Below are 57671 nucleotides of genomic sequence, written 5' to 3'. Positions count from 1 at the left end.
TCCGTGAAGCAAATCAAGACGAACCAACTGTGCATATATACGAATGAAAAAAGATGAAGCTTAACGGCTTCATCTTTTTTGTGAACCGCTTTAAAATTTGGATCTATTTTTTGTGATTTTCAAAATAGCCTTTAACCTGGAACAAAAATATATAATAGGAAGTAAACCCTTCCATCTTAGGGAGCAAATTCATTATAAAGGGAACATTTGTCGAATTTTAAAGGCCTTATTGTCATTTCCCCGGAAATTTCGGCAACTTCCCCATATTTCCCGGAAAATATCTCTTTTTCTTTATGAAATAATTGATTTTCGACATTCTATCTCTTGTTGCTTTACTGTGCAATAGTTTGATATGATTTAAACGATGATTATATGGAGAAAAGCGACGAAATTCAGTCGATTTGGATATTTTTTCGGAGGTGAAGAGAATGTCACGTATTTCTATGGAACAAGTTAAACACGTTGCCCATTTGGCACGTTTGGCCATTACGGAAGAAGAAGCACAACAGTTTCAGCATCAGCTTGACCAAATGATTTCATTCGCGGAGCAGTTGAATGAGCTTGATACGGATCAAGTAAACCCGACTTCTCACGTTTTGGATATGAAGAATGTTATGCGCGAAGATGTCGCAAAACCAGGGTTGCCAGTAGAAGAAGTAGTTAAAAATGCACCGGATAGCAAAGAAGGATATATCCGTGTACCATCTATAATTGAATAAGGAGGGACAATGATGTCGTTGTTCGAACAAAAGGTTTCTGAGCTTCATGAACGCTTACATAAGAAAGAGATAAGTGTCACTGATCTTGTTAACGAATCGTATAAGCGAATCGGACAGGTAGAGGACAAGGTGAAGGCATTTTTGACACTAGATGAAGAAAACGCCCGCAGTCAAGCAAAACGATTGGATGATCAATTGGTTAAAGGCGAGAACGAAGGCGCTTTATTTGGTATGCCAATCGGAGTGAAGGATAATATTGTCACTAAAAATTTGCGTACGACTTGTGCGAGCAAAATTTTGGAGAACTTTGATCCAATCTATGATGCAACCGTAGTTCAAAAACTACAAAAGGAAGAAACGGTTACGATCGGAAAATTGAATATGGATGAGTTTGCGATGGGTTCCTCTAATGAGAACTCCGCATTTCAAGCAACACGCAACCCATGGAACACGGAATATGTGCCAGGCGGTTCTTCGGGTGGTTCAGCTGCATCCGTCGCTTCCGGTGAAGTCCTATTCTCTTTAGGTTCCGATACGGGTGGTTCGATCCGCCAACCAGCGGCATATTGTGGAGTTGTCGGCTTAAAACCTACATATGGACGGGTTTCCCGGTTCGGACTTGTAGCTTTTGCGTCTTCATTGGACCAAATTGGGCCGGTCACAAGAACGGTTGAAGATAACGCTTATTTGCTTGAAGCGATTTCAGGTGTAGATCCAATGGATTCGACCTCTGCTAATGTTGACGTGCCGAGTTTTGTGAATTCGTTAACAGGCGATGTTAGAGGATTGAAAATAGCCGTGCCTAAAGAATATCTTGGTGAAGGCGTTGGCGAAGAAGCACGTAATTCCGTACTTGAAGCGTTAAAAGTATTAGAGGGGCTTGGAGCTGAGTGGGAAGAGGTATCCTTGCCGCATTCCAAATATGCCCTAGCTGCTTATTATCTGCTTTCTTCATCTGAAGCTTCGGCTAACCTTTCACGTTTTGACGGTGTGCGTTACGGGCATCGTACAGATAATGCAGAAACTCTAATAGAAATGTATAAGCAAACCCGTGCAGAAGGATTCGGTGACGAAGTGAAGCGCCGTATCATGCTTGGAACGTTCTCCTTAAGTTCCGGTTATTATGATGCTTATTATAAAAAGGCTCAAAAAGTACGTACGTTAATCAAAAAAGACTTTGAAGATGTGTTTGAAAAATACGATGTCATCGTTGGGCCGACTACACCTACGCCTGCATTTAAAATTGGTGAGAAAGTCGACGATCCATTAACGATGTATGCAAATGATATCTTGACGATTCCAGTCAATCTTGCTGGTGTACCGGGTATATCCGTGCCATGTGGATTTGCAGCGAATGGGCTTCCGCTTGGACTGCAAATGATTGGAAAGCATTTTGATGAAAGCACGATTTACCGCGCGGCTCACGCATTTGAGCAAGCAACAGATTTTCATAAACAATTTCCTAAGCTGTAAGGGGTGAAAAAAATGGACTTTGAAACGGTGATTGGTCTAGAAGTACACGTAGAATTAAAAACGGATTCTAAAATTTTCTCGGCGAGCCCAAATCATTTTGGTGCCGCTCCAAATAGTAACACGACTGTAATCGACCTAGGCTACCCAGGTGTATTGCCTGTCGTCAATAAAAAGGCTGTTGATTTTGCAATGAAGGCTGCAATTGCCCTGAATTGCGAAGTGGCGGAAATTACGAAATTCGACCGGAAAAATTATTTTTACCCGGACAATCCTAAAGCATACCAAATTTCACAGTTCGATCAGCCGATCGGTGAGCATGGTTGGATTGAGATCGAAGTGGGCGGCAAGAAAAAGAAAATTGGCATTACCCGCATTCATATGGAAGAGGATGCTGGAAAGCTGACACATAAAGGGAACTATTCACTTTGTGATTATAACCGCCAAGGTACGCCACTTGTTGAAATCGTATCTGAACCGGATATCACTTCCCCAGAAGAAGCTTATGCTTATCTGGAAAAGTTGAAATCGATCATTCAATACACAGGCGTTTCCGATTGTAAAATGGAAGAAGGCTCACTTCGCTGTGATGCTAACATTTCCTTGAAACCTGTTGGGCAAAAGGAATTCGGTACGAAAACCGAATTGAAAAACTTGAACTCATTCAACTTCGTTCGCAAAGGATTGGAGCATGAAGAAATCCGACAAGCGGAAGTCTTGAATGAAGGCGGCATAATCGAACAGGAAACTCGCCGGTTCGACGAAGCTACAGGCAGAACGGTACTAATGCGAATTAAGGAAGGCTCCGATGATTACCGTTACTTCCCGGAACCTGACTTATTGACAATCCATATCGATGAAGAATGGAAAGCACGTATCGCTGCCGAGATTCCGGAACTTCCGGATGCCCGGAAAAAACGTTATGTCGAAGAATTCGGCTTACCTGAATATGATGCAGCCGTTTTAACGGTAACGAAAGAAAGTGCTGATTTCTTTGAAGCGACAGTCGCTTCAGGCGCGGATGCGAAACTAGCATCTAACTGGATCATGGGTGAGGTTTCAGCTTTCTTGAATGCAGAAGGTAAAGAGCTGCATGAAGTCAAATTGACTGCTGAATCGTTGGCTGGAATGATCAAGCTGATTGAAGATGGCACGATTTCTTCTAAAATCGCTAAAAAAGTTTTCAAAGAATTGATTGAAAACGGCGGAAATGCGGAAACGATCGTCAAGGAGAAGGGACTAGTCCAAATTTCCGATGAAGGCGCATTGCGTACAGCCGTTGAAGACGCATTGAATAATAACCCGCAATCAATTGAAGATTTTAAGGCCGGTAAACAAAAAGCAATCGGCTTCCTTGTCGGGCAGATCATGAAAGCGACAAAAGGACAAGCCAATCCACAGCTTGTTAATAAAATTTTGGTGGAAGAAATCAATAAACGTTAATATTAACCGTATCACTTTTAAAGTGGTACGGTTTTCTCTTGATTAAGAAAAGGCTTCACTGTGAAAAGCTTGAAAATAATTTTTGATTTTTTTTGAGTTATCTGTAGGGGTAACTCCTTTTTGTGTCGTCTATTACATGAATGTTTAACAGGAAAGGAGGAAGAGAAGTGACGGATGAGTTAGTTGAGAAGGTTAGGGCTGGGAATGATCATGCATTCCGAATGTTGATTGAAACTTATAAACAGACGGTTTATAGAACCGTCTTTTCCGTCTTGCGGAATCAAAAGGATGCAGAAGATGTTACCCAGGAAGTCTTTATCAAAATCTACACTTCTCTTCCTCAATATAAAAACCAAGGTTTCAAAACTTGGATTACCCGAATTGCGGTCAATCATGCAATCGATTTAAAGAGAAAAAGGGAACGCCAAAAGGAAGAATTGCAGGACGAACATTCATCGGAAGCTAATTTGGGCTTAACTGATGATGTCGAGGCAGTATTTTTTCGGAATGAAAGGCGAAAGCAAGTATTACGGAAGCTGAATGACCTTCCAGAGGGATATCGGGATGTTGTATATGGCTATTACATAAAGGAAAAGACTTTCAAGCAAATTGCAGAGGAACAGCAGATTCAAGTGAAATCTGTGGAGGTAAAGCTATATCGGGCGAGAAATTGGATGAGAAAACATTGGAAAGAGGAGGATTTTTCATGAATCATGTTCCTGAAGCAGAATGGGTTGCATATTTGGCAGATAAAATACCAGAGGCTCTAAAAATTGAATATGAAAATCATCTATACTCCTGTGACAAGTGTTTGTCCGCCTATATGGAAGCGATGGAAAAGGAAGAAATCAGTCAGGACATTGAAGGATTTGATATTGATATTGCAGGTCCTGTCATGGACTCGATTGGCCGATTGAAAGGCGGCTCTGTTGAAGAGGAAAAGCAACCCCGAAATGAGAAATCACTTCGGACGATAACAAGACATTACCTGATTGCGGCCGGATTTACGATCTTATTGATGGCAGGCGGAGTATTTCAATCATTGACAGAATACGTGGATTCTGTGGAATCAAGCAGTGAAAAGGAAGCACAGTCCTTAACCGATGGACTTATTGATAAAACATTTAATTGGATGGAAACTATCGAAAAGAAAAATAAGGAGGGGTTTAGAAATGAATAAAAGTCCGGTATTAGCTTTTTTATTATCTTTTCTGCCAGGTTTCGGACATTTTTACCTAGGAAGGAAATATAAAGGGTTATTTTATTTTCTTGCCACGGCTGGATTGGGGCTTGGTGGTCTTTTTCTTTCGTTGATCAGTCAATCGGATGCGTTTCTGGCTTTTTCCATTATTGGAATGGTGTTTTATTTCATCAGTATATTTGATTTGGTGGTCACCTCATTGAGGAATCCTAAAAGTGAAGAGGATGTAGAGGGAATGACAGATCAGCCGGAAGCGGAAAGATTTTATGTAATCATCCTTTCATTCGTTCCTGGATTAGGGCATTTTCAGCTGGGCCTCATGAACCGTGGTCTTATTTTTCTCATCGGCTTTTTAGGCCTTGGCATCATGGTGATATTCATCAGTTTGATGACACAAATGGAAGGTCTGTTAATTTTCATGGCACTATTGCCTGTTATCTGGATTTACAGCTTTTTTGATTCAGTTCAACAGCTGAATAAAAAGCAAAGAGGTGAGGAGCTTATCGATCGAACCGTTTTGGAAGATTTCGAGGAGAGACGGGAATCCGGGAAGAAGAGTAAATCGGTCGCGACTTTATTCGCTATTTTCCCTGGTGCAGGTCACTTATATTTGGGGCTGCAAAAACGTGGGATACAGCTGATGGCCGGCTTTTTATTCGCCATTTATATTCTGGATTTACTCCGGTTAGGTTTCTTCTTTTTCCTTATTCCGATTATCTGGTTTTATAGTTTTTTTGATGGATTGCAAAAAGCTTCGAAAATGGAAGAGGGTCCAGTAGAGGATACGCCCATCATTTCGGGAATGGTCAATCATCAAAAATGGGTAGGGTTGGGGTTGGTGGGCCTTGGAATCTATTTCTTGGCCAGTAATATAATCGTCCCGGCGATTGCTCCTCATTTAGATGAATGGATTGGAAGCAACTTGGAATACTGGTTTAGAGATTATTTTCAAAAAGGTCTTGTATGCATCCTTCTTATAGGCGGGGGAATCAAACTGCTGTCGGGAAGTAAAAAAGGGAGAGCCAAGGAGGAGACAAAATGAGAACATGGAGAGTCGGAACGATTTCAATGGGGATCTCCCTGGTTGGTTTGGGTTTGGTTTTACTGGTTTCTCAAATTGCGGATATGAATTTGACGACGGTTCTGCTATCATGGTGGCCGTTGCTGTTCATAATCTTGGGTGCAGAAATTCTCTTCTATATTTATTTTTCGAGAAAAGAAAGTTCTTTTGTAAAGTATGATATTCTTAGCATTCTTTTCGTGGGATTGCTTGGAACGACGGGAATAGTTTTAATTCTGCTAACATCAAGCGGATTGATGGATCAAGTAAGGGCTGCCGTGAATAGTGAAGAGAAAACGGTCAATTTGCCTGGTTTCAATCAAAAGGCAGGGAAAGGCATACAGAGAGTTGTCCTGGACTCTGGTACATACCCATTGACTATTGAAAGTAGTAATGACGGAGAAGTTTCCGTTTTTGGTACATATGGTGAGAGGGTAATGAAAGATGCTGATTCGTTGTTGAAGAACGCTGAAGATTATTTACTCGTTGAGAGAAAAGGTGATACGCTTTATATTAGCTTCAAGGATTTGCCGATTCAAAATGGACTTTTGGACAGTGGTACAAAGAATCTTAAGGCAACTCTTATAATCCCTGCTGAGTTGGCAGTGGAGATAGACGGACAAAGTACCGATCTTGTCTTGAAGCCTAGAAAACTCTTGAATGACTGGAGTGTGAAGGATAGCGGAAATCTAAGTGTATTCCTTCAGGATAATAGTGATATCAAGATAGATGCTAGAGGAGTCGAGGAACTTGAAGGTCCTGAGAATAGCTGGAAGATGACTGAAGTGAAAGAAGAAACAAGTGAAGAAGGCATTGTAAAAAAGAATGGGATATTCAATATTGGTAAAGGGAAACATACTTTAACGGTTACCGATACATTTAACGTGAATGTTCAATATCCATGATTGAAATCATTTACTAGAATAAAATTGTAAAAAGCATTATAATTTCCCTGATACGATTTCTAGTAAAATGCATATAAAGGTATGGACCGAATTACGGTCCTCTTTTTTTCGAATATTGCTTTTCATGTAATGAAGGATTAAGATGTAAATTATGGAATCAATATGTATAAGGATGATGGGAAATGAAAAGAGCAAGGTTGATTTACAACCCGACTTCGGGCCGGGAAGCCATTAAGAAGAGCCTGCCAGGTGTGCTAGCAAAACTTGAAGAAGCTGGTTATGAAGCTTCTGCACATGCGACGACCGGTGCCGGGGATGCGACGAAAGCCGCTAAGATAGCGATTGAACGCGGCTATGATATAGTTATTGCAGCAGGGGGCGACGGTACGATTTATGAGGTTGTTAATGGACTGGCCACTGCAGAGAAACGTCCGAAACTAGGAATCATTCCGACGGGAACGACCAATGACTTCGCCCGGGCGCTGCATTTACCGAAGTCGATCGAAGGGGCAGCCGAAATTATTGCCGGTGGGCATACGATGCCGGTCGATATTGGGAAAATGAATGATAAGTATTTCATCAATATTGCTGGCGGGGGCAGATTGACCGAATTGACCTACGACGTGCCGATCAAGCTGAAAACCATGCTTGGTCAGCTAGCATATTATATTAAAGGAATTGAAATGCTTCCTTCAATAAAGCCGACGGAAGTTTCTATTGAATATGATGGAAAGCTTTTTGAAGGAGAGATTATGCTTTTCTTGGTGGCTAACACGAATTCTGTCGGAGGCTTCGAGAAACTGGCTCCTGACGCCTCTTTGAATGATGGGATGTTCACGTTGCTTATTTTGAAAAAGGCAAACCTCGCTGATATTGTCCGTGTCGCTACATTGGCAATGCGCGGTGAACATATCCATGATAAAAACGTCATTTATGAAAAAGCCAATCGAATTAAAGTACATGCCAAAAATGACATGATGCTTAACTTGGATGGGGAATTTGGCGGGATGGCCCCAGCTGAATTCGTAAATCAGTACCGCCATTTTGATGTATTCATCCCGCAAGGAATACTGCCGGACGATCCGGCAAATAAATAGGTTGAAAAGGCCACTGAATCTGGTGGCCTTTTCAGTTTAATGAACCAAGGAGAATTGCAAACATGTATATCAGGAAAGCGACACCGGAGGATGCAAAAAAGGCAGCCGTATTGACCCGGTTAGCGATTAAGGAAATTGCAGAGGTATTGACAGGCGAAACGGAAGAAGAAAGAATACTTTTCGTTCTTGCCGATTTGTTCAGGAAAAGTGGGAATCGAATCAGCTATGAAAATACGCTTGTCAGTGAACATGATGGACAAGTATCTGGATTGATCATTGCTTACCATGGTAAGGATGCCGAAAGTTTGGATGAACCGATAGTGAAACAATTAAGAATGAAAATGAAAGACCCAAGCGTTACGCTCGATAAGGAAGCGGAAATGAGAGACTTTTATTTGGATACTGTGTCCGTTGACCCGAATTTTCAAGGAAAGGGAATTGGTAGTGCCCTGATTCAATATGTAGAGGGTTACGCTAAACATAAGGGATATCCAAGAATTTCTTTAGTCGTTGAAAATGAAAATGAAGCGGCGAATCGTCTCTATAGCAGATTAGGATATATGGAAATGAAAACCATTTCGATTAGCGGCCATGAATTTCGCTATATGGTGAAGGAAATAGAAGAACCTCCTGTTTAACAGGAGGTCCTTTTTAGTCATTTGAAATTTGGCACTGTATGCGATTACATTTGCTGCCCGTTCATGGCTGCCCAATCAGAATAAACTCCGGTGCCATTACAGCCGGGACAGTCATGTATATCGGAAAAATGATATTCCGTAGGTACGAAGGAGCTGTATCCACGTCCGTAACAATCCGGACAGAGGCCTTTTTCCTCCATACTTGCTCGGTGTTTTTCTAACCTTGTAGCATTCCAGGCCGATATAGAGTTAAATAAACCCATTTCCTCACCTCATCTGTTTTTCCTTATTTTTCATTTTTTATTGAACTTTTATTCATGGAACTTGAAAAATCCGTAAATTCCTTCCACTATATTTTTATGAAAAACAGGGTAAATTGGTGAGTGGTTTTGTGGCGAGGCCTCTATTGTGGTAAAATACAGGCTAGCATAAAAAAGAAAAGAGAAGATGATATGAAAAAAACAGCACCAGTTGCTAAAAATGATATTATAGAGGTTTTATTTGAAGATTTAACACATGAAGGAGCTGGCGTAGCTAAAGTCGATGGCTACCCGATCTTTGTTCAGAGCGCCCTTCCAGGTGAAAAAGCAAAAATTAAAGTGATGAAGGCTAATAAGGGTTATGGCTTCGGACGATTGATGGAGATTATCGAAAACAGTCCATACCGGGTTGAGGTCACGACTGAAGATTACCATAAATACGGTGGTTGTCAGCTGCAGCATATGAGCTATGAAGGACAGTTGGAATACAAGGAAAAGCAAGTGCGTGAAGTGATGACACGCATCGGGAAACTTGAGGATGTGAAGGTTCATCCGATCATCGGGATGGAGAATCCGACCCATTATCGTAATAAAGCGCAAGTGCCTGTTGGTGAAAAGGATGGCAAGCTAATAGCAGGGTTCTTCAAACCGCGGACACATGAAATTGTTGAAACAAAAGAAAGTATTATCCAAAATGAAGTGATCAATGAATCCGTTCAAGTTGTTAAAGAGATTTTCAGTAAACTTGGTATCCCTGCTTACAATGAAGAGGCGCATAAAGGTGTATTGCGGCACATCATGGCCCGTTATGGCAAGCAAACAGGTGAATTAATGATCGTTCTCGTTACAAGAACGAAAAGTATCCCTTTCATCGAAACAATCGTGAAGGAAATCGTTGAACGTCTTCCACAAGTGAAATCCATCGTTCAAAACGTGAATTCCAAGAAAACGAATGTTATCTTAGGCGATAAAATGACTGTACTATGGGGCGACGAAGTGATCCATGATATGATCGGTGATGTGAAATTTGCGATATCAGCTAAATCCTTCTACCAAATCAATCCAGACCAAACGAAAGTCCTTTATGATAAAGCTCTTGACTATGCAGGGCTGACTGGTGAAGAAACGGTGATTGATGCCTATTGCGGCATTGGAACCATCTCTTTATTTTTAGCTAAAGAAGCGAAAAAAGTAATCGGTGTCGAAGTGGTCGAAGAAGCGATAGAAGACGCACGCCGCAACGCTGAATTGAATGATATCTCAAATGCAGAATTCATGGTTGGCGATGCAGGTAACGTTATTGCTGAATGGTATCAAAAGGGCAACACTGCGGATGTCATCGTTGTGGATCCTCCACGCAAAGGTTGTGAAGAGTCCCTTCTGAATACGATCATCGAGATGAAGCCAAACAAAGTCGTATACGTATCATGCAACCCAGGCACTCTGGCGCGTGATCTTCATATCTTGGAAGAAGGCGGATATAAAGCAGTTGATATCCAGCCTGTCGATATGTTCCCAATGACGACACATGTTGAAAATGTAGTGTTATTAGAATTGAAATGATGGAATGGGGCCCGGTCTAAATGACCGGGCCCTACAGTTTTTTATGGCATGTACAATTTGGACGTTGATTTCCGCTCCAGGCACTCGCTTTCCGCGGGCGGTCAGCCCTCGGCATGCGCCTGCGGGTCTCCCCAGACGCGCTTATCCCGCAGGAGTCTCGCACACCCGCTCCAATCAACTTTGTTATTTAAATTTAGATAGAAACCATAACCTACGTTTTCCGAACCCATTTTGTCCACAGTTTTTTTATGGCTTGTATAATTTGGACGTTGATTTCCGCTCCAGGCACTCGCTTTCCGCGGGCGGTCAGGGAGCCTCCTCGGCATGCGCCTGCGGGGTCTCCCCCAGACGCGCTTATCCCGCAGGAGTCTCGTGCCTTCCACTCCAATCAACTTTGTTATTTAAATTTAGATAGAAACCATAACCTACGTTTTCCGAACCCATTTTGTCTACAGTTTTTTTATGGCTTGTACAATTTGGACGTTGATTTCCGCTCCAGGCACTCGCTTTCCGCGGGCGGTCAGGGAGCCTCCTCGGCATGCGCCTGCGGGGGTCTCCCCCAGACGCGCTTTTCTAAGCTTAGAGATAGAAACCATACCTTAGAAGTTGAAGGTGTTGCTTTGGGGCAGGTGGTTCGGAGCATCATGTGATGAAAGATATGTGTTCCGAACCCCTTTTACCTACAAACTGTGGGTCACGGTCAATGACCAGACCCTTTTTCACGTAGTTAAATTGAAGTGAAAGGAGGGGAATTTTTTTTTGGATGGATATTCTTGACGCTCTGACTTGGACATATAGTAAGGATATATAAAATGTAAGGCAGGTGATTTTATTAATTTTCAAAAAGCGGTTGCTGTAATTGTTGGTAGCTTTTTGGTGGGTATTGGAATCAATGGCTTTTTAGTTCCGCACCATTTAATAGATGGCGGCGTTATTGGGATTGCACTCATCCTTCATTATTTCTTTGGTTTTCAAACAGGGCTATCCATGTTGATCCTCAGTATTCCCATATTTTTATATGCCTGGTACTATGAACGGTCTTTTTTCTATAGCAGTGTTCACGGATTGCTTCTGACATCCCTTTTTATGGATTGGCTTAATCCATTGAAAAAGGTCTTTTCCATGTCGATACTAACAAGTTCTTTGATTGGCGGTGCCATCATAGGGATGGGTATAGGTCTCATGCTTCGATATGAGACAAGCAGCGGGGGAACGGATATGTTAGCCAAAATTATCTCGAAGTCTACTTCCATGGATATTGCATTGGCGATTATCGTCATAGATACACTAATCATTTCAGCTGCAGCATTCACCTTAGGTATCGAAATTTTTCTTTTTTCATGTGTGACGATCGTCATCATTGGACTGATCACTTCGCTTATGAAAGTAAGGAAATGAATATATTATCAGTTCCTTAAGATATAGGCCACTTCATCTATTGCCCTTTGCAGCTTTTCGCTATTTTTGCTAAACATCTCTTTAGCTTCCTTTGATTCAGTTCCAAGTGCAAAAAACTCTAAGTCCGCTTGGCATTTTTTCAAGGTCGCGAGCATAAGAGGTTTTTCTTGAGGAGAAGGAACTTTAAGTTTATCATCAAAAAGGTCCACGGTTAATTCCCCGTTGGAATTGGCTTGACCAAGAAACACATTATCAAGGATTACACCCAACTTATCCAGTTCAGTATGAAGCCAATTTCGGTTCAGTCCAATCGTGGAAAGCGGTTCATCAAGTATGTTGCCGTCCATAATGATGGTTTGTGGCTCCTTCACTGCAGCCACTGACAGGTTAAGGTCCTTAGGTGTTATAGGTTGATTTTGCTTCTTTAACATTACGGAAAAATCCCCGTTGGCTTCCAATAAGGCAAACTCAACTTCAGAAATATCGAAGACATCCTTTTTCCGGAGCAATGCCAATAATTCATCGATGGTATATTTCTCTTTTTTTAAATTATCTTCCATGACTTTTCCATCTTTGATGAAAACCGATGCTTTTCCTTCCACAAGATCACGGAAAGTTTTACTTTTTAGGGATATTGATCCTGCAACGAAGGGTGCTATGGCAAAAACAAGAATGGACAGTACACCATGTATAACATTGCCCTCAACTTTCGTAGCTAATTCTGCCCCAACATTACCAATGGTTATGCCCGTTACATATTCAAAAAAGGAGAGCTGTGACAATTGCTTTTTTCCTAACACTTTTGTAATCACAAAAAGAACAATTAAAAAGAATAATGAACGCAAAACAATTTCTATCCAATCCGGCATTACCAAACACCTCCTGCTTGATCATGGTATTTAAAAACCTTTATATTGTGGTTCTTCCCGTTCTAACTCTCCCACGCGCTTCTGTACATCCTTCATAACTTCATTCACCACCAGCATCGTTTCATGCAAGATGCGTTTAGATTCATCATCTTGAGTCCGGAGTGCTAAGCTGGACAAACCTGCTTCAACTCCTTTAAGGCTAGAGACACATTGTTTTACATTAGAAGCTATTGTCATACAGCATCCTCCTTATCCTTTGGCTCTAAATATAATGGCTTGTAACACTTCGAGGCTGCTTTTACCGGCACAGGTTACTTCAATCGTGCCAGTGACAACAACCGATCAATCCATGCTTTTCCGCATCCGCTAACCCTCCTGAAAACAATATCCTTAGCCGCGAATGTTCATCCGGATGAGCAGGCACTTCAAACCTTATATGACCCGATTACACAAGTGAATCATGGTTGTCATTCATTCATATTCAATCGAAACGGCATGGGCAATGCATGGGATCGTCTCACTTTGTTGAAAGGATAGGGGAGATAATAAGGCGCCGGTAGCCACGACGAGCAATCGTTTTATTTCTCCCTTTTTCATGCGATTCAATAAATGACCATAAACGACGGTTGCGGAACATCCAGGGCCACTTGCCCCGGACAAGACCGGTTGACCATCCCTGTATATCATTAAACCGCAATCTTTATATTGCTCTTCTTTAATCGGCGTACCATGTTTTTCAAATAATGCCAGAGAAACTTCATGTCCAATCTTCCCTAAATCCCCGGTCACTATTAAATCATAATAGGATGGGTCTAGGTTCCGTTCTCTTAAATGGGCTTCAATCGTATCTACAGCAGCTGGGGCCATGGCACCGCCCATATTGAAAGGATCAGTCAATCCCATGTCGATGACACGGCCTATCGTAGCTGAAGTGACCCTAGGGCCTTCCCCGGCACTACTTAATAAAGCCACCCCTGCCCCTGTAACGGTCCATTGGGCTGTTGGAGGTTTTTGCCCTCCGTATTCAGTTGGGTAGCGAAATTGCTTTTCTACTGCGGCGTTATGACTTGATGCTCCTGTCAATAAGTACTCTGCCCCTTTGGTATTGACAAGGTATGCACCAAGAGCCAGTCCCTCCATGGAGGTGGAGCAAGCACCAAATAAGCCGAGATAAGGTGTTCCCAGTGTACGACAGGCAAAACTCGTAGGGGTTATTTGATTGATAAGGTCGCCTCCAAGGAAAAATTGAATCTGTTCCTTCTGAAGACCCGCCTTTTCGATTGCTTTTGTACTCGCTTCTTCCAATAAGACTTTATGTGCCTTTTCATAGGTATCTTGATTTATCCATAAATCGGAATGGAGAAGATCGAAATCATCCGCAAGCAAACCTTCTGCTTCAAATGGACCGCCAACGGTTCCTGTGGAGACGATGACAGGCTTTTGATCAAACACCCATGTGCGATGCCCCGTAAGCATTAATAACCACCCCATTGTAGAGTATTGTCAGTGCTAAGATAAAACCTTGGAATAAACATAGATCCTTGAGTCAATTCCTTTTGAAATCCTTTTATTAAGGTCTTACGAAAATTTGTAAGCGTATGAATTAATAGCTTCAGCGACTTCAGCCTGTTTCATTAGCTTTAGGCTTGATTGCCTGCAATTCGGTCAATTGGATTGCTTGTATGTAACCCTATGGTATATTCAAGCCCCGTCCTTTATTAAAGAAAAAAGAATGGAAGGCTTCATTCTCCTTATGGATTAAAGATATAAAAAAGGCTGGTTGCTTTAACCAACCTTTTTATATGAATGATTATTGTTTATATTGAGGTTCCTCGTTTTGAATCTCTTCAATGCGAGGCGTGATGCTGTCCACGATTGTTTGTGTTTGTTGGGCAGCTTGTTGGTATAGCTGTTTGGCTTGCTCATTATCTGTGGAAAGAGCGAAGGTTTCAAAGCTCGCTTGAGCGCTTTTTAGCCCTGCTATAGTTGTTTTGACATCGCTTATTACTGTCATGTATGAACCTCCTTAGTTTGTAACTGCCTTATTAGAGTGAGGAAAAAATGATTATCTATACCTTCCAAATTTCTCTAGGGATTGAATTAATCAAACGTTTGATTAATGGAAAGGGAACAGGCAGAAGTATATTTAATATCATTCTCCACCTATTAGTTACGAAAATTGTTTTTATTGTTTAATTATTGACTGAATTCAGAATCCTTAATATAATTACAGGAAACATAACGTGATTACGTGAGGTGATATGACATTTATATTCGGGACGATTTGTATAGTAGAGTTGTTTTTGAAATTTCAACTGAAGAAGTGTTAAAAGGCCTGCTATTTTATAAAAGCAAACAGGAGTCGGAAATTGAATCGATCAAAGGTAAAATACATAAATATGAGCAAAAACGAAGAGCTGAGGAAGCTTGGTATCAATCGCTATCACCATTTAAACGTTTTTTTACAGGGCGTGCCCCAAGTCATCACCAGGCTGTTGAGCATTTGGTGAATGTTAAAGATAGATATAAAAAAATTGAGATGATAAAACAGAAGGTTGCATTTTTAAATCAGGTGATCGGTTTACTCGAAGCTGAAACGGAAAAACGGGAAATGAATTTACCATCGGACATCATTAAAGAAATAATGGACTGGCAGAAAGCGGAGGGAACGCCAAGATGACTCTAGAAACGTTAAACGCTGGATTGGATACGGTTTGGGTGGTTCTGACAGCAGCCATGATTCTATTAATGGAGGGCGGGTTTGCTTTATTGGAGGCGGGGTTCGTCCGTACGAAGAATAATGTGAATATCATCATGAAGGTTTTTGCTGATATTACGATCGGAACGCTTTGCTATTTCGTCGTTGGTTTTGGCTTAATGTATGGAACCGATGTATTTGGAACCATTGGAGCAAGTGGCTTTCTGCTGAAAGGCGATTTGTCGCACATCGACCTTACGATTTCCATGGATGCATTTTGGTTATTTCAAGGGGCATTCGTCATCGCCGTTATTTCGATAGTTTCGGGAGCGGTTGCGGAAAGGATCAATTTTCGGGCTTATCTTATTTTTGTCGTAATGATGACGGCATTCATCTATCCGATTGCCGGTCACTGGGTATGGGGGGGTGGCTGGTTAAGCGGGTTGGGCATGCAGGACTTCGCAGGGTCTGCAGTCATTCATGCACTAGGCGGTTTTTCTGCACTTGCGGCTGCCATTGTAATCGGTCCGAGAGCAGGTAAATTCACTTCACGGGGGACTAGCTCCATTTCGCTGCCGAGTAATCTCCCACTGGCATCTGTCGGGGCATTCCTTTTATGGTTTGGCTGGTTTGGGTTCAATGCAGGAAGTACCTTGCAGGCTACAGATGTACGCATTGGCCATATTGCCATTGTCACGATGCTCTCAGCAGCATCAGGGGGAGCGGTGACCTTGCTTTATACACTATTTAGATATGGACGCTCGGATGCACCTTCCGTCATCAATGGCTCACTTGCAGGTCTTGTCGGGATTACAGCTGGATGTGCATTCGTTAGTGATCTGGCAGCATTACTGATTGGAGCGGTTTCTGGAATGTTGATGTTAGCTGCGACCAATTGGTTGGAAGCCCGAAAAATCGATGATCCGGTTGGTGCCTTTCCCGTTCATGCGGCATCAGGAATGTGGGGTACGATAGCGGTCGGGCTTTTTTCCACTGAAAACGGATTGTTTGCAGGTGGGGGATGGCATTTGCTCGGAGTTCAAACGTTAGGATTAGTGGTGTTATGCATTTGGGGCTTTTCAGTGACATGGCTCGTTTTTAAAGTCATAAATGTTTGGCTGCCTATAAGATCCACTGAAGAAGAAGAAGAACTTGGGTTGGATATTAGTTATCATGGCATTATGGCCACACATACCTCACCAGAGTTCATCAAGGTAGAGGACTACTATAAGCAAGAGGAAGAATTGACAAGGTAATGTCCATAATACGATGGTAGAATCAAGTAAGAGGTGAATTTTAAATGGGTGCATGCAATCTTAATCATTCGCAACAAGATGTCAGGCTGAAATTTGAGAGTCAAAAGGCATTTTTACCAACCGAATTGAGTCAAACATTAGATCGATATCTTGAAAAAGGGAATTCGCAAGAAACATTGAATGAACTTTTTCATCTATTGAAGAAGTATGACTTGTCTACCCAGGAGGAACAGGAATCTAGAAACGAAAAGTTGAAACGGATAATGCTGTAAAAGAGAAAGAACGAGAGTGCAAGAATACTCCCGTTCTTTTTTTGTTTTTTCATTATGGAATCTTCTGTTAAATGATTTAAAGGATTCCGCGGGAATGGCTGACTCCTATTTTCTTTTTAACCAACGCATCAATAATTATAACTACTTAATTGATTAATCATTTTAATTTAAAGATTTAATCAATCGTTTGATTAAACCTCATGTACTGGCTGACTAACAGAGCCTTCGATAAAAGCATGGAGAAAGTAAAAAAGCGGGAGCCCATAAGGAGCTCCTGCTTTTTCTTTAAAAACCATCATCTGTTGCGGTGAAGGGGATGTTAAGGTTTCGTTCAACGGCACGAAGTCTTTGATTTAGTCGATTCAGCCTATTCGTTTGACGTTGATCATTTTGACTCAGTCTGGTTATTTCCTGGTTTACACGGTTCACTTCTCGATTTATCCTTGTAATTTCTTGGTTCAGCCGAGTGAGTTCCCTTGATTGACGCTCGTTTTGACTCTCAAGTTCCCGGACTCTTCTTTCAAGTTGTTGAGGCTGCCTTTCAACATCGAATTGGTCGGGCACCTGGCTATATGGATTTTCTTGTACCTGCTGAAGGTTCCAATCTTGCTGTGGCATGTAATCAAATCGTTCAGGCTGTTGGAAATATGGGTTATAATTAGGCTCAAAGTACTGGTGATTTCCATTTTGTTGTGGAAAAGGGTAAAATCCGTATGAATTCATGGTCAACTCTCCTTTTTAAAATCAGGATGGATACGTTATAACTTATGTAAGTTCCGGTGAAGTGACTAGGCGTTAGCCCATAAGAGTGGGAAGAAGAGTTAATTTACAGAAAAAATTTCAATAAATTTGCAGAAACCATCCGGTTCCTATATCGTTTAGGATAGGAGAAATTCTTTTAATCCATCTTGAAACCAATCCATGGGATAATCCGTATATATAGAAAAGAGTGTAAGTCAGGAGTGTAATGATTATGAATCGATTTCTTGCTGATTTTGTTCCGATATTGATTGCATTTCCAATGGTTTTGCCGGTTTGGATGATTAGCTATTTTGCATTGAATCAACCGTTTGCCCTATCCGTTGTCATTTCTTTAGCAGGAGGGGCGCTTGCATACTGTCTAAGTTCCGTATATTTTTCATCAAGATACCTCAAAAAACATGAATTGACGAGAAAAGAATATCAATATATAAAGAAAAATTTAATTGAAGCAAAATCGAAGATATGGCGGGTTCAAAAAGCACTAATCTCGGTCAGGCATATCTCTTCTTTTAAGCAGAGGAAGGATATGATTAAAATGATCAGGAAAATATATAGTCTGACAAAAAAAGAACCGAAGCGGTTTTACCAAGCGGAACAATTTTATTACTCGCATCTGGATTCCGCCATGGAGCTTGCGGAGAAATATGTTTTTTTAGCACAGCAGCCAAAAAAGAATAGGGAACTCGAACTTTCCTTAACAGAGACTCGCAAAACTTTAAAGGAACTCACTAATGCGATAGAAAAGGATTTATATAAAGTGATTGCCGATGATATCGATCACCTTAACTTCGAATTGGATGTTGCTAAGCAATCCATTAAAACTAGAAAAGAGTCACAAGTAATTGATGAAAGCAGGAGGTTAAAATGAATAACAATGATCCAAACCTGTTGAATAAAACCAATAATGCCAGTTTGATCGATGATCTTTTAGCCAATCCATTTGATGGGGTGCAGGAGCTGGAGAAAGTATCTTCCCAGGAAGCAAAACCGGTTAAGCTGATTGATGTCATTCCTGAAGAGAACAGGGCAAAGGCATATCAGCTTGCCGAACAAATCGACCCAACGAATCATCAGGCGATGATATCCTATGGTACACCCGCCCAATCAAAGCTTCTGACCTTTTCTAATTCCATGCTTGAGCATGTCCAGAAAAAAGATGTGGGTGAAGTGGGTAGCATTATCAGTGATTTAATGAAAAAGTTAAACGAGCTGAGCCCGGATGAGCTAAAACCGGATAAGCCCTCTTTCTTTGCGCGTATGTTCGGGAAGCTCTCGGGATCTGTACAGGAAGTGCTATCCAAATATCAAAAAACTGGTGCCCAAATTGATCGAATCAGTGTGAAACTCGATCGGAGCAAGAATATCCTGCTATCGGATATCGTAATCCTTGAAAAGCTATATGAAACGAATAAGGATTACTTCCAGGCATTGAATGTCTATATTGCAGCCGGGGAAATTAAACTCGAAGAAATCCATGGGAAAACGATTCCGGAGCTAAGGAAGTCCGCTGAATCAAGCAATGATCAAATGAAGTTTCAAGAAGTCAATGATATGCTGCAATTTGCTGAACGGTTGGATAAAAGGCTTCATGATTTGAAATTGAGTCGGGAAATCACGATTCAAAGCGCACCGCAAATCAGGCTGATCCAAAACACGAATCAGGCGCTAGTCGAGAAAATACAATCTTCGATCATGACAGCCATTCCACTTTGGAAAAATCAGGTTGCGATTGCATTGACCCTAATCAGGCAGAGGCATGCTGTAGAAGCGCAAAAACAGGTTTCCAAGACTACAAATGAATTGTTATTGAAGAACTCTGAGATGCTGAAAACGAATACCATTGAAACGGCTAAAGAAAATGAACGCGGACTTGTCGATATCGAAACATTAAAGAGTACTCAAGCTAACTTGATTACCACGCTTGAGGAAACCATGAGGATTCAAGAAGAAGGAAGGCATAAACGCCGACAAGCCGAACAGGAATTGGCTTCAATGGAAAATGAACTGAAACAGAAACTATTAGAGATAAAAGGATAAGGGGAGATAACATGGAAACTATCGAGGCTATAAAAACGAGAAGAAGCATTGGAATCGTTAAGCAAGATCCGGTACCTAAGGAAATGATCGAGCAAATCATTGAAGCTGGAACGTATGCACCTAATCACCATCGAACGGAGCCTTGGCGCTTTTTTGTATTGACAGGAGAAGGAAGAAATAAACTTGGAGAGGTGTTCGAAGAAATCACAAGAATTGAAAATGCTGATGATACCCCTGAAAGTTTAATCAGCAAGCTCGAAAGGCAAAAAAAGAATCCATTAAGGGCTCCAGTCATCATCGCAGTGGGCATAGAGCCTAGTGATAAGAATAATGTCCTCGTGGCAGAAGAATATGCGGCGGTGAACAGTGCCATTCAAAACATGCTTCTTGCAGCACATTCCCTAGGTCTGGGAGCAGTATGGAGAACGGGAAAAATAACTTATCATGAAAAGGTCCGTGAATTTTTCAATTTATCCTCAAAAGGAGAAGTATTGGCTTTCATATACTTGGGTTATCCTGATATGGAGCCAAAACCTGCTAAGAAAACACCGATTGATGAATTGACCACTTGGATTGGATGAAGGGTTGAGGGGCAGCTGCATCAGTGTAAACACACTGATGCAGCTTTTTTTTGCCTTCAATAAGGCTTCCTTAAATCTGATTTTAATAAAAGGGATTTGGATTCGTCAGGCTTCGTTTCAAGTGACGATTGATGAATTAGGTTGTACAATACAGAGGAAGAATAAATTTTGATGAATTAGGATGTGTCTATAGATGAGAACGATTGATCCATTTGAGATACTTGATGGAAAAGCGATAAAATATTTGGATGTTTTTGGCGTGGAGGATGGAATTGCTTTAAAGAGTAAGTATGAAGATAAAACGTATTGGATATATGATTATTATTGCATGCACCAGACTTGTGATTGCCAGGAAGTATACCTTGAATTCGTTGAGGAGCTTAAAGGCAATAAACAGGCAGGACAGCATTTTGGAGTGAGGGTTTCTTTCGGGGATAATCAATTTGTCCTGGAGGATTATAATATTTCCAAGCAAAAGGCGATGGATATTGCGGAAGATACGTTAAAATACAGCAAAGATGTAATGGAGTTATTTAAACAGCGGTATCAGCAAATGAAGGAAAAAGGCACGCAAATCATCATGGAAAGTGCAAAGGCAGCTAAAATGCCGCATGTTCATACAGAACCGGTCATTGGCAGAAACGAACCATGCCCATGCGGAAGCGGGAAAAAATATAAAAAATGCTGCGGCGCAGCTTAACATCTCATGGAAGCTGACTCGATTCGGGGTCGCTTCTTTTTTTTGGGAAAAAAATTGAGTAATGAATAAAAAAATATGGCATTTAACGAACGTTTGTTCTATAATAGGAGTACCAGATAATAACACAAAAAGAAATAAAAAGTAGTTATTTAGACGGAATTTTCCGAAAACTTATTTTTTATTTTCATAAATCTGGTATATATAAGAGAGAAGAGTTTTTTGATCTCATCTCTTTCAACGGTAGACGGCAACCAGACGGGATGAATATCCCCACACTGATGGCAGTTTAACTTATTGAACGAAGGAAGGGGTAATCAAATGACAAGAGAAAAAAGATTAATACCTTACAAAGTTCTCGAAGTAATGGAAACGGTGAAAGAGAAGATTCCTGAAGGTGTCGAGCTTGTGAAAGCCCCGGCAATTTGGGAGAAAAGCAATTATGGTGAGGGCGTGGTAGTTGCCGTCATCGATACAGGCATTGACAAGGGACATCCAGACCTCAAAGAAAGAATCATTGGTGGGAAGGATTTTACCAATACCGGGGATTATCAAGATGATAATGGACATGGGACACATGTTAGCGGTACGATTGTGGCTGCCGTCAATAATGCTGGTGTAGTGGGAGTGGCTCCAAAAGCGAGCATATTAGCGTTAAAGGCCCTAAATGGTCAAGGGCAAGGTGATATAGATTGGATTAATGGAGCTCTTGAGTATGCAATCAATTGGCGGGGACCTAATGAAGAAAAGGTTTCGGTTATTTCACTTTCACTTGGCGGTCCTCCGGATGAGGCTGAACATAAACTCATTCAAAAAGCCCTTCAGAACGATATCCTTGTTGTTTGCGCAGCTGGAAATAGTGGTGATGGGCGTCATGAAACGGATGAATTGGATTATCCAGGAGCATATCCCGAGGTAGTGGAAGTCGGAGCTGTGGATTTAAGCAGAAATTTAGCGGATTTTTCGAATACAAATGATGAAATTGACTTGGTGGCGCCAGGTGTCGATATTCTTTCTACGTATCCAGGAAATAAATATGCCAGGTTGAGCGGAACGTCAATGGCTACGCCTCATGTAAGCGGTGCAGCAGCCCTCTTGAAAGTGATTGCTGAAAAGGAATTTGACCGCAATTTAACTGAAGCGGAATTATATGCACAACTGGTGAAAAGTACGGAAGATCTGGGAATAAGCAAAAAAGCACAGGGAAATGGATTGCTTAACTTAACGATAGCGGACCAAAGAGCTGAAAAATCGATTAAGATTACCATAGAATCAGAAAACCTTAAGTTACCGAGTAAATCGGTGGTCATGGAATATTAGAAGAGAAAAAAGGTGCCTCAAGAATTTTTGGGGCACCTTCCATAATGATTATTTTTTAGTTTTCCTTAGAGCTGCAAAAAGCGCTACAATGGACAGAATTAGTGAAATGACAGCCAGAGTGATGATCAGCGTTTGATTGCCATCACCTTCTGTTGTTGCTGAATCCTTTGAATTGTCAGTTGCCGTGGAATCATTAGTTTCAGCCTCATCTTTGTGACCATGGTCCGCTGGTTCTGCATCAGCCTTGGGCGCAACCGTAATCTCCGTTACAGAATGCGGTAGGTCTGAGCCTTCATCACCGCTCCATTCAACAATTTCACCATCTTCGTAATATTGAAATGCATCCCAGGCAACTTTCGTTTCTTCTTTAGGATTTTGTGCTACAAAAGAGAATTGCTGGAATTGTCCAGCAGCTATTCCTTCATCAGTTGCTGCCCAAGTTACCGTTTTTACATGCCCATCTTTGTCACCTTCTGTTGTTACTTTCCACCCCGGTACAGGCTGATAGCTTTCAAAAGTAACCCCTTCAGGTACTTTTAAAGTCACCTTTGTAGTGGCAGTTTCTTTCTCTACTGGTACTTTGAGTGTATAAGTTTCCCACGCCTCAGGTGCAGATGAACTAGGCTTGACTGTAACGTGAGCATATGCTGAACCGGAAAAAATGAATAATGCAGCAAATGTGAAAATAAGTAGTTTTGAAATATTTTTCATTAGTATAAACCTCCTGTTATGAATTCCCTATGAAAATGATAAAATCAGCATTAATTGAATCCAGGCTTTCAGTTAATCCGTGAACATGGATATTCCACTTTCCTGGCATGGTTAATAATGACTTTGATGTAAATGTACCTGTGTTTTTCTCCTTCATTTGCAGTTTTATTTCACCGCGTGGCGTATCTAACGGCTGCATAGTGATTGTAAGCTGCTCTATTTCAGCAATGGGCTTGCCTTCATTGGAGAGATTTACTTGAATCACGTTATCCCCGACTTCATTGGGAGTCACCATTAATGTAACCTCATTATTTTCTTCCGTCATTACCGTTTTCTCAATTGGCCCTGGGGAAGACATCGCAGTTTGGACATTTGACAATAGAGCTGCAACAAGGAGTACGACGATCCCTAAACCAAACTCCATTCCCACACTATAACCAAGTCTTTTCGTTTGCTTTTTCCCTCTGAGAAAATGAAAGCCTCCTAAAACGATCATGACTAACATGAGACCGATTTTCGCCAGTAACAATTGCCCATATGTTGTGTTGAACAATGAATAGATAGTCGGAACATGCTGTAAACTGCTATATATCCCGCTAACAATCAGTATGATTACAAACAGAAATGCCCATCTGGAAAACCTTTGAATGATTGACCAGTAAAATGTTTTCTTATCTTCTTGGACTGCCTGCCGATCAGCAAGCCCAGGTAAAATCACCAATAAGGCCATAAGGCCGCCGAGCCATAAAGCCATGGACAACAAATGAAGGAAATCCATCAAAACGGCCAGAACCTGATTAGGAACAGCTGCTGTATGTCCAGTTAAAGCCTTACAAATCATTAAGCTTGCTATTATGATGAAGGAAAAGATAGGCAATGATTTATTCAGGGAGTTCTCGAGCATGAAATAAATCACTAAAAATAGAAGCAGCAATATTAGAACTTCTATGATCCAGACCGTTCCAAAGTTTGTAGCATTCAATACTTCTTTTATATAACTCAATTTAAATGCATCTGCCCAACCCACGCCAGCGTCAATCGTAACTTTTAAAGGCAGATTAAAGAAGATGGAAAATGCTAAACCTGCATATGAAAGCCAAAGGTATAGACGTGTTCTTCTGCTTGCTTCAAAAAGTCGAGAATCCTTCATTAACGATAATCTGAAAAAAAGGATTCCAGTAAGTGCAGCGAAGCATATGTATTGAAGACTTTGAAGGATAACATTGATGGAATTCGGAAAACTTGCATTCACTTCGGGATTTTCTTGGTCTGAAAGGCCCTCTGAATCTCCGAATTGAAAGGGAATTGTTCCTTCAATGGGATGTCCATCACTTGAAACCACTCTCCATTTAATGTAATAAATCCCTTCGTCGATAGTGCCCTTCCACTTAGCTTCCAGTACTTTTTCACTTTGTTCCGAGATTGTGCTATCTTGAATTTGAATTTTGTCCCCACCTTGGCTGAATACCTCAAGCGAATGGAAAGATGGTTGAATATTCTCGCTGAATTGAATGCTGATCTTTTCAGGAAGAGTATCCATCGCTTCATTCGGGCTAGGATTAGAGCTTATTACCGTAGCATGACCAAAAGCCATTGCCGGGTATAAAAGCAAACTGAATAGGCTGACTACCAGCCATAAATATTTTTTCATCTTGGTGTGCCATCACCCTTTCATCAAATCATGTAAGCTCATTATAAAAGGAAAATGTGAAAAAACAGTGAAAATAAATTAGTTATCTAAAGGCAGTTTAAAAGGTTCGCTAGAAAAGTATACCAATAAGTTTAGATTTACCTTCCTTCCTCCATTATAGCCATAAATATTGGTTTGGAATTCCGCTTTGCAAAACATTAATAGGCATCCTGTTGCTATAAACTCCATTAAGAAATAATTAAGATTCCTTTGATAACCTGACCCTATCATGTTTGCAGGAATTATAGGAGGGATAGGCTTTGCTAAAGAAGGGATTAAAAGAAAAAAGTGTGAAGGTGATCTTGGTTGGTTCCCTTGTGGGGATGGGAACATCCACTTATATGCCCGTGGCAGGGGCTGCGGAAGGCACTTCCGTCATTCAAAAAGAGGAACAAACGGTAAATAGTCTTTCAAGGCTAGAAATAGAGGGTATAGCACTGGATCAAAAATTTTCAGAAGATGTACACGACTATAGTTCGGCAGTGGGGAATGATGTGGAAAAGATCAACTTACTTGCAGCAAGTCCTAACGAGAATGCAGCTATATACGTGAATGGTGTCAAAATGACAGAGGGGAAGGTGAAGGACTTACCGCTTCAAACTGGCATGAATACTTTTGAAATCACCGTCAGCGATGGGCAAAATGAAACGGTTGCCTATACTCTCAAGGTCGAAAAAATTGAAAGTGATAATAACCTTTTAACATCGATTGGATTATCAAAAGGCTCATTAACATTCGATTCTAAAGTGACAGCTTATAATGCTTCTGTTGAAAATGAAGTCCAGTCCATTACAGTAACTCCGACATTGAGTGACAGTACCGCAATTGTAAAGGTGAATGGAAAGGATGCAACCGGTGCAGGTGTAAAGGTTACCCTTCCAATCGGTAAGACAACGGTGAAGATTATCGTTACAGCAGAAAATGGAGATGAAAAAACATATACGCTTACGATTACACGAGCGGCAGCCAAGGAAAAAGAAGAATCGAATACTGCACCTAAAGAGGGTGAAGTTCAGCAGGAGCCCTCAACAGGAACGAGTAAAACTCAACCTTCCACCGATAAGGGAAATAAATCATCTGTAACACCAACGGAATCCACGGATAAGGGGAATAAATCATCTGTAACACCAACGGAATCCTCCGATAAGAGGAATAAATCATCTGTAACATCAACGGAATCCACCAATAATCTAAACCCAAGCAGTGGTGTCAGCCAAGTACCGAAAGCACAGCAACTTGAAAGCATTTCAACACAAAAGGCGAAAACCGATTCTATAGAGAAGGTAACGTCAGCAGGTTCCTTAGGAGTTGAGGGCAATAATGCACCAGTGTTGAACAATCTGACTGTATCATCAGGAGTATGGAACAAATCTTTTGAATCTAATGAGCATACCTATCATATCGAGGTCGATAATGATATTTCTTCAGTCGAAATGAATGCAACGACAAATGCCAGCGGAGCAACGATTGAATATGACGGTGAGAGCAGTAAAAAAGTGAAAATCAAGGATAAAGCGAAAACGGCCATTTCCGTTACCGTTTCAAAGGATGGGGAGCGCCGTACTTACGTCCTTGTTTTCGAAAAGGATATGGATGTGGAAATGGATGAGGAAGAAACCGTGGATGATGTCAAAACAAAAGAGGTGGAAGTTGAGGCAACGCAAATGAGTACAGCCGGCAAGTCGGGGAGCGATACATCCAATAATACTGGAGGCCAGGTTAATCGCAAACAACCTGTTGAGACCGGGTCATTTTTTGGGAATATAAAGGGTTTCTTCACCTCCCTGATTAAATAGGATGAGTCTGAATCCTGCAAAAAAAGGACAAGGTTTAGGCTTGTCCTCAGGTTTATATTTTTATGGGCAAAATGATTTGGACCTCGGTTCCTTGGTTTAGTTCGCTGTTAAAGCGGACCTTTCCCCGATGCGCCTCGATGATTCGGCAACTGACTGTCAGTCCTAATCCGGTTCCTTTTTCTTTAGAAGAATAGAAAGGCTCGCCAAGATGCTTTATCCGGTTTTTTTCAATTCCGCTTCCATTATCTTTGATGGTAATGGAAAGGTTATTGTCGATGCGTTCGAAATCAATCCAAATGTAATCGGCGGATGCCTCCATTGAATTCTTGAGCATGTTTATGAATACTTGTTTTAATTGGTTTCCCTCACATAATAGAAGCGGTATTTCGTTTTTAACAGATATTGATATTTGGGTGGGGTACGAGTCCGCCTCTGGTTTCAACAAGGTTTTAACATCATTCATCAGGTCGATGATTTGATGTTTGCTGAATGGAAGTTCCTGTGGTTTTGCCAGAACGAGTAACTCGCTTACAATAAGATTGATCCGGTCCAATTCACTTAACATGATCGTGTAGTATTGTTCATAGGGATGGTCGTTCTTTTTAAGCAGCTGGACGAAACCTTTTAAAGAAGTCAGAGGGTTTCGTACCTCGTGGGCCACACTTGCGGCAAGTTCGCCGACTATCGATAATTTTTCAGTTCTTCTTAAGCGTGCTTCGGTTTCCCGAATTTGAGTGACTTCTTTAGCATAAGTAATGATTCCGACTAAATCCTCCCCAACCATCATCGGGACAAACGAACAAGAAAGTAAGATGGACTTCCCGTACTTCGTCAGGAATTCTATATCTTTCCCTTTTTTTATCCCCTTTTGGTTTTCCATGACATATTGGCAAGATGTACGGATCAATTCCGCGTCTTCTGCTGAGAAGTTCAAATTAATGAATGAGGCTCCATGTATTTCTTCTTGTTGAAAGCCTGTTACCGTTTCAAACCTTGGATTTACGGTCGTGATCATTCCGTTTAAATCAAGCATCAGCATCGGATAAGGGTTGTGTTCAAACAATGATTTATAGCGTTGTTCACTATCGAATAATTGATTCTCCGCGACTACTCTTTCAGAAATATCCCTGCCGATGACGACTAAGCCTTTTCGTGAACCATCCTCATTGAACAGGGGAACTTTGATCGTATCAAAGGTCTTGTGATTGCCATCGGGAAGAGGGACGATTTCCTCACACCTTGTGATTTCCCCTTTTACCCACGTTTCTTCATCGGAAACTTCACAGTAAATCAACGACTCTTTATAAAATTCGGAGTATTCTGCGAGCTCACTGTCTCTTTTTCCCTTATAGTCTACATGCTCCAATTGAAATAATTGAAGGCCGAAGGTATTGGATTCAAGCCAACGGCCATCACCATCCTTGAAGTTAACGAAATCCACCATTGAATTGATGAGTGTACGCCGACGTTGTTCCGCTTCTTTTAATTGCTTGAATTCTTCCCTTTTAGCTAAATAAAGATATAAAACCAAGCCTATTGATAAAAGGAAAACAAATCCTTCCGCTCTTTGAAGTTGAATGAAGACCTCTTTGTTTTGGATATTTGTAGTTAAAAAATAGTCGAACACGACTAGTGTAAGAATCCCGGATAGGATATATATTGCTAAGATGGAGCGTTTGGACATGGAGATTCTCCCTGATTTTAAGACATTTCTAAGGTAAAATTACATACACATTTTAACAAACTATCGGAAAAAAATATATGCAGAATCCTAAATAAAAAACAGGGGCCAAAGTGGTCACCTGTTTTTTCTGAAGAAGGTTTGTTTCTTTTTCTTTTTTGCACGCTTATAGATAATGAAAAATAGTAAGAAGAAGAGTGCGAGTGCTCCTAGCGTATATTGGTTCATTTCAACAGATAGCAGTCCATATGGAATGAGCGAAAGGAAGAAAAAGTATATAAGGTTGCCAAGTGACGTCGCTAATAAAAAATCCTTGAAAGTGACGGTGCTGACTCCAGCTACCAAGTTAATTAAGCTTGTTGGGATCAGAGGGAAAATCCTGCCTGTAAAAACGTACATGAAGCCATGCTCCACAACAGATTCTTGCCACTTTTCGCCAATCTTCTTTAAGAGAAGCTCCTGAAACCAGTTTCTTGCTGCATAAAAAATGAAACCTGAGGCAACAACGCTTGTAAACCAACTCCATAGATATCCATATATGAATCCGAATATCGTGACATTGATAGTCAGGAGCAAAATTAAGGGAATGATTGTAAAAGAATTTTGTACAAACATTAATACGAATGTCACAATAAATGTAAGCAAAAGGTTTTCCTTCAAAATGCCAATAACAGAATCTAGATCACTTTTCCAAACCAAAGTGAATAACTCTGCATTAGAAAAAATAAATATTGCAATTACCAATAGACCGATTATGGTCAGGACTTTTTTCAAAGGGCCACCACCATTCTTACTAGTAGTTTATCATTTTCGAGTTCATTGGTGAAAAAAAAGAGCTGCCGCATCATGCAGACAGCTCTTTTCATTATAGTGGGTTCGCGACGCGAAGATTCCATTAAAGCCACTTTTCAAACTGAATTCTTTTGTTCATTCCATAAATGATTGGCGCTCCAATCAAGAGGACAACGAATTCACCGACAGCCGTGGTCATCCAGCTTAACCAGAATGGGAACCCCAGAGCAAGGTTCAGTTCAATTGCAATTAAAAACATTGTGAAAGTGAAAAAGATAATCGTGGCGATCATCCGTCCTTTAATGCCTTTTATGAACCGAGAAACAAAAATGACAAGCAATAAGGCGAGCAGAGATTGCCCCACCCCGAAAATCAAGTCATATGGCACCATCGGCGAAAAGAGCAGATTCGATATGAAGACTCCGCCGACGATACCGTAGATATACTTTTTATTGAATACAATCAGATGATTCAATATTTCCGGTACACGAAATTGGAACATCTGAAATGATATTGGTTGGAACACCAATGAGACCGCCACATACAAGGCAGCCAATAACCCGCTTATCACGAGTGTACGAACATTCATTTTACTCTCTCCCTAGTTTTTTATCGTGGGATGGTTACGAACCACGTTTAGGCGTTTGCCCGATGTTTAATAGTATCCCATGTAAGCTTGTTTCGTCAATTTGTAAAGAATGGTTTTAATTTATAAGTTTCCAAGCACGGGAAGTAGCTCAATTGGATTTTGATTTATTGCAATGAAGGATGATATTATTTCAATATGTACTTCAAAGGAGTGAATATAGTATGTCGATCGAGAGTGTCAAAAACTATTTTAAACAATGGGATCGGGAAGGCGATGTAATGGAGTTCGAAACATCGAGTGCTACGGTGATTGAAGCAGCGGAAACCATCGGTGTTATCCCAGCGCGGATTGCTAAGACTCTTTCCTTTAAGGGGGAAGGTGAAAAAGCCATTTTGGTTGTTGCCGCAGGGGACGCGAAAGTGGATAATAAGAAATTTCGTCAGACGTTCGGTTTCAAGGCACGAATGCTTTCACCTGAAGAAGTGCTTGCACAGACCGGCCATGCGATCGGAGGAGTTTGCCCGTTTGGTCTGGCAAATGATCTAGCTGTTTTTCTTGATGTATCGATGAAACGCTTTGAGTCATTGTTCCCGGCATGCGGCAGTGCGAACTCTGCAATAGAACTTGAACTCGCTGAGTTGTTTGAATATTCAGGCGCGGAGGATTGGGTGGATGTTTGCAAAGGTTGGGAAGAGAAAGGGAATGAGGAAACGGCGGTAGGCAATGCAGTTGATGGCCTTTGATGGTTTCAAAAAATCCACATGAATGGAATTGAGTCCACTATGGTGGACTTTATTTTAGTGGCGACCGCATACATTTTCTATGATTTAAGCGAAAAATCGGGCAGAAAGTGTTCCTGAGCGGAGGTTGAAAGATGTTAAATGAAAGCAAAAGAAAAAGCAATAACAGCTATCTTAGTCTTAAAACTCTATATGAAGAGAATATAACGGTTAAGAGCATTGCCCAGGAGCTTGAGTTTTGCCATAAAAACGATCTGGCGGTGGATATCCATAAAGCATTGGAAAAAAAGAATTTTGATATATTGGCAGTGCAAGATCAGGGGGAAATCATCGGGTATATCGAAAGGGAGGAACTCGGTGAAGGAAGCATCTCTGAATATTTGAGAAACTTTTCACCAAGGGAAATGGTTTCGGATTCAACCCCTTTGATCCAGCTTCTCCAGATTTTCAAGAATAAAACAAGGGTGTTCGTATTAGAGAATAATTCGATTAAAAAGTTGATTACCCATGCCGACCTTCAAAAGCCTCCGATCAGGATGCTGATATTCGGATACATTACTTTATTGGAAATGAGGATGAGCGATATCATCCAGGATAGATTCGGCGATGGCAGCTGGTATCCAATGATCAGCGAAGACCGTTTAGAAAAGGCAACCGAATTATATAGAAGGAGAATCGATAAAAACGAGGATATCAATATAATAGAGTGCCTGCAAATCAGTGATAAATTCGATATCATACATAAAGATAAAGATTTGAGGCGCTTCTTCCAAATCCCTTCGAAAAGTAAAGGGAAAAAGGATGCGAATGCCATCCGGAAGTTACGGGATAAGATTTCCCATGCTAATGAATTGGGTCTGGACATGTCATGGATGGAAATCATCGAGGTTGTCGAGTCCTGTGGCCGACTGCTCGAAATCTCTGAATCTTATCAGTATGAAAAATAAGATCCGGCTAATCATGCTGGTTCTTTTTTAACGCATCCAAACAGAAAAAACTGCCCATATCAGGCAGTCTCCCCCTCAAAACTCCGGCAGTTGGTCCAGGTTATTTTCTTTTATTCCATCGGGCTCACTCCGCAATATGTCACGTCCATATTTATGAAAGACGTCAACATTTGCCAGGATGCCTGCTTTGGCTTCTGAAAGGGCAGTGGGGTAGTCGAGTTCGCGGCCGGAGTTCGTCTTGATGGCGATAATATTGTCCTCCTCATTTTTCCTTACGGCGATGATTTCTTCTTTTCCTGCTGCATCAAGTTGGTTTGCTTGCGGTGTTCCCTGCTGTTTATATGATTCATAGGCTTTTTCAAATTGGTCCATGTTTTGGACACCTCCTATTTATAGGGTGAGCTATTTTTTCTGCAATATACAAACCGGATTTCGTCCAACTTGAGCCGTTAATTCGTCTAAATGGGCCGATTTTCCGGCACTTTTTTTAAGTGAACGCTGTCGTCTTGGCCTTTTTGCAGTGGCATGGCACTTGCATTTTGTTTAAGTAGTAGTAAGAAATAATATCCACTAGATTAAGGGAGGAAAATGAATCATGAATGTAAAACAAGGGGCAAGCACTGTAAATGCAAAACAACAGGTCAAGACAATGAAAGCAGCGGTCGTCAATGAATTTAACCAAAAACTTGAGATTAAAGAAGTACCCATCCCAGAATTGGAATATGGTGAGATATTAGTGAAAATTAAAGCCTGTGGCGTGTGTCATACCGATTTACATGCGGTACATGGTGATTGGCCGGTAAAACCCAAGCTTCCGCTTATCCCCGGACATGAGGGTGTAGGCATTATAGAAAAGGTGGCAGAAGGCGTAACTTCCTTGAAAGTAGGTGACCGTGTTGGGATCCCATGGCTTTATTCGGCCTGTGGCGATTGTGAATATTGTCTGACCGGAAGGGAAACGCTTTGCTTGGATCAATTGAATGCAGGATATTCCGTGGACGGCGGGTATGCGGAATATTGTAAAGCACCTGCCAAATATGTGGTAAAGGTTCCTGAAGGGCTTGACTTTGCGGAGGTTTCACCAATTTTCTGTGCAGGTGTAACGACCTATAAAGCTCTTAAAGTATCGGAAGCAAAACCTGGTGATTGGGTAGCTGTTTATGGAATTGGCGGATTGGGACATGTTGCTCTGCAATACGCAAAAGCGATGGGCTTTAATGTGATTGCTGTCGATATTCAAGATGATAAGCTTGATCTGGCAACGGAACTTGGGGCGGATTACACGGTTAATGGACTGAAGACCGATCCTGTACAGGCTATAAAGGATAAGGTTGGCGGTGTGCAGGCATCCATTTCTGTAGCGGTTACGAAAAAAGCTTTCGAACAGGCTTACAGTTCAGTCAAGAGGGGCGGGACACTTGTCGTAGTCGGATTGCCGAATGATGAACTTCCAATCCCGATTTTTGATACAGTACTAAATGGGGTAACTGTAAAAGGGTCAATCGTCGGCACGAGAAAAGATTTACAGGAAGCTGTTCAATTTGCGGCTGAGGGTAAAGTCAGAACGAATATAGAGACGAGGAAACTTGATGAAATAAATGATGTGTTTTCAATGATGGAAAAGGGGGAAATCAACGGACGCATCGTATTGACGCTAGAATAGGAACAGAGGGAGGAAGCCTTGGAACGGGGCATCCTCCTTTTTATTATGTCTGGTTCTTCTCATTTAATATATAACGTAATTTCCTTATGGATATCTGCAAGCGTTTGGCTGCTTCATTCCGGTTGCCGTAGGTTTTTTGCAGTGCCTGCATGACGAGCTCCTTTCCAATTGTCGATTGAAGCTGTTTGATTTCCGTAAGTACTTCTTCAAGCATCAGTTCATCCTTCTCATTAAAGTCAGCCACTAGCCTTTTTCGCCATTCTTCAAGAAGGTTTTCAGTTGACACAATCCCATTAGTGGACACGTTTTTGTCAGGGGTGACCTGGCTGTTAGACAGAGAGATATCATTGGCGGATATTACCGACTTATGGTCTGCGAGAGTTAGTGTGCGCATGACCACATTAGATAGTTCGCGTATGTTGCCTGGCCAGTTGTATTGCTGTAATTTTTCAATGGCTTCATTGGAAAAAGAAATATCTCCATGGCCATTCCTCTCAATCAAGTGACGGACAAGCAAGGGAATATCCTCTTTTCGGTTCCTTAAAGGCGGGATATCGAGAGTCACGACGTTCAGCCGGTAAAATAGGTCTTCCCGGAATTTATTTTTGTCCACTGCCTGCTGCAGGTTTTCATTGGAGGCCGCCACTAACCGGGCGTTCGTCCGTAATGTCCCGCTGCTGCCAACCCGCATGAATTCCCGCGTTTCCAAAACTCGAAGCAATTTGACTTGGATGGCGGGACTCGCATCCGCAATTTCATCAAGAAAAAGCGTCCCGTTCCCGGCAATTTCGAAAAAACCCTTTCGCAGCTGGGTCGCTCCGGTGAAAGCACCCTTTTCATGACCGAATAATTCGCTTTCAAGCAGGGATTCAGAGATCGCTCCACAATTGATGCCGATAAAAGGTTCATGGTTTCGGGGGCTGGCAATGTGAATGAAGCGTGAAAGCACTTCTTTACCGCTTCCGGTTTCTCCTTCGATTAATACATTGACGGATTTTTGGGCCACCTTGAAAGCCATTTCAATCAAATTCTTCATTAAAGGACTTTCGCCGACAATGAGTCCTGAATCCTCGGCAAGTTTATGGATGAAATGCTGATTCAAATCTTCATTTTCATTCAAAAGGTTGTCAATTTGCCTTTCCAGTACTTCAATATCTACAAAGGGTTTTTCCATATAATCACTCGCGCCAAGTTTCATTGCATCAACAGCGGTCTTTACGGTGCTGTATCCGGTCATGATCAGTACCTTGCAACGCGGCTGCAGCTGTTTTAGATGCTGCAGGAGGGAAAGTCCATCACAATCCGGAAGCTTCAGGTCTATCATTGCGACATCAAAACGCTGCTGATTCCAATCGATCTCATGAAAATCCTTCCCGCTATTCACAACTTGTACGAGATAACCTTTCATCGTAAAAAGGCGGGAAAGAAAAGTCCCAACCTCTTTCTCATCGTCTACCACAAGTAAATGAACCACATTATCATCCCCTTTCTTCTTCTGCTTGTAAGGGAAGCCTCAGGAAAAAAGTGCTTCCTTGTCCTGGTGTGCTCAAAACGTCGATCTTCCCACCATGATCTTTGGCGATGCCAAGGCTTACAGACAGCCCCAAGCCGGTACCTTTTTCACGGTCTTTAGTCGTATGGAAAGGATGGAAAATGAAGGGCAGGCGTTCTTTTTCAATCCCCGTTCCGTTATCAGTCACCCGAACCACCATGAACTTGTTTTCTGAGTAGGTAGTGATCGCAATAGATTTTTCCGTTTGGGCGGACTCATCCAATGCGTCCTTGGCATTCAATAGCAAGTTGATGATGATCTGTTCTATTTGCGGCTGGCTGCCCTTTATGAAAGGAAGGTCTTCCTGAAGGGTAAGATGGAGGGAGATTTGCTTCTTCCCAAGTTGGAACTTCAAAAGGTTCAAAACCTGGTGAATGGCTTCGTTAATAGAGTAATAGTGGAATCTATACTCATCCTGCCTTGAAAAGGTAAGCAGGCTTTTCACTATTTGCCTGCATCGATCTCCGCAAATCTTAATATCGTTTAACAGCATATGATCCAGATTATCCTGTGGGGTTTTACGTAATAAAATTTGCGAGTTACCAAGAATGGCCGTTAATGGGCTATTCAATTCATGGGCAATCCCAGCTGCCATTTCACCAATCGCCCCAAGTTTACCGGCATGTAATAGCTGGACTTCCATCTGTCTTCTTTCGGTGACATTTTTATAATAAGCAATGACCCCATATACTTGATGCTCCTTATTCTGAATCGGGTAGGCATGCATTTCCAGGATGGTATCATGCTGAAGGAGAATTTCCTGAAACCCTGGCTTATTAAATGAAAAGGTATCTTGAATCAGATTTTTGGATTTTTCAATTAAAGGAATCTGGTCGGAAAAGTCCCTGGCTGAATCATTGGATTGATAGACCGCTCCTTTGTGATCAAAGACGATGATCATGTCTTCAACTGCCTTGAATGTATCCTCCCACTCCTGTTTGGAATGAAGAACTTCCTTATAAAGCTGGGCATTCTCCAAAGTTAACGCAAGCTGATTGGATAGTTGTTCAAGAAATTCGAGTTCATCTTTATGCCATGTTTTCTTTTTCTTCCTGCCAAACGTCCAAATTCCGATTTTTTTACTTTTTCCGTATAAAGGGACCAATAGAAGTGATTCGATCTCAAGGGATAATAGACGTTCCTTTTCTCGGAAGTCCGGTAACTGTTTAACTTCCACCTGAATCGGCTGTTTTTCTTTCAAGGCGGACGAGAAATCCTGAAAAGGGTGTAACAAGTTTTTGGCATCCATTTCAAGTTCACAGTGACCATTAGGGCAGATATGAAGCAGGGCAGGTTCTTCCTCATACAATATGACAAAATGACTGTCATCGAAGGTAATGAGCTGCTTAAGTTTTGAAATAACATTTCGGAGAATCTCTTGGATGTCGATGTCCATATTCATATTTTTAGTGATGTCATTCATGATTTCAAGCTGCATATTCTTCTTCTTCAGTTGATCCACGGTTTTCTTAAGTTCCGTGTAATACGTTTTCTTTGAAGATTTCACACCTGTCATTAAATCTATCAATTCAAGTTTGTTCATGCTTTTCACCTCTTAAAGGGCTGTAAGAAGCAGCTGATTAATCTGTTCTAATGACATATCACGAGGATTTGTAATCATGCAGGCATCCTCAAGAGCGGTCATCCCTATGGGGTCTATCATTTCTTGCGTAATGCCGACATCACTTAAACTCTTGGGAGCTCCAATATCCTGGGATAATTCCCTTACGAAGTGTATGGCTGCCATTCCTGCTTGCTGCTCTGTCAATGCCCGTGTATCGATGCCCATGATGTCTGCAATCTCGCTGAATCGCCTTGGTGAGGCAATTCGATTGAAATCCATGACATGGGGAAGGAGTATCGCATTGATTTCACCATGCGGAAGGAGGTATTTGCCGCCTAAGGCATGTGAAATGGCATGGGCAGCTCCCAAAATGGCGTTGGAAAAAGCCAGTCCAGCCTGCAGGCTCGCCATTGCCATCGCTTTTTTTGCTTCCTCATTATGCCTGGATGCAACAGAGGGGCGTAAGTGGCGGGAAACGATGAAAAGCGCGTTTTTGGCTTGTACATCTGTCAAAGGCGTCGCAGCGATTGAAACATAGGATTCAATGGCGTGGGTTAAAACATCCATTCCCGTAGCTGCGGTCAAATCCGGTCCCAAGGTGGTTAAGGTACCAGGGTCGACTATTGCAATATCGGGGACAAGTGATTTTGAAATGATCGTCATTTTTTTCTCGCGGAATGAATCGACGATCACAGAAAACTGAGATACTTCCGAACCCGATCCTGCAGTGGTCATGATCATCACCATGGGTGGGAGGGGTGAGTGGACTTTATCAACACCTTCATAATCACTGATGATGCCGCCATTCGTTACTAAAAGGGCTATCCCTTTGGCGACATCCAAAGCACTGCCTCCTCCCAAACCGATGATGGCATCACATTCTTGTTCTTTAAATGCCAAACAGCCGGCTTCGATCTCCCTGTCCTTCGGATTGGTCGTCATTTCAATGAAGGTAGCAAAAGCAAGGCCTGCATCTTGGCAGGATCTAATGACTTTATCTAACCAGCCAGCATTAGCAACCCCGGAGTCGCTGACTATCAGCGCCTTTTTGGCACCCAACCGCAAGCAGGCCTCGCCAGCTTGTTCAATCGAACCTTTTCCAAAAATAACTTCCGGCATCACGAATTTAGTTATCGACATTTTTGCGCCTTCTCCCTGTAAAAATTCTATCTCTTCTGTATTATTTTCCCGAAAAAGAGCGAAAATCCTGTTTGGATTCCAGGTATTTTTATATAATATGACAAAATATAGAATGATAGATAACTTTTGGCACTGGTTAAATCTCCTATTAATTTCTTTAATTTGTAAATTCGTTACTTTAGATCTGTCTGAATAGGGATAAACCTACCTAGTTAGTATTCTCTATGTATTGTAAAATTATGGGGGAATCTATTGAACTGGGAGGCAATCTATGAAAAAACAATTTCTATCGGTAACCTTAATCGCGGCATTGACACTCGGGACAGCCGGACCAACCACCGCCTTAGCAACACCACATTCATCGCCGGTGCTATCTGCGCCATCCACGGATAAGCAAGTCATTAAAAGGATCGATGCCGATAAAATCTACAAGAATATTGAATACCTCTCACAAACACCTCGGGTGGCGGGGACGGATTCTGAGTATAAAGCCGTCCAATTCATCAAAAAGCAATTCAAATCTTATGGATATAAAGCCGATATCGAAGAGTTCAATTTTTTATCTTATACAGACCCAAATCTGGTCGAACTGTCCGTTGCCGGATTTGATGGGGAAATCCAAGCGAGCCATTTAACCTATTCAGTTAATGGGGACCTATCCGGTGAAGTTGTATATGCCGGTTTAGGAACGAAAGAAGAGCTAGAGGAAACCGACGTTTCAGGGAAGATTGCCCTTATACAAAGAGGGAGCCTCACTTTTGCAGAGAAAGTATTGAATGCAGCAGAAAAAGGGGCAGCGGGAGTCATCCTATTCAATAATGCAAATGGGGAATTAAACGGGACTCTCGGAGAGGATAATGACAAGTATATTCCATCTGTCACGATAACCAAAAAGGATGGAGAAGCCCTGCTGGAAAAATTGAATGCCGGAGTTAAATTGACAGCATCATTAAAAATCGAAGGAGCTTATTCCGAAGAAAAAACCTCTTATAATGTAGTGGCAACGAAAAAAGCAACAAAGAACAATAAAGCAAAAAAGAGCGATATTATTTATATTACTGGACATCATGATTCCGTAGCAGGAGCACCCGGAGCGAATGATGATGCATCAGGAACATCCGTCACCCTTGAACTTGCGCGTGTTCTGAAGAATCTTCCTACAGATACGGAAATTCGCTTCGTCACCTTTGGAGCCGAGGAAAATGGATTGCTAGGTTCACAGCATTATGTGAACAACCTTTCTGATGATGATATCAAGCGGACCATTGCCAACTTCAATCTCGATATGGTGGGAAGCAGGGATGCCGGAGATTTGGTCATTTTGACTAATGATGGAGAAATGAACCTTGTAACCGAGCTGGCCCAGGCATCAAGTACAAGACTGAATGGCGAGCCGACTCCATATGGACAAGGCGGGAGAAGTGACCATGTATCCTTTGCGGAGGCTGGGATTCCCGCTGCTTTATTCATCCACAGTCCATCAGAGCCTTGGTATCATACTCCTGATGATACCATTGATAAAATCTCAAAAGAAAAGCTTCAAGATGTTGCTGAAATTGTCGGCACCGCCGTCTATGATCAAGCTAAAATCGAAGCTAAAAAACTTGATCCAAATCATAAAAAAGGGAAAAAGGTGAAAGTTCCGCATTTATTTGACGAAAAGGAATTCAAATAAAGCAGTAAATATTTAGAGGGTGCAGCTTGCACCCTCTCTTTATGTTTAAAAATGGAAAACTAGGGGTAAAAGGTCTAATCTGGAAATCGTGCCTATGAGATGAATTCCCTAAATACCTAGCATAAATAGCTTATTTATCCCTATTTAACTCTAAGACTATAATCCTTATAATAAAAAATATGAAAAATATGACAGTCTACATAATGAGAATAGTATGTTTGAGGTGATTTTTTAAGTGTATGCAAATTCATTGAGTGAAATTCACTCAGCCCTCTCCAGTAAAATGTCCGATGTGAATGAAAAAATCAATCGTTTGGAGCAGGCAAAAAGACAAATCAAAGACGAACAGAATGCTTGTCTGGGGGAAATTGCTAAAATTAAAAATCCGGATTTGGCAAAAAGCTGGACGGGAAACCGTGCAGAAGACTTTCAAGATGCCCGCAGTGATGCATACAAGGCAATGTCAACGATCATTCATGATGATTATGACGACTATCAAGAGAAAATCGACGGTAAAATCATGATGCTTAATATAGAAAAAAAGGCTTTGAGTGCAGCAGGCACCATAGCACATGAAGCGGATGTTCTTTTAGGTAAAGGGGAAGCCGTCATAGATCAGTTGGAAAGTAAAATATCATATTTAAAAGGGTGGTTGTTTTAATGACGACAATCAAACTGAATCATCCTGCCGTAACGAAGCAAGTCGATCAGGTGAAGACGGCACTTGGTACAGTCACGCTTGGAAATTTGCCGGCAGGCGAGCTTGGCAACAATAAATTGGAATTCACCTCGAAATGGATCGACCGGGAAACGAACCTGGAGAAGGTCTTCGAGCAATATATCAAAATCGTCCAGAAAAATGTGGAAGATACCCGTGCCAACATTGACTTATTAAAAGAACAGGATGAAGCATTCGCCCATACGTCTTCACATGGGTATCCTACGCGATGAAAATATATGAAGCCAAGACATTAACGGCCGCAACCAAGTCGCGCGCCAAGCAATATGAAGAACTAAAGAAGGAAGTCGCAGCCCTGAAAAAGGAATTTCAGGGCATCGTCGGCTTGGACAACGAGTTTCAAGGAGCCGGTGCCGCCGCCATCAAAAGCTTCTATGAAGCGCAAATCGAGGTTGCTGACGCCTGGATGGAACTATTCACGACCCAGATCAGTTTTTTGGAAGGCATTCCGGCCAGTCTGGAAGAGGCGGACCTCTCCGGAAATACGGTGGTCGAGGTTCCCTTTTTAGATGGGGAAGTCTCGAACGGCATCAACCAAGCGAAGTCGCTTGTCGATGAACAAGCGAACGATCTCCAAAGGATCCTCGACAGCATTGACGATATCCTGCCTCTTGATATGTTCGACCAAAAGGAATTTAATGAAAAAATCACGCTGGCCGGACAAAGGCTGGATGACACCGTGACAAAGGTAGAGAATGTCGACCGGCAATTGGTCGAGGAATATGATGTGTCCGTCGGGCAGGAAAACGTGGCCGTTGGCCTCTTCCGCGCCTTGCTTGATGCCACCAAACAGGACGGCAACGTTTCGCCGATGACCTTCAACCAATCGGCCTTCAAGAATAGTGACGTCTATCAAGTGAAGGATGAAGTTGCCGGTCAGATGAAAGACTATCAGACCTTCAAAAAGCAACAAGCTGAAGCCCGGAAAATCGAACGCGAAATGGAAGAACTCGAAAACCGCCCATGGTACGAAAAAGCCTGGGATACGACAAAAACCTTTACAGGGGAATTCACGGGATATTATGATTCAATCAGGGCCTCAACCGGAGTCGATCCAGTAACGGGCCGCAAGCTGTCTGATGCTGAAAGAATCGCCGCCGGCGCCATGGCAGCCGCTGGATTCATCCCCGTCGTCGGCTGGGCCGGCCGGGCCATCAAGGGTGGCAGCGCCATCTACAAAACCGCCAAAGGACTCAACGCAGCGAACTACGCGCTCGATGCCTATAAAACGACAAAAGGCTTTAGCCTCCTCCAGAAAACCGAATACGGAATATACGGACTCCTCGCAGCCAACGGCCTTGGCGAAGCGGCCACCGGCAAAGACATGTTCGGCAACCAGCTAACCGAGGAACAGCGCCAGAACGGCCTGTTGATGGCACTTGGAATCGGCGGTGTGGCTGGTGCGGCGAAGATCGCTGATAAAGTAGCAAGTGGTACAAAGTTCGTCCCTTACAGCAAGGAATTTGCGCAAAATCAGGTTCAGTATGCAAAAGCTACAATGACAGACATAGCGAGATCTGGAAAAGCCACGTTAAAAAATATAGGTGAAGAACTAGGTAAAAAAGAAATCCCTAAACGGATAAGTATGGAACAAGTATCCCTTGCAGGAGGACCAACCCTTCGCCAAGTTATGATGGAAAAGCAGACAATTAAGGAAGCCTATCAGAAATTTACGGTTAAGGATAGCAAAGTAGAGGGTGTTTCAGGGGAGAGTATTCCTAAGGGTACAGATAAAGGTCTTGAAACTAGAGGTTACAGACCAGAACCTGGTGAAAGAACAATGTCAAGAGAAGAGTGGAAGGCGCTGGATAGAGAGAGACGTATAGAGGTTAATTATCCAAAACCAATTATTAATGGTGGAAATTATGAGCTTGTCAAATCTAAACCCGAATATTATACTCCCGAGGGTGAAATTATTTGGCCCCCTAACCGTGGCGTATTAGGTGAACCCGAACCCATGATATTAAAGCCTGGCACAATTATTGATAGATTTGGTTATGAGGGTGGAACTTTTGTTTCACCGTATGGTGTTCCCTATGAAATGCGTGCATTAGCTCCTGAAACATATTTAAAACCTTATAAACTCTATGTTGTGAAGAAACCTATAGAAGTGCAGGCCGGGAAAATTGCTCCATGGTTTGATGAACCAGGTATGGGTGTTCAGTATGAACTCAACCAATCAGTAAAAAATTTTATAGAGCAAGGAATAATTGGAAGGGTAGGAAAGTAGTATGAAAAAAGAAGAATTACAACAAATGTTAATTAATGCTAATGTTCCAAAAGATTTATATAACTTAAATGGGGGATTACCTAATGAGGCATTTTGCTTAAATAAAGAAGATAATATTTGGGAAGTTTATTATAGTGAACGTGGTGTGAAATCACAATTAAAGAAATTTGACTCAGAAGATGAGGCATGTGATTATTTTTATAAAACAATTTTGGAACTTCTGAATTAATAGGATTTAGCATTAAATTAGAAAATTAAATGAAAAAGAAAAATTAGATAAGGTGGGCATACAGTATTGTAGGCCCACCTTTCGTCTGTTCAAAAATACTAAGGATTTGTAGTAAATACAATTATGGCAATTCAGAGTCGTGACTTTAAAACCTGGCTAATCATAGATAGATTCGGGTTGGAACATTTATTCACCTATCCGCTCTATATTAATATTGTGAGCTTGAACCCCGTACCCTTTTTAAACTGCAAAAGAAAAAAGAAGCTTTCTCATCTAAAGGTAAAACTATAATTCTGAAATCTCCTTTGAAGAATATAGTAAAATAATGAATTCTATTAAATGAAAATGAGGTTTTTAATTTGAATGGATTAACAGGTGATATTTTAGTGAAAGGAAAAATACTTAATGGAAATACAAATAAACAGGCTTTTTGTATAAATTTTCAAAATGAACTACTATCAAGCGATATACTGAATAATATGTTTGTTTTTAAAGACGCAATTATGTTAGATGGAATTTATTTTTGGGTTGTAGTTAATTTTCAAAATGATAAAGTTTCTCGTATTGAACTCGACAATGCTGATGAAAGTTTGGAAAATACTTACAATAATTGGGCTAATTATAAAGCTAAAAAAAAGAAAGAGATACATGATAAATGGGTAGAAGAGATATTAGGAAAACCAGATATTAAAAAAGGAGACTCATTAATTTATAATAGAGCTTGGGGAGAAGTCACTTCATTTGAAGATAAGAAAAGTGGACAAGTAGAGATCTGGATCAGTTATAAAAAATGACACAGGAAACCGAATGTTGCTAGAATAAAATAAAACCTTGAGTGGCTTAAAGCCATTCAAGGTTTTTTTATGAAATGGAAAAACATTATAGTGATTTTGTAGTATAGGTGTTAGTTTTTATAAAACAAAAGTGTTACTTTAATCAATCAGTAGTACATTGAATTGAGCAAGGAGTACTGAAGGTAAGAAAATGGTACTTAAACAAAAAGTAGGTGTAATGAATGACAGGCAGAAGAATGGTAGACAGATGGGAAGACGATAGTAAAAGTTTTTTGAGATTTAATCTAAAAAAAAGAATGTTACCAAGTCTGTATGGCGGTATTGTTGGAGACTTGCTTGGTGTTCCAGTTGAATTTAAAAAAAGAGGGACTTTTGCTATTAATGATATAACGGGATATGGAACCTATAATCAGCCGCCAGGCACTTGGTCGGATGATACTTCACTAACTTTATGTTTAATTGAAAACTTAATTGAAAAAAGCGATTCCGCGGAGCTAATGCAAAAATTCGTTCAGTATATGGAATCTGGCTATTGGACACCACATCATGAAATGTTTGATATTGGCAGAACGACCAGTGAAGCCATAACCAAGTTTAAAAGTGGAACGCCAGCAAAAGAATGTGGCGGAGATGCAATGTTTGATAATGGGAATGGGGCGTTGATGAGGATCGCTCCAGTGGCATTTATCCTTTTTAATAGCTTTAATTTCATTGAAAAAACCCAAACCATTAAAAAATATACGGAAGTTACCCATGCACATCCGCGTTCTGTAGTAGGTTCCATTATTTATGTCGAGTTTTTACTTAGACTTTATTATAATAATTCTCCTGAAGTTTCAAAAAGGGAAATAAAAGAACTTTTTGATGAGAATTTTGATAAAGATCATATATACCAAAAAGAGCTGCAATCCTATTCAAGAATTTTTGAGGAAGATTTCTTTTCATTACCACAAGAAGAAATTCAGTCAGATGGTTATGTGGTTCATACGTTAGAAGCAGCCATTTGGTGCTTAGGAAATTCAGATTCATTTAGCGAAGCCGTTTTAAAAGCAGTGAATCTAGGGGATGATACGGATACAGTAGGTGCCATTACAGGAACAATGGCAGGTATGTACTATAAAATGGACGACATTCCTAAAGAATGGCTTGAGAAAATCACAAGAAAAGAAGATATCGATGAATTAATCAAGCAATTCCATAGTTTTTGTGCAGATAAAGCAATTAAAGAAGAGTATGGGGATTGATGTAAATCCCTCATATGAACATAAAAAAACCCTTATAAAAGTCCTTTATAGAGTTTTTTTATGTCCAGAGTCCATTTTATGCTATGTTAAACGGGAAGCGAAGCAGTTTGAATTTAGGTGATGGAGAATTAAATAATGGAGTGAGTGGAAAAATGATTAGAAAAGGTGAGTATACTATCTATAATGGGAAAGAGTATAGATTCATAGAATCGGATACAGTGGGAGCTATTGAATTAATAACCAATGATAAAAAAGATATGGGCAATGGCTTTACTTATTATAAAAATAATATTTACACGAAAATAGTACGCGTAAATGAAGTTAAAGAATTATATTCTATTAATCCCTATGCTGTATATAAGGGAGAGCTGTTTCCAGCCAGCATCAGAAGAAAGAACAACTGGTAAAGTATTGTTGGTTACAACAAACACTGAACTTGCTAAACAGATGGGTTTTGAACGTACAGATAAATATATGTACTCCAAATCTGTGGAATGGGATGAAGTGGAGATAATCGAGAAGAGGAAGCCCTATTCAATAGATTAAATTTTCTCGTTTCAAATGCGATTTATAATTATTGCACTATATATAGGAGAATAAAATGGATATTAAGATGCAGTTAATCAATCAAATAAAAGTTGTAATAAATAATCTTGAAAATGATTATTATAATGAAATTACTAGCGGCGTTTTACAACTTATATATATAAGATATAAGAATGCATTGAAAGCATTGGAGAATAATAAAGATATAAGAGAATTAAATATATTTGGTGGCAAAAGGGCTTATATGGATAGTTATAGTGACTATCAAAATCCATTATTAGAAGAATTACATAAAGCTGAAAAATTACATAAAGAATTATTGAATACTTGATAAAGTTTGAAAATGGAGGAACCTATGATAAGAAAAGGAAAGTATGCAATGCATAATGGTAGCGAGTATAATTTTAATCTACTGGAAGATAAGTCTATAAGATTAATAAGTCATAAACAGGCTGATCTATCTCAAGGTTTCAAACATTTAGATGAAAATATCTATATCAAAAATGTTTCTGTAGAAGAGGTAGAAAATTTATTTAAGATAAATACAAAGGCAAAATATAAGGGAGAGTTGTTTCCAACATCAGAAGAAAGAAATACCGGAAAAGTATTGTTGGATACAACAAATACTGAACTTGCCAAAAAGATGGGGTTTGAACGAACAGATAAATATATGTACTCCAAATCTGTGGAATGGGATGAAGTGGAGATAATCGAGGAGAGGAAGCCCTATTTCATTAGATTAATTTCCCCATTAAAAAGCCCTTGAAGTTAAGGGCATTTTTTATGAGGGTTATTTATCAAACTAAAGGCAACGATTCAGCCCCAGTTGAGCTAGTAATGACAGTATTATTCCGTTGCAATATCGGTCGAAGGTGCCTTGGTTATAACAGCTTAAGTAGAGCCTGCGCACCTGTTAGGATAAGCCCTATTATAAAACCACAGACCGCTCCGTTCACACGAATCCATTGTAAGTCTTTTCCTACACCATTTTCCATCATATCAATCAGTGTTTCATTGTCTAGCTTATCTAAATTTTCCTGTACAAGATTGCCGATCTGCGTATGATTTTTTTCAATGAGAACAGTAATTTGTTTCTGTATCCAATTATCGATGTGCGTGCTATTCTCTTTTATGTTGTCCAGTACGTGCTGAATCATTGGAGTCAGGTAAGTATCCATGAAATGCTCATCTTCTACGAAATCTAACGCATCTTGTTGAATTTGTTGTAGACTTCCCTTAATTGTTGCTTCTGGTTCCCATTTTGTCAGAAGTTGATTTTTCCATTTTTCAACTCCTTCTAACAGTTCCCGGTTATGGTTAATGCCTTGTATCTCTTTACGGATATATAAGATTAAAGCCTCTCTATTCGGTTCTTTCTCGTTTTGTAAATTATTTACGACACTTAATAAAAGGTTTTGTATGATATTCCCAAGTTTCTCTTCGTTAAGTAGACTTTGAATGGATTTAACGGCAAACTGAAGCATACCTTCCAGTTCAATCTTGCTGAGTATATCCATGGAAACAGTGCCAAGTCGCTGGCTGGTTTGTTTTTTTCTTAACCAATCTTCCGCTTTTTTCAAAACATGATCCAGAGCCTTCTTATCGAATTGTTCGTTAAGTAACTGTGAACTTACTAAATGAAGAATCTTGCCCATGTCTATGTTAGTAAGTGATGCTTCAATTTTTTTTGCAACGAAAGGTGTAATCTTTTCTATATCTATATAACAAATCAATTGCTTGATAAGTTTAATCAGGACTTTTCTAAAAGTATCACTTTGTACCTCTTTTACTAAAATGGGGATCAATTTTTCTGTAAAAGGAATATGTTTTACTTTGTCTTGAATACTTTCCTTAGAAAGCCAGTCATTTTTTAGCATCGAAACAAGTGCATTTGTCATTCTTTTACGATTGTTGGGCAAAAGCGCTGTATGGGGGATCGGTAATCCGAGCGGGTGCCGGAATAATGCAGTGACTGCAAACCAATCGGCTAGACCACCAACTAATCCTGCCTCAAACCCTCCATGTAATAAATCCAGCGGCAACGTACCTTGAAATGGAGTGGTTGCAATATAACCCGCCCCCATGATCATTAGTGAATATTTAGCAATTTTTCTTGACGATTTTATTTTTGGTGACATTATATTCCTCATCCTTAAAATGATATTCAATTACTATAACCCGAATCATTAGCAAATTTTATAACTTACTTTTATCTAGTAGTATAGCAGGTAGTTCAAAAAAATACTCCCAACAAGGGCAGTCAGTTCATCTATCGGGGAATGGGGAAATCTCCTATTAAGTATGGAAGCTTAAAATATGCAATATGAATCGAACCCACAATCATTGATATTTTCCTTTGAATTTCAAAGATGAGGATGGTTGATTCACAATAAAAAAAGCCGATTATTCAATCGGCTTTTTTTATTCATCCAACGATATTATGATACGTCTGTTTTTATCGAATTATTTGTCCCTGCATTTTTATCTTTCATGCGACTGAAAATAAAGGCTAGAACGGAACCTGATATATTATGCCAAACACTGAAAATGGCACTAGGTACAGCGGCCAAAGGCGAGAAGTGGGCTGTTGCTATAGCTACACCTAGACCAGAGTTCTGCATACCAACCTCCATTGCGACAGCTTTCTGTTTCGCTAAATCCATCCCGCATAAACGAGCAAAGAAAAAGCCGAGAAGAAAACCAAGAACATTATGAAGAACGACGACTGCAAAAATGAGCAAACCTGTTTTAGCCAGCTGTGCTTGGCTGCCTGCCACTACGGCAGATACGATCAGAACGATAGAAATGACAGATACTAGAGGCAGAGCCTTTGCCCCAGCTTCTGCCTGTTTACCGAAAAACTTTTTAACAATGAATCCAAGCATCAGTGGGATGATCACCACTTGAATGATGGAAATGAATAATGATCCAATACTGATATCAACCCATTTACTTGCAAAGAGCAAAATAAGCAGGGGAGTTACGATAGGCGCTAGAATAGTGGAAACAGAAGCAATGGCAACTGCAAGCGCAACGTTTCCTCTCGCAAGAAACACCATGACATTGGAAGCTGTTCCACTAGGGCAGCATCCTACCAAAATAACCCCAACAGCCACTTCTTTGGGCAAATCGAACCCTAATGCTAATACAAATGCCAATAATGGCATAATGATAAAATGTCCTGCTACTCCTAGTGCCACTTCTTTCGGACGTCGGAAAACTTCTTTAAAATCCGCTGTTGATAATGTAAGTCCCATGCCAAACATGACAATTCCTAATAATGGGACAATATAGGCTCCAATCCATATAAATTTATTAGGCAAGATATACGCAATAACTGCAAATATAATGACCCATAAGGTAAACGTTTTACCAGCAAATCCGCTGATTTTCTCTACTACTCCCATAGTGACCCTCCTAGATGTTTTAAAATAAAACAATTATAGTTTATATTCAGAATATTTTAAACCTTTTTTTAAAAAATCATTACATTTTTAAACAGCCTTTTGGGTATTTTCATTATGGACAGTCATATTGAAAACGATGATTTTTGGAACTATAATTCTCTTCCGCTGAACTAGTGTGAATATGGATTTACTCTAGGAAAAAAGCGGACAGGGTTTTTAGAGATTCTATTCGCTTTTTTACTTTATCTTTTAATAAAAAATAAGAGGGTGCTGTATATTAGTGGCAAACTAGTTTATAAGGAACTGGTGATTTAATTAGTATTTGTTGTTTTACAGGATAAATTATTGCTATTGTAAGTTTAGCTAGGGCTATAAAAGAAGTGGAGATGTGGTTTCTTTGATACATATATTAATTGCGGATGATGATCGGCATATTCGGGAGTTGCTTAAATTTCACTTGGAAAAGGAAGGGTATATGGTATTCGAAGCGAAGGACGGGAATGAAGCTTCCTTGCTACTGGAGAAGGAACGGATCCATCTGGCGGTTGTCGATATTATGATGCCTTTTAAAAACGGACTGGATCTTTGTAAGGAAATCCGGGATCAATATGATCTGCCGGTCATTTTATTGACAGCTAAAGATCAACTTATCGATAAGGAAAAGGGGTACTTTGCGGGTACGGATGATTACCTCGTGAAGCCGTTTGAGCCAAGGGAACTTCTATTTCGGATAAAAGCGCTATTGCGAAGGTACCGTATGGTGAATTCTGAGTCCATCTCATTGAATCAAACTGTGATTGACCGTAAAAGTTACGAAGTGCGAATAAAGGGGAATACGCTGCTCCTGCCGCTTAAGGAATTTGAGCTGCTGGCTCAGCTGGGGAGTTTTCCTGATCAGGTCTTTACGCGTGAGCAGCTTATTGAATTGGTGTGGGGTGCTGATTTTGAAGGGGATGATCGGACGGTTGATGTCCATATTAAACGGTTAAGGGAACGTTTTGCCGGTCGGACCGATGATTTTGTCATAACGACAGTCCGTGGCTTAGGTTATAAACTGGAGGTCAATAAGAAGTGAAAACACTTTATTTCAGGATTGTTATTCAAACCATTTTGATCATGGTGCTTGCTAGTGTCATCGCTTTTTTAATTTCCAATGTCTATTATCATAAGGTTCAGAAACCACACAATGGCGAGAAGATAAGCAAAGTTGCTGGTGAAATCGTCTCTTTATATGAAGAAAATCCAGGTCAGGATATTGATGCGTATTTAAATCATATAGCAGGATTGCACTATCAAATGTATTTATTTAATGAGCAGGGTGAAGGGACTCTATATGGGGAGCCGTTTCGGGAAACGAGTTTGGATTCAGACACGATTTCAGGAGTTTTGAACGGGAAAACCTATCAAGGGATAGCCAATTATAATAATGGGTTATTTATTACCGGATTTTTTGAAGATGTATTAGTTAATAGCATTGGGGTCCCAATTAATGTGGATGGCGAGAAATATGCATTGTTTGTAAGGCCGAATATAGAACTGCAGTTTGGAGAGTTCCGCTTTTACCTTTCTGTTTTGCTCGTACTTACGCTCCTGCTCAGTTTTTTATTTGTTATTATTAACACGCGTTTCATTGTAAAGCCAATTACGAAATTAACAGAAGCCACAAAAAGAATCGCTGATGGGGATTATAGTAGTGAATTGAATGTTACCCGCAGTGATGAAATTGGGGATTTGGCTCAACATTTCTCGAAAATGACTCAAAGCATACAGCGGTTAGATGATATGAGACAGGAATTCGTTTCAAATGTTTCTCATGAAATTCAATCTCCGCTAGCATCTATACAAGGTTTTTCTCAAACCCTTCAATCGGAGGAATTAACAAAGGAACAAAGAAATCAGTACTTGTCTATTATTGAAGAAGAGAGCCGGCGTATGTCCTTGTTGAGTAAGCAGCTCCTAATGCTTGCTTCCTTGGATAAAGAGGATGACCCGCTGCAACGATCTAGTTTTGATTTAGCACAACAAATAAGGCAAGTGATGTTCATGCTGGAATGGAATTGGCGTGAAAAAGATATGGTGATTGAAATGGATTTACCATCAACCATCATTTCTGCTGATGAGAAACTATTAAAACAAGTATGGACTAACTTGATAACCAATAGTATTAAATACTCTGATACCGGTAGTTCGATTGTTATTCAAATCAAGAAAATAGATGGCATTGTAGAAGTGAAGATTGCGGACACGGGTATGGGAATTCCAGAAGAAGACCTCCCTTATATCCTTGATCGCTTTTATAAAGTCGACAAAGTGAGGAACAGGAGTGAAACAGGCAGCGGATTAGGACTTTCGATAACGAAGAAGCTGGTTGAACTACATGGCGGAACGATTGAAGTTCAAAGCGAACTTGGCAAGGGGACCACTTTTTATATCCGGTTGCCCCTTATGTAATCATTTGTTCATCTTCCATTCATAATGATTGTTTACAATCGGGTCATACCGATTCAAGTAGGTCTTGATCGGTAAACAAAAGGAATGGGAGATGAAATGATGTTTTTAGCAATACGTGAACTAAAGCATTCAAAGTTACGTTATCTGCTGATTGGACTGATCATGGTATTGGTCGCTTTGCTTGTCTTTATCATTTCAGGATTAGCTAATGGACTTTCTTCAGATAATGCTTCATCCATACAAAATATGAAGGCCGACTATTTCGTTATGGAGCATGACTCTAAAAATAAATTGAACCGATCAATCATATCCATGGAAAAGCTAGATGAAATCCGGGCTTCATCTGATGTTAAAGCAGCCGAAGGACTTGGGCAAATGATGATCACATTGAATAAAGTAGGCTCATCGGAGAAAACGGATGTCACCATTTTTGCGACCAATGCCAGTGGTATTTTAGCACCGAAGGTAATAGAAGGAACGAACTATGACAATAAGAAACAAAGTGAAGTAGTTGCAGAACGTTCTTTAAAAGAAGTGGGTTATAAATTGGGTGATTCACTTAAAGATGATCTATCAGGTAAGGTTTTCACCATTGTTGGTTTTACTGAAAAGCAGTCTTACAGCCACTCACCGGTAGTTTACATGAATGTTAAGGGGTGGCAGGAGATTAATCCTGCATTGAAAAATCAAGAGAAAGATTCAATCAGCACCATAGCCTTGCAAATGGATTCGAAGGCAGAAGAAAATGTACGTGAATCATTGCCTGAAGGACTAACGCTCATTTCGAAAGAAGAATCACTTCAGAGTATACCAGGCTACAAAGAGGAACAGGGTACGTTGACGATGATGATTGCCTTCTTGTTTGTCATCGCAGCTTTCGTTTTGGCTGTATTCTTTTATGTGATTACCTTGCAGAAGACGAATCAATTTGGAGTCCTTAAAGCACTCGGGGCCAATACGGGCTACCTGGCAAAAAGTATCGTTGGTCAAGTAATGCTGCTTGCCGTGACATGCATAGCCATCAGTGTTGCCCTGACATATGGCGTCACGTTAATCATGCCAGAAGGAATGCCATTTGAATTGAGTGCCGATTTGGTCATTAAATATTCTGTGTTACTTTTGGTTGTATCCGTATTGGGTTCGCTGCTATCACTATACCGAGTAGCGAAGATAGATGCGATCGAAGCAATTGGGAGGGTATCATGATGGGGGATAAACTATTATTTGAAAACGTCAGTAAGATTTATGGGGAAGGCGATAATAAGGTGACAGCCCTTGATAATATTTCCCTGAGTGTGAGAGCGGGGGAGTTCGTCGCCATCGTGGGTCCTTCAGGTTCAGGAAAAAGTACTTTTCTTTCGATAGCAGGTGCGTTACTATCTCCGAGCAAAGGTCGCTTACTGCTGAATGATGAGGATATTACAACACTATCCCCAAAAGAATTGACTCGAGTGCGCCTTGAAAAGATTGGGTTTGTATTCCAATCGTCGAATCTTGTGCCATATCTCACCGTACGAGATCAGCTTCTGCTACTTTCTGAACTGGTTGGCAAGCGAGATAAAAAAACTGTGAAAAAAGCGGACGAATTGCTTAGCCACCTTGGACTTGGACATCGGGCAGGTCACTTGCCGGAAGCACTGTCGGGCGGTGAACGGCAGCGTGTAGCCATCGCCCGTTCGCTGATGAATGATCCAGAAATCATTTTAGCGGATGAACCAACCGCAAGTCTTGATTCCAAAAGAGGCAGGGATGTTGTTGAAATGCTTGCTCATGAGGTGAAGTCAAGAAATAAAGCGGCCATCATGGTAACGCACGATGAAAGAATGTTAGATTTATGTGATAGAGTGGTCAATATTACGGATGGCAAGGTTTTTGGATGAAGTTATAAAACACACTCTCATGAGTTGATCAGTAAATGGTCGCCGCCTTTCCAAAGGAATTAGGAGAGGCGGCGGCAGAAATAGCTAGAATTGGAACCTGGTCAATCAGGCCTGCAATTATGTATAGTATTTTGCTTGTATCCCAGAGTTATCTTCGGATTGATCATATTTTTTTATCTTAAAGAACAAACAGTGATAGGTTGCTTTCACACCTAATTCATTTCGATATTCTTTGTCATATATGTTGATTAACTCTCGAAAAAAGGAAGGGCGCTGGCAGTAGTTTTCTTTGTTGCTGTTAGCCGCACCAATCTTTTTAATTGAAGTGAAGAATTCACGTACTGTCTGAAAGTACTCCAGTTCAAGCTTTTCCATTTTTGTTATCTCGATTGGAACTGCTGATGAAAAAGAGATTGCTTTTTCACAAACTTTGGATAATTCTTCTAGAGAATAAAACATTTGACCTGGTGAACTATCAATGGCTAGCTGAAGCTTGTCCTTCGCCTGTTCATATGACAAATGAAGCTCTTGAAAGGTATCTATTCCGAACGTTGAAAATATGAGGCTTCCTTCAGCCGTTAATCGTGTAAACAGTTTTTCAAGGGTTGCAGGAAGATCATTCAGCCATTGAAACGTTGCATTGGAAATAATCAAGTCGTAATTTTCATTAAGCGCCATTTCTTCGATATCAGTACATAAAAATGTAACACGTTCTTCATCTGTCATTCCTTTTGCCAATTCGACCATTCCTGGTGCCAAATCAACAGCCGTAATAGCGGCGTTAGGGAATGTTTTGACGAGTAACCTGGTTAAGTAACCAGTGCCGCAGCCAATTTCAAGAATATTGATTACATGGTTGGTGTTTATTTTAGGAAGCAAATCCACTAATTGTTTTGCCATGTTTTTTTGAACATTGGCATACGCATCATATGTTTTCGCATGTTCACTGAACCGCTTACTTAACAATCGTTTATCAATCATGAAAGTACTCCTTTTGAATAAATGTTTTTATATGCTGCATACATTCCTGTGGTCTTGTGAAAAACGGAGTATGGCCAGCGCCTTCGATAATATGAAACTCGGCTTTCCCACCCAGGTTTTCTTTTATGAAAGATGAGGCTTCGAGTGGACAAATGTTGTCTTCCCTCCCATGAAGCAATATAAATGGGGCTTCAATCCGGTCGAGTCTTGCTCTAGCATCTTTATGAAGTAAATAATCCAAGCCAATAAGAAGCGAAAACACATCATCTCCATGAAACTCGCTTTGAATTGTCTTGATGAATTGATGATATAAACCTTCTTCTTTTTCGGCCTCGGAAAACATCGCTTCATAGAAAGAAGCCAAAGTCTTCTCTTTATTGCGCTGTAGTTGTTTCTTCATGCGCTCGACCATTCGTGGATCCCAGCCAAATGAATAGTTCTTTCCTGTTATAAACCGACTTGTTGCACCAAAAAGGATAAAACCTTTTATTTTTTCTCGATACGAACTTGCAAGTTCAAGTGATACTAGTGATCCTAATGACCAGCTCAGTATATAAACTGGACCATCGATGGAAGCGATTTTGTCTATGACTCTTTCTTCAAATTCATTTAGTGTTTTCATATCTCTCCATTCTATAAATGAAAGGTGAAATACATCTGACAGCGGTTTGATTAACGGTTCAAACGCACCTTTTTCCATTCCCCAGCCAGGAAGCATGACTAAATTCGGCTGTTTCATTCAATAACACCCATTTCTTTTCCAATGATTGAAATCTTTTCAACTGCCCAATCAAGATCTTTTTTATCGTGGAGAGCTGTTACGGTAAACCGGATTCTTGCCTCATTTTCAGGAACGGTCGGCGGCCTGACAGCAATAGCTGCAATTCCTTCTTTCTGCATACGTGCGGCAAATTCCATCGCTTTTTCGTTTTCCCCGATGACGATAGGAACAATTTGTGATCGACTTCCGCAAATATTAAACCCGTTATATGTGAGTTCTTCTCTAAAGTGTTCTGAATGTGTTTGGAGCAGTGAGCGGCGTTCTGGTTCTTGCTGTACAAGTTCAATCGCTGTTGTTATGGCACCGAGAATGGCCGGGGGAAGTGCAGTTGAATAAATGAATCCGCGCATGCGATTTTTTAAATAGTCGATTAGCCATTTTTTTCCGACGACATAGGCACCGAATGAACCGAGCGCTTTACTGAATGTTCCCATTTGGATATCTATTTTATTTTGAAGTTGGAGATGACCGGCATAACCTTCACCGTTTTTACCGTAAATGCCGCTTCCATGTGCTTCATCTGTCATTAACATTGCGTTATAACGTTCCTTTAACCGTACGAGGTCTTCGAGATAAGCAAAGTCACCGTCCATGCTGAAAACTGTATCCGTCACGATTAATTTACGTGCTTCAATTGGTGCTTTTTTTAAAAATGCCTCTAAATGATCTAAATCATTATGACGATAGCGTATATGCTTTGCACGGCTTAAAAGAGCTCCATCGACAATGCTTGCATGATTCAATTTATCGCTATAAATAATATCGTTTCGGGACAGCAGGGTGGATATAATACCAAGGTTCGCATTATATCCACTGTTGATAATAAGTCCTGCCTCGGCTTTCTTCCAATCGACAAGAGCTTGTTCCGCTTGCTCGTATAGGGGATGATTGCCAATAATTAAACGTGAAGCTGTTGCTCCTGCACCATATGTATGTATTGCATCCACCATCACCTTTTTCAGCCGCTCATCCCCTGCATAACCTAAATAGTTATTAGAAGCTAGATTTAGCATCCTGCACCCATTGATCATAAGCCATGGCTGGTCGGCGAATGCCGTCGATACAAGTTCACGTTTTTGCGATATCTCTTCTAAATAAGCCAGTTCTTTCTTTATTTTTTCTTCCCAACAAGGTAATTGTTTTTCACTGTGCATGCCCATTCTCCTTTTTTATATGTTAACTAAAATAAATATAGGTTAACATATAAAATATTCTAATCATGACTCAATGAAACTGTCAAGCTTTGAAAAGGGACTGATAATAAATTAATAATCCAATCTGGGAGTAATCAAAGGTCAAAAAAATTCACTTATCAAAAGCGTGCTGATTGGTTTTTTGAACCAAGTCGAGGAACATGAAACTAACATAAAAATAAGTTTAAGGAGAAGGAGGCTAATGATGTTTGATTGGGCAGCGGCTTTGTTAAGCTAATGTATAAAAGAGCTTAGTGAAAATTAGTGCCTTTGTATGTATTAAGCCCGTTCATTGAAGATAATCTAACTTCCAAGGTAGTCTTTTTGTTAAACCTTCAAATCTTTGAAGGATTAAATGGAATTCCATGTTACTATAGAGCAGTGAAATTACCGAATTCACATTAACCATTACATAAAGGAAGGGTAATAAATATGAAAAAGATTTCTTTAGATGTTTTCTTTATATTAATAGGAGCTTTTATTTTCGCTTTGGCAATAAATCTTTTCGTCATTCCCAATGAACTTGGTGAGGGGGGAGTCACGGGGATAACCATCATTTTATTTTATCTTTTTGAATGGTCACCAGGGCTGTTAAGTTTGATCATTAACGCTTTCCTGCTCATCGTCGGTTATAAATATTTGTCGAAAATGACAACGGTATATACAATCATAGCCGTTGCATTTAATTCACTTTTCCTTCATTTAACCGAAAGTTGGACGATATCTTCAGATGAATTGGTCATCAATGCGATATTTGGCGGGGTTTTTGCCGGTGCAGGAATTGGCATGATCATTCGTGTTGGAGGCACTACTGCCGGTACGACGATACTGGCCCGGATTACGAATAAGTATTTGGGATGGAGCTTAAGCTATGGACTTCTGTTTTTCGATTTAATCGTTGCGTTCTCATCTTATTTCATTATTGGTGCAGAAGGCCTGATGCTCACTATCCTTATGCTTTATATTGGAACAAAAACGATGGAATTCATCATTGAGGGATTGAACCCGAAAAAAGCGATTACCATCATTTCAAATGAAGCGGACCAGATTGCAAAACAAGTAACCGAATTGATGGACCGGGGGGTCACTGTTTTTAGCGGTCATGGATACTATACAAAAGCATCCAAGGATATTTTATATATCGTTATAAGTAAGCAAGAGGTACTAAAGTTAAAGAGAATAGTGAAGGCGACGGATAGCAATGCTTTTATAGCCATACATGATGTTAGGGACGTATTTGGTGAAGGATTCCTGGATATCTCGAAGTCCTGAAGCGAATTATCGCGAGGCATATATGGTATATGCGAATGAAAAGGCCTATTAGGCTTTTTTATTTTGCATTGAAAAAAATCTGTAAATTCCTAATATTTTGTTATATTATGTAAGTAAGAAAACACACAACCTGAGGAGTGCAGCCATTAAATGTGGAGGTGTCCAAGATGATCCTTTTAAAAGTGGATGACAGAAAGTTCGGGAAAAGCAATATCAAGTACAGTGTCGTTGATAAGGAAACGAATGAATTGATCATTAGCGGTGTGTTTAAAGAATTTGGACAAGCAAGCGATAAATATTATGAATTGAAGGATGAATACGGTTCATCCAATGTGAAGATGATATTGAAGTGATAAGAGGGGGACCGACGGGTTTCCCTTTTTTCGTAGGTAATGCCACGAATGAAAATGGCCCGTACAATAAATAATCGGATAAAGGAATAATCATAGGTTTCTGAATCATATAATTAGGTTAAGAGAGTTCTTAACATCCTTTTTTTACAATATACTACAATTTTATTGTAAAGTATGGAATTTGGTGGTAATATAAAGCGCATAAATGTAAACGTTTGCAAAGGGTTTTGTGAGGAGGTGATGTAAAAGAAGTACGATAGACTATGATTTTTGTAGAATGAAAGGCTTTTATTTTACTATTTTATGCAAACGTTTTCTTAAAATTGCATGAATCTTATGAAAAAGGGAGAGTCGGTAGGCATGAAACGTAAAAAATGGTACGGGGGAATTCTTACTGTTTTATTAATTTTTAGTGTGATTTTGGCTGGATGCTCTTCTTCAACTGGTGGAAACAGCGACTCAAAGGATGTCGTGACGCTGGATGTATTTCAATTCAAGGTAGAATTCAAGTCGCAATTCGAGGCATTGGCAAAACAATATGAAAAAGAGAATCCAGATGTAAAGATCAAGGTATCGACAGTTGGCGGCGGAAATGATTATAAATCAGCCATTACGGCAAAGTTCGCTTCAGGTGAGGAGCCGGCGGTCTTTAACATTGGCGGACCGGTAGATGTCGAACAATATAAAGATAGATTAACAGATTTAAAGGATACGAAGGCTGCTGCAGCAGCACTAGATGGCACTTTGGATGGCGTGAAAGAGGACGGGCAAGTCCTTGGACTTCC

General features: G+C 40.5%; 61 protein-coding genes, 1 pseudogene and 1 riboswitch (2 of these 63 running past the window's edge). Of the genes and pseudogenes, 41 read left to right on the top strand and 21 right to left on the bottom strand.

The genetic code is table 11. The features are described from left to right. From FNK51_RS06060 to FNK51_RS06015, 10 genes are all read left to right on the top strand, one after another. Window positions 1–47, top strand: partial view of a CamS family sex pheromone protein gene (locus FNK51_RS06060; protein ID WP_141992750.1) — the 3' end only. 1123 nt of this gene lie to the left of the window's left edge; only the last 47 of its 1170 coding nucleotides appear in the window; the start codon falls outside the window, past its left edge; it ends in the stop codon at window positions 45–47. Window positions 48–428: 381 nt separating this feature from the next. Next, complete coding sequence (gene gatC, locus FNK51_RS06055) at window positions 429–719, top strand: Asp-tRNA(Asn)/Glu-tRNA(Gln) amidotransferase subunit GatC (RefSeq protein ID WP_076372748.1); 291 nt, start codon at window positions 429–431, stop codon at window positions 717–719. Window positions 720–731: 12 nt separating this feature from the next. Beyond that, window positions 732–2192, top strand: a complete 1461-nt coding sequence (gene gatA / locus FNK51_RS06050) for an Asp-tRNA(Asn)/Glu-tRNA(Gln) amidotransferase subunit GatA (protein ID WP_098370371.1) — start codon at window positions 732–734, stop codon at window positions 2190–2192. Window positions 2193–2204: 12 nt separating this feature from the next. Further along, window positions 2205–3632: an Asp-tRNA(Asn)/Glu-tRNA(Gln) amidotransferase subunit GatB gene (gene gatB / locus FNK51_RS06045; protein WP_098370372.1), complete on the top strand. Its 1428-nt coding sequence runs from the start codon at window positions 2205–2207 to the stop codon at window positions 3630–3632. Between the two features lie 167 nt (window positions 3633–3799). Then, the gene (locus FNK51_RS06040) at window positions 3800–4342 is read left to right on the top strand and encodes a sigma-70 family RNA polymerase sigma factor (RefSeq protein ID WP_260397999.1); all 543 of its coding nucleotides are present in this window, start codon (window positions 3800–3802) and stop codon (window positions 4340–4342) included. Then, a complete protein-coding gene (locus FNK51_RS06035; RefSeq protein WP_141992749.1) occupies window positions 4339–4812 on the top strand; it encodes a hypothetical protein in 474 nt (157 codons plus the stop codon). Before FNK51_RS06040 ends, FNK51_RS06035 begins: the two co-directional genes overlap by 4 nt. Then, on the top strand, window positions 4805–5875 hold the full coding sequence (locus FNK51_RS06030) for a hypothetical protein (protein ID WP_141992748.1): 1071 nt from the start codon (window positions 4805–4807) through the stop codon (window positions 5873–5875). Before FNK51_RS06035 ends, FNK51_RS06030 begins: the two co-directional genes overlap by 8 nt. Beyond that, on the top strand, window positions 5872–6798 hold the full coding sequence (locus FNK51_RS06025; protein ID WP_141992747.1) for a LiaF transmembrane domain-containing protein: 927 nt from the start codon (window positions 5872–5874) through the stop codon (window positions 6796–6798). The genes FNK51_RS06030 and FNK51_RS06025 overlap by 4 nt, the downstream gene beginning before the upstream one ends. 182 nt (window positions 6799–6980) lie before the next feature. After that, complete coding sequence (locus FNK51_RS06020; RefSeq protein WP_098370377.1) at window positions 6981–7895, top strand: diacylglycerol kinase; 915 nt, start codon at window positions 6981–6983, stop codon at window positions 7893–7895. 62 nt (window positions 7896–7957) lie between these two features. Beyond that, a complete protein-coding gene (locus tag FNK51_RS06015; RefSeq protein ID WP_141992746.1) occupies window positions 7958–8533 on the top strand; it encodes a GNAT family N-acetyltransferase in 576 nt (191 codons plus the stop codon). A 44-nt stretch (window positions 8534–8577) separates the two neighbouring features. Here the strand turns inward: FNK51_RS06015 and FNK51_RS06010 are convergent, their stop codons facing one another. After that, window positions 8578–8796: a hypothetical protein gene (locus tag FNK51_RS06010; RefSeq protein ID WP_076372766.1), complete on the bottom strand. Its 219-nt coding sequence runs from the start codon at window positions 8794–8796 to the stop codon at window positions 8578–8580. Window positions 8797–8985: 189 nt separating this feature from the next. Here FNK51_RS06010 and rlmD point away from each other — a divergent pair, with 189 nt between their 5' ends. Continuing rightward, on the top strand, window positions 8986–10356 hold the full coding sequence (gene rlmD / locus FNK51_RS06005) for a 23S rRNA (uracil(1939)-C(5))-methyltransferase RlmD (protein ID WP_141992745.1): 1371 nt from the start codon (window positions 8986–8988) through the stop codon (window positions 10354–10356). 101 nt (window positions 10357–10457) lie between these two features. Here the strand turns inward: rlmD and FNK51_RS06000 are convergent, their stop codons facing one another. Further along, the gene (locus FNK51_RS06000; protein ID WP_141992744.1) at window positions 10458–10682 is read right to left on the bottom strand and encodes a hypothetical protein; all 225 of its coding nucleotides are present in this window, start codon (window positions 10680–10682) and stop codon (window positions 10458–10460) included. Between the two features lie 550 nt (window positions 10683–11232). Here FNK51_RS06000 and FNK51_RS05995 point away from each other — a divergent pair. Further along, window positions 11233–11754: a YitT family protein gene (locus tag FNK51_RS05995; RefSeq protein ID WP_397270879.1), complete on the top strand. Its 522-nt coding sequence runs from the start codon at window positions 11233–11235 to the stop codon at window positions 11752–11754. A gap of 8 nt (window positions 11755–11762) precedes the next feature. On the opposite strand, the gene FNK51_RS05990 is transcribed toward FNK51_RS05995, so the two are convergent. From FNK51_RS05990 to FNK51_RS05975, 4 genes are all read right to left on the bottom strand, one after another. After that, window positions 11763–12623 carry a DUF421 domain-containing protein gene (locus FNK51_RS05990; protein WP_141992743.1) on the bottom strand — a complete coding sequence of 287 codons (861 nt, stop codon included), beginning with the start codon at window positions 12621–12623 and terminating at the stop codon, window positions 11763–11765. Between the two features lie 30 nt (window positions 12624–12653). After that, window positions 12654–12860 (bottom strand): DUF1657 domain-containing protein, encoded by a 207-nt coding sequence (locus FNK51_RS05985; protein ID WP_076372773.1) that lies wholly within the window; start codon window positions 12858–12860, stop codon window positions 12654–12656. 234 nt (window positions 12861–13094) lie between these two features. Further along, window positions 13095–14099, bottom strand: a complete 1005-nt coding sequence (gene spoVAD, locus FNK51_RS05980) for a stage V sporulation protein AD (protein WP_098370382.1) — start codon at window positions 14097–14099, stop codon at window positions 13095–13097. 334 nt (window positions 14100–14433) lie between these two features. Beyond that, window positions 14434–14637, bottom strand: coding sequence for a DUF1657 domain-containing protein (locus tag FNK51_RS05975; protein WP_141992742.1), 204 nt, complete (start codon window positions 14635–14637; stop codon window positions 14434–14436). Between the two features lie 270 nt (window positions 14638–14907). Here FNK51_RS05975 and FNK51_RS05970 point away from each other — a divergent pair, with 270 nt between their 5' ends. The 3 genes from FNK51_RS05970 to FNK51_RS05960 are packed head-to-tail and all read left to right on the top strand — an operon-like array spanning window position 14908 to window position 16849. After that, window positions 14908–15303, top strand: coding sequence for a hypothetical protein (locus tag FNK51_RS05970; RefSeq protein ID WP_098370383.1), 396 nt, complete (start codon window positions 14908–14910; stop codon window positions 15301–15303). Next, a complete protein-coding gene (locus FNK51_RS05965; RefSeq protein ID WP_141992741.1) occupies window positions 15300–16577 on the top strand; it encodes an ammonium transporter in 1278 nt (425 codons plus the stop codon). Before FNK51_RS05970 ends, FNK51_RS05965 begins: the two co-directional genes overlap by 4 nt. A 44-nt stretch (window positions 16578–16621) precedes the next feature. Continuing rightward, complete coding sequence (locus FNK51_RS05960) at window positions 16622–16849, top strand: group-specific protein (RefSeq protein ID WP_076372781.1); 228 nt, start codon at window positions 16622–16624, stop codon at window positions 16847–16849. 285 nt (window positions 16850–17134) lie between these two features. Here FNK51_RS05960 and FNK51_RS05955 read toward each other — a convergent pair whose 3' ends face one another. Beyond that, window positions 17135–17467 (bottom strand): hypothetical protein, encoded by a 333-nt coding sequence (locus tag FNK51_RS05955; RefSeq protein WP_483296112.1) that lies wholly within the window; start codon window positions 17465–17467, stop codon window positions 17135–17137. Between the two features lie 355 nt (window positions 17468–17822). On the opposite strand from FNK51_RS05955, the gene FNK51_RS05950 reads away from it, so the two are divergent. The 5 genes and pseudogenes from FNK51_RS05950 to FNK51_RS05930 all read left to right on the top strand — a co-directional run bounded on the left by FNK51_RS05950 (window position 17823) and on the right by FNK51_RS05930 (window position 22246). Continuing rightward, window positions 17823–18479, top strand: a complete 657-nt coding sequence (locus tag FNK51_RS05950; protein ID WP_141992739.1) for a 5-bromo-4-chloroindolyl phosphate hydrolysis family protein — start codon at window positions 17823–17825, stop codon at window positions 18477–18479. Then, on the top strand, window positions 18476–19648 hold the full coding sequence (locus FNK51_RS05945) for a toxic anion resistance protein (RefSeq protein WP_141992738.1): 1173 nt from the start codon (window positions 18476–18478) through the stop codon (window positions 19646–19648). The genes FNK51_RS05950 and FNK51_RS05945 overlap by 4 nt, the downstream gene beginning before the upstream one ends. An 11-nt stretch (window positions 19649–19659) precedes the next feature. Continuing rightward, complete coding sequence (locus tag FNK51_RS05940; protein WP_098370388.1) at window positions 19660–20229, top strand: nitroreductase family protein; 570 nt, start codon at window positions 19660–19662, stop codon at window positions 20227–20229. Between the two features lie 622 nt (window positions 20230–20851). After that, window positions 20852–20929 (top strand): annotated as a pseudogene (locus FNK51_RS27735) (SEC-C metal-binding domain-containing protein); the annotation flags it as partial. 318 nt (window positions 20930–21247) lie between these two features. Beyond that, window positions 21248–22246, top strand: a complete 999-nt coding sequence (locus tag FNK51_RS05930; protein WP_098370390.1) for a S8 family peptidase — start codon at window positions 21248–21250, stop codon at window positions 22244–22246. 48 nt (window positions 22247–22294) lie between these two features. Here the strand turns inward: FNK51_RS05930 and FNK51_RS05925 are convergent, their stop codons facing one another. Both FNK51_RS05925 and FNK51_RS05920 read right to left on the bottom strand, forming a co-directional pair. Beyond that, complete coding sequence (locus FNK51_RS05925; protein ID WP_141992737.1) at window positions 22295–22957, bottom strand: YcnI family copper-binding membrane protein; 663 nt, start codon at window positions 22955–22957, stop codon at window positions 22295–22297. A 16-nt stretch (window positions 22958–22973) separates the two neighbouring features. Then, entirely contained in the window at window positions 22974–24608 is a 1635-nt protein-coding gene (locus FNK51_RS05920; protein ID WP_141992736.1) for a copper resistance CopC/CopD family protein, read from the bottom strand. Between the two features lie 299 nt (window positions 24609–24907). On the opposite strand from FNK51_RS05920, the gene FNK51_RS05915 reads away from it, so the two are divergent. Further along, entirely contained in the window at window positions 24908–26443 is a 1536-nt protein-coding gene (locus FNK51_RS05915; protein WP_141992735.1) for a cadherin-like beta sandwich domain-containing protein, read from the top strand. 52 nt (window positions 26444–26495) lie between these two features. Here the strand turns inward: FNK51_RS05915 and FNK51_RS05910 are convergent, their stop codons facing one another. The 3 genes from FNK51_RS05910 to FNK51_RS05900 all read right to left on the bottom strand — a co-directional run bounded on the left by FNK51_RS05910 (window position 26496) and on the right by FNK51_RS05900 (window position 29505). After that, window positions 26496–28127 carry a PAS domain-containing sensor histidine kinase gene (locus FNK51_RS05910; RefSeq protein WP_141992734.1) on the bottom strand — a complete coding sequence of 544 codons (1632 nt, stop codon included), beginning with the start codon at window positions 28125–28127 and terminating at the stop codon, window positions 26496–26498. A 114-nt stretch (window positions 28128–28241) separates the two neighbouring features. Beyond that, entirely contained in the window at window positions 28242–28898 is a 657-nt protein-coding gene (locus FNK51_RS05905) for a TVP38/TMEM64 family protein (RefSeq protein ID WP_141992733.1), read from the bottom strand. 121 nt (window positions 28899–29019) lie between these two features. Then, window positions 29020–29505: a QueT transporter family protein gene (locus FNK51_RS05900; protein WP_076372803.1), complete on the bottom strand. Its 486-nt coding sequence runs from the start codon at window positions 29503–29505 to the stop codon at window positions 29020–29022. A gap of 6 nt (window positions 29506–29511) precedes the next feature. After that, window positions 29512–29556, bottom strand: a riboswitch (PreQ1 riboswitch). Window positions 29557–29726: 170 nt separating this feature from the next. Here FNK51_RS05900 and FNK51_RS05895 point away from each other — a divergent pair. Together FNK51_RS05895 and FNK51_RS05890 are read left to right on the top strand one after the other, a co-directional pair. Further along, window positions 29727–30248, top strand: a complete 522-nt coding sequence (locus tag FNK51_RS05895; RefSeq protein ID WP_141992732.1) for a YbaK/EbsC family protein — start codon at window positions 29727–29729, stop codon at window positions 30246–30248. A 131-nt stretch (window positions 30249–30379) separates the two neighbouring features. Further along, a complete protein-coding gene (locus FNK51_RS05890) occupies window positions 30380–31192 on the top strand; it encodes a hypothetical protein (RefSeq protein WP_098370397.1) in 813 nt (270 codons plus the stop codon). 75 nt (window positions 31193–31267) lie between these two features. Here FNK51_RS05890 and FNK51_RS05885 read toward each other — a convergent pair whose 3' ends face one another. Then, window positions 31268–31564 carry a DUF3892 domain-containing protein gene (locus tag FNK51_RS05885; RefSeq protein WP_098370398.1) on the bottom strand — a complete coding sequence of 99 codons (297 nt, stop codon included), beginning with the start codon at window positions 31562–31564 and terminating at the stop codon, window positions 31268–31270. Window positions 31565–31841: 277 nt separating this feature from the next. Between FNK51_RS05885 and adhP the strand changes: the two genes are divergently transcribed. Then, entirely contained in the window at window positions 31842–32855 is a 1014-nt protein-coding gene (adhP, locus tag FNK51_RS05880; RefSeq protein ID WP_063235775.1) for an alcohol dehydrogenase AdhP, read from the top strand. A 43-nt stretch (window positions 32856–32898) separates the two neighbouring features. Here the strand turns inward: adhP and FNK51_RS05875 are convergent, their stop codons facing one another. The 3 genes from FNK51_RS05875 to FNK51_RS05865 are packed head-to-tail and all read right to left on the bottom strand — an operon-like array spanning window position 32899 to window position 37111. Next, window positions 32899–34329, bottom strand: coding sequence for a sigma-54-dependent transcriptional regulator (locus FNK51_RS05875; RefSeq protein ID WP_141992731.1), 1431 nt, complete (start codon window positions 34327–34329; stop codon window positions 32899–32901). A gap of 4 nt (window positions 34330–34333) precedes the next feature. After that, window positions 34334–35950: a sensor histidine kinase gene (locus FNK51_RS05870; protein WP_141992730.1), complete on the bottom strand. Its 1617-nt coding sequence runs from the start codon at window positions 35948–35950 to the stop codon at window positions 34334–34336. 12 nt (window positions 35951–35962) lie between these two features. Beyond that, the gene (locus FNK51_RS05865; protein ID WP_141992729.1) at window positions 35963–37111 is read right to left on the bottom strand and encodes an iron-containing alcohol dehydrogenase; all 1149 of its coding nucleotides are present in this window, start codon (window positions 37109–37111) and stop codon (window positions 35963–35965) included. Window positions 37112–37382: 271 nt separating this feature from the next. Here FNK51_RS05865 and FNK51_RS05860 point away from each other — a divergent pair, with 271 nt between their 5' ends. From FNK51_RS05860 to FNK51_RS05815, 10 genes are all read left to right on the top strand, one after another. Next, on the top strand, window positions 37383–38786 hold the full coding sequence (locus FNK51_RS05860; protein WP_141992728.1) for a M28 family peptidase: 1404 nt from the start codon (window positions 37383–37385) through the stop codon (window positions 38784–38786). Window positions 38787–39021: 235 nt separating this feature from the next. Next, window positions 39022–39447: a DUF5082 domain-containing protein gene (locus FNK51_RS05855; protein WP_260398000.1), complete on the top strand. Its 426-nt coding sequence runs from the start codon at window positions 39022–39024 to the stop codon at window positions 39445–39447. Next, window positions 39447–39737 carry a YwqI/YxiC family protein gene (locus tag FNK51_RS05850; RefSeq protein WP_141992727.1) on the top strand — a complete coding sequence of 97 codons (291 nt, stop codon included), beginning with the start codon at window positions 39447–39449 and terminating at the stop codon, window positions 39735–39737. Before FNK51_RS05855 ends, FNK51_RS05850 begins: the two co-directional genes overlap by 1 nt. Further along, window positions 39734–41755, top strand: a complete 2022-nt coding sequence (locus FNK51_RS05845; protein ID WP_141992726.1) for a T7SS effector LXG polymorphic toxin — start codon at window positions 39734–39736, stop codon at window positions 41753–41755. The genes FNK51_RS05850 and FNK51_RS05845 overlap by 4 nt, the downstream gene beginning before the upstream one ends. A gap of 1 nt (window position 41756) precedes the next feature. Continuing rightward, the gene (locus FNK51_RS05840; protein ID WP_141992725.1) at window positions 41757–41984 is read left to right on the top strand and encodes a hypothetical protein; all 228 of its coding nucleotides are present in this window, start codon (window positions 41757–41759) and stop codon (window positions 41982–41984) included. A gap of 359 nt (window positions 41985–42343) precedes the next feature. Then, window positions 42344–42778 carry a hypothetical protein gene (locus tag FNK51_RS05835; protein ID WP_141992724.1) on the top strand — a complete coding sequence of 145 codons (435 nt, stop codon included), beginning with the start codon at window positions 42344–42346 and terminating at the stop codon, window positions 42776–42778. 221 nt (window positions 42779–42999) lie between these two features. Beyond that, complete coding sequence (locus tag FNK51_RS05830; protein ID WP_141992723.1) at window positions 43000–44022, top strand: ADP-ribosylglycohydrolase family protein; 1023 nt, start codon at window positions 43000–43002, stop codon at window positions 44020–44022. Window positions 44023–44129: 107 nt separating this feature from the next. Further along, window positions 44130–44429 (top strand): hypothetical protein, encoded by a 300-nt coding sequence (locus tag FNK51_RS05825; protein ID WP_141992722.1) that lies wholly within the window; start codon window positions 44130–44132, stop codon window positions 44427–44429. 194 nt (window positions 44430–44623) lie between these two features. After that, entirely contained in the window at window positions 44624–44899 is a 276-nt protein-coding gene (locus tag FNK51_RS05820) for a hypothetical protein (protein ID WP_141992721.1), read from the top strand. Window positions 44900–44923: 24 nt separating this feature from the next. Next, entirely contained in the window at window positions 44924–45334 is a 411-nt protein-coding gene (locus tag FNK51_RS05815) for a hypothetical protein (protein ID WP_141992720.1), read from the top strand. 115 nt (window positions 45335–45449) lie between these two features. On the opposite strand, the gene FNK51_RS05810 is transcribed toward FNK51_RS05815, so the two are convergent. Continuing rightward, a complete protein-coding gene (locus FNK51_RS05810) occupies window positions 45450–46706 on the bottom strand; it encodes a DUF445 domain-containing protein (protein WP_141992719.1) in 1257 nt (418 codons plus the stop codon). 300 nt (window positions 46707–47006) lie between these two features. After that, a complete protein-coding gene (locus FNK51_RS05805; RefSeq protein WP_141992718.1) occupies window positions 47007–47975 on the bottom strand; it encodes a bile acid:sodium symporter family protein in 969 nt (322 codons plus the stop codon). Between the two features lie 397 nt (window positions 47976–48372). On the opposite strand from FNK51_RS05805, the gene FNK51_RS05800 reads away from it, so the two are divergent. The 4 genes from FNK51_RS05800 to FNK51_RS05785 all read left to right on the top strand — a co-directional run bounded on the left by FNK51_RS05800 (window position 48373) and on the right by FNK51_RS05785 (window position 52306). Continuing rightward, window positions 48373–49050: a response regulator transcription factor gene (locus FNK51_RS05800; protein WP_141992717.1), complete on the top strand. Its 678-nt coding sequence runs from the start codon at window positions 48373–48375 to the stop codon at window positions 49048–49050. Next, window positions 49047–50426, top strand: a complete 1380-nt coding sequence (locus FNK51_RS05795; RefSeq protein ID WP_141992716.1) for a sensor histidine kinase — start codon at window positions 49047–49049, stop codon at window positions 50424–50426. The genes FNK51_RS05800 and FNK51_RS05795 overlap by 4 nt, the downstream gene beginning before the upstream one ends. A gap of 99 nt (window positions 50427–50525) precedes the next feature. Continuing rightward, entirely contained in the window at window positions 50526–51632 is a 1107-nt protein-coding gene (locus tag FNK51_RS05790) for an ABC transporter permease (RefSeq protein ID WP_141992715.1), read from the top strand. Further along, the gene (locus FNK51_RS05785) at window positions 51629–52306 is read left to right on the top strand and encodes an ABC transporter ATP-binding protein (RefSeq protein WP_141992714.1); all 678 of its coding nucleotides are present in this window, start codon (window positions 51629–51631) and stop codon (window positions 52304–52306) included. The genes FNK51_RS05790 and FNK51_RS05785 overlap by 4 nt, the downstream gene beginning before the upstream one ends. Window positions 52307–52423: 117 nt before the next feature. Here FNK51_RS05785 and bioC read toward each other — a convergent pair whose 3' ends face one another. The 3 genes from bioC to bioF are packed head-to-tail and all read right to left on the bottom strand — an operon-like array spanning window position 52424 to window position 55222. Continuing rightward, on the bottom strand, window positions 52424–53287 hold the full coding sequence (bioC, locus tag FNK51_RS05780; RefSeq protein WP_141992713.1) for a malonyl-ACP O-methyltransferase BioC: 864 nt from the start codon (window positions 53285–53287) through the stop codon (window positions 52424–52426). After that, window positions 53280–54026, bottom strand: coding sequence for an alpha/beta fold hydrolase (locus FNK51_RS05775; protein ID WP_141992712.1), 747 nt, complete (start codon window positions 54024–54026; stop codon window positions 53280–53282). Before FNK51_RS05775 ends, bioC begins: the two co-directional genes overlap by 8 nt. Further along, a complete protein-coding gene (bioF, locus tag FNK51_RS05770; protein WP_141992711.1) occupies window positions 54023–55222 on the bottom strand; it encodes an 8-amino-7-oxononanoate synthase in 1200 nt (399 codons plus the stop codon). Before bioF ends, FNK51_RS05775 begins: the two co-directional genes overlap by 4 nt. 471 nt (window positions 55223–55693) lie before the next feature. Here bioF and FNK51_RS05765 point away from each other — a divergent pair, with 471 nt between their 5' ends. The 3 genes from FNK51_RS05765 to FNK51_RS05755 all read left to right on the top strand — a co-directional run. Further along, a complete protein-coding gene (locus FNK51_RS05765; protein ID WP_098370417.1) occupies window positions 55694–56533 on the top strand; it encodes a YitT family protein in 840 nt (279 codons plus the stop codon). A 167-nt stretch (window positions 56534–56700) separates the two neighbouring features. Next, window positions 56701–56886, top strand: a complete 186-nt coding sequence (locus tag FNK51_RS05760) for a hypothetical protein (RefSeq protein ID WP_063235290.1) — start codon at window positions 56701–56703, stop codon at window positions 56884–56886. A 360-nt stretch (window positions 56887–57246) separates the two neighbouring features. After that, on the top strand, window positions 57247–57671 hold the 5' portion of the coding sequence (locus tag FNK51_RS05755; protein ID WP_141992710.1) for an ABC transporter substrate-binding protein. It continues 865 nt past the right edge of the window; 425 of the gene's 1290 nt are visible here — the first part of the coding sequence; it begins with the start codon at window positions 57247–57249; its stop codon lies off the right edge, out of view.

This window comes from Bacillus sp. B4EP4a, assembly GCF_006680105.1.
Classification (GTDB): domain Bacteria; phylum Bacillota; class Bacilli; order Bacillales; family DSM-1321; genus Peribacillus; species Peribacillus simplex_E.
This window is presented reverse-complemented; position numbering and strand designations above follow the sequence as displayed.

Coding starts and splice junctions, on each gene's coding strand:
- gatC (WP_076372748.1), top strand. CDS start 429: ATGTCACGTATTTCTATGGAACAAGTTAAACACGTTGCCCATTTGGCA.
- gatA (WP_098370371.1), top strand. CDS start 732: ATGTCGTTGTTCGAACAAAAGGTTTCTGAGCTTCATGAACGCTTACAT.
- gatB (WP_098370372.1), top strand. CDS start 2,205: ATGGACTTTGAAACGGTGATTGGTCTAGAAGTACACGTAGAATTAAAA.
- FNK51_RS06035 (WP_141992749.1), top strand. CDS start 4,339: ATGAATCATGTTCCTGAAGCAGAATGGGTTGCATATTTGGCAGATAAA.
- FNK51_RS06030 (WP_141992748.1), top strand. CDS start 4,805: ATGAATAAAAGTCCGGTATTAGCTTTTTTATTATCTTTTCTGCCAGGT.
- FNK51_RS06025 (WP_141992747.1), top strand. CDS start 5,872: ATGAGAACATGGAGAGTCGGAACGATTTCAATGGGGATCTCCCTGGTT.
- FNK51_RS06020 (WP_098370377.1), top strand. CDS start 6,981: ATGAAAAGAGCAAGGTTGATTTACAACCCGACTTCGGGCCGGGAAGCC.
- FNK51_RS06015 (WP_141992746.1), top strand. CDS start 7,958: ATGTATATCAGGAAAGCGACACCGGAGGATGCAAAAAAGGCAGCCGTA.
- FNK51_RS06010 (WP_076372766.1), bottom strand. CDS start 8,796: ATGGGTTTATTTAACTCTATATCGGCCTGGAATGCTACAAGGTTAGAA.
- rlmD (WP_141992745.1), top strand. CDS start 8,986: ATGAAAAAAACAGCACCAGTTGCTAAAAATGATATTATAGAGGTTTTA.
- FNK51_RS06000 (WP_141992744.1), bottom strand. CDS start 10,682: ATGCCGAGGAGGCTCCCTGACCGCCCGCGGAAAGCGAGTGCCTGGAGC.
- FNK51_RS05990 (WP_141992743.1), bottom strand. CDS start 12,623: ATGCCGGATTGGATAGAAATTGTTTTGCGTTCATTATTCTTTTTAATT.
- FNK51_RS05985 (WP_076372773.1), bottom strand. CDS start 12,860: ATGACAATAGCTTCTAATGTAAAACAATGTGTCTCTAGCCTTAAAGGA.
- spoVAD (WP_098370382.1), bottom strand. CDS start 14,099: ATGCTTACGGGGCATCGCACATGGGTGTTTGATCAAAAGCCTGTCATC.
- FNK51_RS05975 (WP_141992742.1), bottom strand. CDS start 14,637: ATGACAGTAATAAGCGATGTCAAAACAACTATAGCAGGGCTAAAAAGC.
- FNK51_RS05965 (WP_141992741.1), top strand. CDS start 15,300: ATGACTCTAGAAACGTTAAACGCTGGATTGGATACGGTTTGGGTGGTT.
- FNK51_RS05960 (WP_076372781.1), top strand. CDS start 16,622: ATGGGTGCATGCAATCTTAATCATTCGCAACAAGATGTCAGGCTGAAA.
- FNK51_RS05955 (WP_483296112.1), bottom strand. CDS start 17,467: ATGCCACAGCAAGATTGGAACCTTCAGCAGGTACAAGAAAATCCATAT.
- FNK51_RS05950 (WP_141992739.1), top strand. CDS start 17,823: ATGAATCGATTTCTTGCTGATTTTGTTCCGATATTGATTGCATTTCCA.
- FNK51_RS05945 (WP_141992738.1), top strand. CDS start 18,476: ATGAATAACAATGATCCAAACCTGTTGAATAAAACCAATAATGCCAGT.
- FNK51_RS05940 (WP_098370388.1), top strand. CDS start 19,660: ATGGAAACTATCGAGGCTATAAAAACGAGAAGAAGCATTGGAATCGTT.
- FNK51_RS05930 (WP_098370390.1), top strand. CDS start 21,248: ATGACAAGAGAAAAAAGATTAATACCTTACAAAGTTCTCGAAGTAATG.
- FNK51_RS05925 (WP_141992737.1), bottom strand. CDS start 22,957: ATGAAAAATATTTCAAAACTACTTATTTTCACATTTGCTGCATTATTC.
- FNK51_RS05920 (WP_141992736.1), bottom strand. CDS start 24,608: ATGAAAAAATATTTATGGCTGGTAGTCAGCCTATTCAGTTTGCTTTTA.
- FNK51_RS05910 (WP_141992734.1), bottom strand. CDS start 28,127: ATGTCCAAACGCTCCATCTTAGCAATATATATCCTATCCGGGATTCTT.
- FNK51_RS05900 (WP_076372803.1), bottom strand. CDS start 29,505: ATGAATGTTCGTACACTCGTGATAAGCGGGTTATTGGCTGCCTTGTAT.
- FNK51_RS05895 (WP_141992732.1), top strand. CDS start 29,727: ATGTCGATCGAGAGTGTCAAAAACTATTTTAAACAATGGGATCGGGAA.
- FNK51_RS05890 (WP_098370397.1), top strand. CDS start 30,380: ATGTTAAATGAAAGCAAAAGAAAAAGCAATAACAGCTATCTTAGTCTT.
- FNK51_RS05885 (WP_098370398.1), bottom strand. CDS start 31,564: ATGGACCAATTTGAAAAAGCCTATGAATCATATAAACAGCAGGGAACA.
- adhP (WP_063235775.1), top strand. CDS start 31,842: ATGAAAGCAGCGGTCGTCAATGAATTTAACCAAAAACTTGAGATTAAA.
- FNK51_RS05870 (WP_141992730.1), bottom strand. CDS start 35,950: ATGAACAAACTTGAATTGATAGATTTAATGACAGGTGTGAAATCTTCA.
- FNK51_RS05865 (WP_141992729.1), bottom strand. CDS start 37,111: ATGTCGATAACTAAATTCGTGATGCCGGAAGTTATTTTTGGAAAAGGT.
- FNK51_RS05860 (WP_141992728.1), top strand. CDS start 37,383: ATGAAAAAACAATTTCTATCGGTAACCTTAATCGCGGCATTGACACTC.
- FNK51_RS05850 (WP_141992727.1), top strand. CDS start 39,447: ATGACGACAATCAAACTGAATCATCCTGCCGTAACGAAGCAAGTCGAT.
- FNK51_RS05845 (WP_141992726.1), top strand. CDS start 39,734: ATGAAAATATATGAAGCCAAGACATTAACGGCCGCAACCAAGTCGCGC.
- FNK51_RS05840 (WP_141992725.1), top strand. CDS start 41,757: ATGAAAAAAGAAGAATTACAACAAATGTTAATTAATGCTAATGTTCCA.
- FNK51_RS05830 (WP_141992723.1), top strand. CDS start 43,000: ATGACAGGCAGAAGAATGGTAGACAGATGGGAAGACGATAGTAAAAGT.
- FNK51_RS05820 (WP_141992721.1), top strand. CDS start 44,624: ATGGATATTAAGATGCAGTTAATCAATCAAATAAAAGTTGTAATAAAT.
- FNK51_RS05815 (WP_141992720.1), top strand. CDS start 44,924: ATGATAAGAAAAGGAAAGTATGCAATGCATAATGGTAGCGAGTATAAT.
- FNK51_RS05810 (WP_141992719.1), bottom strand. CDS start 46,706: ATGTCACCAAAAATAAAATCGTCAAGAAAAATTGCTAAATATTCACTA.
- FNK51_RS05805 (WP_141992718.1), bottom strand. CDS start 47,975: ATGGGAGTAGTAGAGAAAATCAGCGGATTTGCTGGTAAAACGTTTACC.
- FNK51_RS05790 (WP_141992715.1), top strand. CDS start 50,526: ATGTTTTTAGCAATACGTGAACTAAAGCATTCAAAGTTACGTTATCTG.
- FNK51_RS05785 (WP_141992714.1), top strand. CDS start 51,629: ATGATGGGGGATAAACTATTATTTGAAAACGTCAGTAAGATTTATGGG.
- bioC (WP_141992713.1), bottom strand. CDS start 53,287: ATGATTGATAAACGATTGTTAAGTAAGCGGTTCAGTGAACATGCGAAA.
- FNK51_RS05775 (WP_141992712.1), bottom strand. CDS start 54,026: ATGAAACAGCCGAATTTAGTCATGCTTCCTGGCTGGGGAATGGAAAAA.
- bioF (WP_141992711.1), bottom strand. CDS start 55,222: ATGCACAGTGAAAAACAATTACCTTGTTGGGAAGAAAAAATAAAGAAA.
- FNK51_RS05765 (WP_098370417.1), top strand. CDS start 55,694: ATGAAAAAGATTTCTTTAGATGTTTTCTTTATATTAATAGGAGCTTTT.
- FNK51_RS05760 (WP_063235290.1), top strand. CDS start 56,701: ATGATCCTTTTAAAAGTGGATGACAGAAAGTTCGGGAAAAGCAATATC.